This is a genomic window from Parabacteroides acidifaciens (genome assembly GCF_003363715.1).
Lineage (GTDB): Bacteria > Bacteroidota > Bacteroidia > Bacteroidales > Tannerellaceae > Parabacteroides > Parabacteroides acidifaciens.
Genome location: NZ_QREV01000027.1, coordinates 1 through 57,671, shown reverse-complemented (window position 1 = coordinate 57,671; position 57,671 = coordinate 1). Strand labels below are relative to the sequence as shown.

The 57,671-nt window shown below is 45.0% G+C and carries 51 protein-coding genes and 2 tRNA genes (1 of these 53 running past the window's edge); 29 read left to right on the top strand and 24 right to left on the bottom strand.

The window, feature by feature from the left end; all coding sequences use genetic code 11:
* The 3 genes in view from truA to DWU89_RS12135 are tightly spaced (at most 41 nt apart) and all read left to right on the top strand, a layout consistent with a single transcriptional unit that may run on beyond the window.
* Window positions 1-49, top strand: the end of a protein-coding gene (truA, locus tag DWU89_RS12145; RefSeq protein ID WP_115499908.1) for a tRNA pseudouridine(38-40) synthase TruA. 701 nt of this gene lie to the left of the window's left edge; the window shows 49 of its 750 coding nt (coding positions 702-750); its start codon lies beyond the left edge, outside the window; it ends in the stop codon at window positions 47-49.
* A gap of 33 nt (window positions 50-82) precedes the next feature.
* Window positions 83-979 (top strand): DMT family transporter, encoded by an 897-nt coding sequence (locus DWU89_RS12140; RefSeq protein WP_115499907.1) that lies wholly within the window; start codon window positions 83-85, stop codon window positions 977-979.
* Window positions 980-1,020: 41 nt separating this feature from the next.
* Entirely contained in the window at window positions 1,021-1,653 is a 633-nt protein-coding gene (locus DWU89_RS12135) for a DUF3256 family protein (RefSeq protein ID WP_115499906.1), read from the top strand.
* A gap of 9 nt (window positions 1,654-1,662) precedes the next feature.
* On the opposite strand, the gene DWU89_RS12130 is transcribed toward DWU89_RS12135, so the two are convergent.
* The 5 genes from DWU89_RS12130 to DWU89_RS12110 all read right to left on the bottom strand — a co-directional run bounded on the left by DWU89_RS12130 (window position 1,663) and on the right by DWU89_RS12110 (window position 5,723).
* Complete coding sequence (locus DWU89_RS12130) at window positions 1,663-2,112, bottom strand: PepSY-like domain-containing protein (protein WP_115499917.1); 450 nt, start codon at window positions 2,110-2,112, stop codon at window positions 1,663-1,665.
* A gap of 171 nt (window positions 2,113-2,283) precedes the next feature.
* Complete coding sequence (locus DWU89_RS12125; protein ID WP_115499905.1) at window positions 2,284-3,231, bottom strand: PepSY-like domain-containing protein; 948 nt, start codon at window positions 3,229-3,231, stop codon at window positions 2,284-2,286.
* A 27-nt stretch (window positions 3,232-3,258) separates the two neighbouring features.
* Window positions 3,259-3,711 (bottom strand): PepSY-like domain-containing protein, encoded by a 453-nt coding sequence (locus DWU89_RS12120; protein ID WP_115499904.1) that lies wholly within the window; start codon window positions 3,709-3,711, stop codon window positions 3,259-3,261.
* 60 nt (window positions 3,712-3,771) lie between these two features.
* Entirely contained in the window at window positions 3,772-5,043 is a 1,272-nt protein-coding gene (locus DWU89_RS12115; protein WP_115499903.1) for a sensor histidine kinase, read from the bottom strand.
* Window positions 5,040-5,723 (bottom strand): response regulator transcription factor, encoded by a 684-nt coding sequence (locus DWU89_RS12110; RefSeq protein WP_115499902.1) that lies wholly within the window; start codon window positions 5,721-5,723, stop codon window positions 5,040-5,042. Before DWU89_RS12110 ends, DWU89_RS12115 begins: the two co-directional genes overlap by 4 nt.
* Window positions 5,724-5,912: 189 nt before the next feature.
* Here DWU89_RS12110 and DWU89_RS12105 point away from each other — a divergent pair, with 189 nt between their 5' ends.
* The 20 genes from DWU89_RS12105 (at window position 5,913) to rodA (ending at window position 31,992) form a co-directional block, all read left to right on the top strand.
* Window positions 5,913-7,955: a tetratricopeptide repeat-containing sensor histidine kinase gene (locus DWU89_RS12105; RefSeq protein WP_115499901.1), complete on the top strand. Its 2,043-nt coding sequence runs from the start codon at window positions 5,913-5,915 to the stop codon at window positions 7,953-7,955.
* Window positions 7,952-8,713 carry a LytR/AlgR family response regulator transcription factor gene (locus DWU89_RS12100; RefSeq protein ID WP_115499900.1) on the top strand — a complete coding sequence of 254 codons (762 nt, stop codon included), beginning with the start codon at window positions 7,952-7,954 and terminating at the stop codon, window positions 8,711-8,713. Before DWU89_RS12105 ends, DWU89_RS12100 begins: the two co-directional genes overlap by 4 nt.
* A gap of 672 nt (window positions 8,714-9,385) precedes the next feature.
* Window positions 9,386-11,266 (top strand): WG repeat-containing protein, encoded by a 1,881-nt coding sequence (locus DWU89_RS12095; RefSeq protein ID WP_115499899.1) that lies wholly within the window; start codon window positions 9,386-9,388, stop codon window positions 11,264-11,266.
* Between the two features lie 147 nt (window positions 11,267-11,413).
* Complete coding sequence (locus DWU89_RS12090; RefSeq protein WP_115499898.1) at window positions 11,414-12,976, top strand: family 16 glycoside hydrolase; 1,563 nt, start codon at window positions 11,414-11,416, stop codon at window positions 12,974-12,976.
* An 18-nt stretch (window positions 12,977-12,994) separates the two neighbouring features.
* The gene (locus DWU89_RS12085) at window positions 12,995-14,314 is read left to right on the top strand and encodes a Gfo/Idh/MocA family protein (RefSeq protein WP_115499897.1); all 1,320 of its coding nucleotides are present in this window, start codon (window positions 12,995-12,997) and stop codon (window positions 14,312-14,314) included.
* Between the two features lie 6 nt (window positions 14,315-14,320).
* Complete coding sequence (locus tag DWU89_RS12080) at window positions 14,321-14,926, top strand: RNA polymerase sigma-70 factor (RefSeq protein ID WP_115499896.1); 606 nt, start codon at window positions 14,321-14,323, stop codon at window positions 14,924-14,926.
* A 75-nt stretch (window positions 14,927-15,001) separates the two neighbouring features.
* Window positions 15,002-16,012, top strand: coding sequence for a FecR family protein (locus DWU89_RS12075; RefSeq protein ID WP_115499895.1), 1,011 nt, complete (start codon window positions 15,002-15,004; stop codon window positions 16,010-16,012).
* A 30-nt stretch (window positions 16,013-16,042) separates the two neighbouring features.
* Window positions 16,043-19,513, top strand: a complete 3,471-nt coding sequence (locus tag DWU89_RS12070) for a TonB-dependent receptor (RefSeq protein WP_244205902.1) — start codon at window positions 16,043-16,045, stop codon at window positions 19,511-19,513.
* Window positions 19,514-19,525: 12 nt separating this feature from the next.
* A complete protein-coding gene (locus DWU89_RS12065; protein ID WP_115499893.1) occupies window positions 19,526-21,553 on the top strand; it encodes a RagB/SusD family nutrient uptake outer membrane protein in 2,028 nt (675 codons plus the stop codon).
* A 135-nt stretch (window positions 21,554-21,688) separates the two neighbouring features.
* Entirely contained in the window at window positions 21,689-22,183 is a 495-nt protein-coding gene (locus DWU89_RS12060) for an RNA polymerase sigma factor (RefSeq protein ID WP_115499892.1), read from the top strand.
* 17 nt (window positions 22,184-22,200) lie between these two features.
* Complete coding sequence (locus DWU89_RS12055; protein WP_115499891.1) at window positions 22,201-22,737, top strand: hypothetical protein; 537 nt, start codon at window positions 22,201-22,203, stop codon at window positions 22,735-22,737.
* Window positions 22,738-22,752: 15 nt separating this feature from the next.
* On the top strand, window positions 22,753-23,217 hold the full coding sequence (locus DWU89_RS12050) for a hypothetical protein (protein ID WP_115499890.1): 465 nt from the start codon (window positions 22,753-22,755) through the stop codon (window positions 23,215-23,217).
* 20 nt (window positions 23,218-23,237) lie between these two features.
* Window positions 23,238-24,149 carry an outer membrane beta-barrel protein gene (locus DWU89_RS12045; RefSeq protein ID WP_115499889.1) on the top strand — a complete coding sequence of 304 codons (912 nt, stop codon included), beginning with the start codon at window positions 23,238-23,240 and terminating at the stop codon, window positions 24,147-24,149.
* Window positions 24,150-24,243: 94 nt separating this feature from the next.
* Window positions 24,244-24,438, top strand: a complete 195-nt coding sequence (locus tag DWU89_RS12040; RefSeq protein ID WP_115499888.1) for a hypothetical protein — start codon at window positions 24,244-24,246, stop codon at window positions 24,436-24,438.
* 145 nt (window positions 24,439-24,583) lie between these two features.
* Window positions 24,584-26,107 carry a bifunctional phosphoribosylaminoimidazolecarboxamide formyltransferase/IMP cyclohydrolase gene (gene purH, locus DWU89_RS12035; RefSeq protein WP_115499887.1) on the top strand — a complete coding sequence of 508 codons (1,524 nt, stop codon included), beginning with the start codon at window positions 24,584-24,586 and terminating at the stop codon, window positions 26,105-26,107.
* 90 nt (window positions 26,108-26,197) lie between these two features.
* Window positions 26,198-27,217: a rod shape-determining protein gene (locus DWU89_RS12030; RefSeq protein WP_115499886.1), complete on the top strand. Its 1,020-nt coding sequence runs from the start codon at window positions 26,198-26,200 to the stop codon at window positions 27,215-27,217.
* Between the two features lie 107 nt (window positions 27,218-27,324).
* Window positions 27,325-28,179, top strand: coding sequence for a rod shape-determining protein MreC (gene mreC / locus DWU89_RS12025; protein WP_115499885.1), 855 nt, complete (start codon window positions 27,325-27,327; stop codon window positions 28,177-28,179).
* Window positions 28,172-28,690, top strand: a complete 519-nt coding sequence (gene mreD, locus DWU89_RS12020) for a rod shape-determining protein MreD (RefSeq protein ID WP_115499884.1) — start codon at window positions 28,172-28,174, stop codon at window positions 28,688-28,690. The genes mreC and mreD overlap by 8 nt, the downstream gene beginning before the upstream one ends.
* Window positions 28,680-30,554, top strand: coding sequence for a penicillin-binding protein 2 (gene mrdA / locus DWU89_RS12015; protein ID WP_115499883.1), 1,875 nt, complete (start codon window positions 28,680-28,682; stop codon window positions 30,552-30,554). The genes mreD and mrdA overlap by 11 nt, the downstream gene beginning before the upstream one ends.
* The gene (gene rodA, locus DWU89_RS12010) at window positions 30,544-31,992 is read left to right on the top strand and encodes a rod shape-determining protein RodA (protein WP_115499882.1); all 1,449 of its coding nucleotides are present in this window, start codon (window positions 30,544-30,546) and stop codon (window positions 31,990-31,992) included. Before mrdA ends, rodA begins: the two co-directional genes overlap by 11 nt.
* A 2-nt stretch (window positions 31,993-31,994) precedes the next feature.
* On the opposite strand, the gene gldH is transcribed toward rodA, so the two are convergent.
* From gldH to spt, 3 genes are all read right to left on the bottom strand, one after another.
* Window positions 31,995-32,531 carry a gliding motility lipoprotein GldH gene (gene gldH / locus DWU89_RS12005; protein WP_167451674.1) on the bottom strand — a complete coding sequence of 179 codons (537 nt, stop codon included), beginning with the start codon at window positions 32,529-32,531 and terminating at the stop codon, window positions 31,995-31,997.
* Window positions 32,446-33,954 (bottom strand): PSP1 domain-containing protein, encoded by a 1,509-nt coding sequence (ricT, locus tag DWU89_RS12000; RefSeq protein WP_115499881.1) that lies wholly within the window; start codon window positions 33,952-33,954, stop codon window positions 32,446-32,448. Before ricT ends, gldH begins: the two co-directional genes overlap by 86 nt.
* Window positions 33,955-34,106: 152 nt before the next feature.
* Window positions 34,107-35,294 carry a serine palmitoyltransferase gene (gene spt / locus DWU89_RS11995; RefSeq protein ID WP_115499880.1) on the bottom strand — a complete coding sequence of 396 codons (1,188 nt, stop codon included), beginning with the start codon at window positions 35,292-35,294 and terminating at the stop codon, window positions 34,107-34,109.
* Between the two features lie 195 nt (window positions 35,295-35,489).
* On the opposite strand from spt, the gene DWU89_RS11990 reads away from it, so the two are divergent.
* A complete protein-coding gene (locus tag DWU89_RS11990) occupies window positions 35,490-36,461 on the top strand; it encodes a diacylglycerol/lipid kinase family protein (protein WP_115499879.1) in 972 nt (323 codons plus the stop codon).
* Here DWU89_RS11990 and DWU89_RS11985 read toward each other — a convergent pair.
* Window positions 36,446-37,162, bottom strand: a complete 717-nt coding sequence (locus DWU89_RS11985; RefSeq protein WP_115499878.1) for a tRNA1(Val) (adenine(37)-N6)-methyltransferase — start codon at window positions 37,160-37,162, stop codon at window positions 36,446-36,448. The two genes, DWU89_RS11990 and DWU89_RS11985, sit on opposite strands and share 16 nt — an antisense overlap.
* Before the next feature lie 128 nt (window positions 37,163-37,290).
* On the opposite strand from DWU89_RS11985, the gene lon reads away from it, so the two are divergent.
* Window positions 37,291-39,753, top strand: coding sequence for an endopeptidase La (lon, locus tag DWU89_RS11980; protein WP_115499915.1), 2,463 nt, complete (start codon window positions 37,291-37,293; stop codon window positions 39,751-39,753).
* A 335-nt stretch (window positions 39,754-40,088) separates the two neighbouring features.
* Here the strand turns inward: lon and DWU89_RS11975 are convergent, their stop codons facing one another.
* From DWU89_RS11975 to nusB, 5 genes are all read right to left on the bottom strand, one after another.
* On the bottom strand, window positions 40,089-40,523 hold the full coding sequence (locus DWU89_RS11975; RefSeq protein WP_115499914.1) for a DUF5606 family protein: 435 nt from the start codon (window positions 40,521-40,523) through the stop codon (window positions 40,089-40,091).
* A gap of 110 nt (window positions 40,524-40,633) precedes the next feature.
* Entirely contained in the window at window positions 40,634-41,215 is a 582-nt protein-coding gene (gene coaE / locus DWU89_RS11970) for a dephospho-CoA kinase (protein WP_115499877.1), read from the bottom strand.
* The gene (locus tag DWU89_RS11965; RefSeq protein WP_115499876.1) at window positions 41,208-42,221 is read right to left on the bottom strand and encodes a CdaR family protein; all 1,014 of its coding nucleotides are present in this window, start codon (window positions 42,219-42,221) and stop codon (window positions 41,208-41,210) included. Before DWU89_RS11965 ends, coaE begins: the two co-directional genes overlap by 8 nt.
* Before the next feature lie 12 nt (window positions 42,222-42,233).
* A complete protein-coding gene (gene yajC, locus DWU89_RS11960; protein ID WP_115499875.1) occupies window positions 42,234-42,545 on the bottom strand; it encodes a preprotein translocase subunit YajC in 312 nt (103 codons plus the stop codon).
* Window positions 42,546-42,607: 62 nt separating this feature from the next.
* On the bottom strand, window positions 42,608-43,534 hold the full coding sequence (gene nusB, locus DWU89_RS11955) for a transcription antitermination factor NusB (protein ID WP_115499874.1): 927 nt from the start codon (window positions 43,532-43,534) through the stop codon (window positions 42,608-42,610).
* Window positions 43,535-43,758: 224 nt separating this feature from the next.
* On the opposite strand from nusB, the gene DWU89_RS11950 reads away from it, so the two are divergent.
* A complete protein-coding gene (locus DWU89_RS11950; RefSeq protein ID WP_115499913.1) occupies window positions 43,759-44,118 on the top strand; it encodes a DUF3276 family protein in 360 nt (119 codons plus the stop codon).
* A gap of 102 nt (window positions 44,119-44,220) precedes the next feature.
* Here the strand turns inward: DWU89_RS11950 and DWU89_RS11945 are convergent, their stop codons facing one another.
* Window positions 44,221-44,391: a DUF362 domain-containing protein gene (locus DWU89_RS11945; protein WP_115499873.1), complete on the bottom strand. Its 171-nt coding sequence runs from the start codon at window positions 44,389-44,391 to the stop codon at window positions 44,221-44,223.
* 154 nt (window positions 44,392-44,545) lie between these two features.
* On the opposite strand from DWU89_RS11945, the gene porT reads away from it, so the two are divergent.
* Entirely contained in the window at window positions 44,546-45,280 is a 735-nt protein-coding gene (gene porT, locus DWU89_RS11940; protein WP_115499872.1) for a type IX secretion/gliding motility protein PorT/SprT, read from the top strand.
* Here porT and DWU89_RS11935 read toward each other — a convergent pair.
* The 3 genes from DWU89_RS11935 to rsfS form a co-directional block, all read right to left on the bottom strand.
* A complete protein-coding gene (locus tag DWU89_RS11935) occupies window positions 45,267-46,100 on the bottom strand; it encodes a phosphatidate cytidylyltransferase (RefSeq protein ID WP_115499871.1) in 834 nt (277 codons plus the stop codon). The two genes, porT and DWU89_RS11935, sit on opposite strands and share 14 nt — an antisense overlap.
* A gap of 124 nt (window positions 46,101-46,224) precedes the next feature.
* The gene (ftsH, locus tag DWU89_RS11930; RefSeq protein WP_115499870.1) at window positions 46,225-48,219 is read right to left on the bottom strand and encodes an ATP-dependent zinc metalloprotease FtsH; all 1,995 of its coding nucleotides are present in this window, start codon (window positions 48,217-48,219) and stop codon (window positions 46,225-46,227) included.
* 34 nt (window positions 48,220-48,253) lie between these two features.
* Window positions 48,254-48,613 (bottom strand): ribosome silencing factor, encoded by a 360-nt coding sequence (gene rsfS, locus DWU89_RS11925; RefSeq protein ID WP_115499869.1) that lies wholly within the window; start codon window positions 48,611-48,613, stop codon window positions 48,254-48,256.
* Window positions 48,614-48,829: 216 nt separating this feature from the next.
* Here rsfS and DWU89_RS11920 point away from each other — a divergent pair.
* Window positions 48,830-48,900 (top strand) — tRNA-Gln (locus DWU89_RS11920).
* Between the two features lie 39 nt (window positions 48,901-48,939).
* Window positions 48,940-49,010 (top strand) — tRNA-Gln (locus DWU89_RS11915).
* A gap of 48 nt (window positions 49,011-49,058) precedes the next feature.
* Here the strand turns inward: DWU89_RS11915 and DWU89_RS11910 are convergent.
* From DWU89_RS11910 to DWU89_RS11885, 6 genes are read right to left on the bottom strand one after another with little or no spacing between them, the layout of a single operon-like run.
* Window positions 49,059-50,378, bottom strand: a complete 1,320-nt coding sequence (locus DWU89_RS11910; RefSeq protein WP_115499868.1) for an ABC transporter permease — start codon at window positions 50,376-50,378, stop codon at window positions 49,059-49,061.
* Complete coding sequence (locus DWU89_RS11905; RefSeq protein WP_115499912.1) at window positions 50,375-51,301, bottom strand: ABC transporter ATP-binding protein; 927 nt, start codon at window positions 51,299-51,301, stop codon at window positions 50,375-50,377. The genes DWU89_RS11910 and DWU89_RS11905 overlap by 4 nt, the downstream gene beginning before the upstream one ends.
* Window positions 51,302-51,306: 5 nt before the next feature.
* Window positions 51,307-53,442, bottom strand: coding sequence for a DNA primase (gene dnaG, locus DWU89_RS11900; RefSeq protein WP_115499867.1), 2,136 nt, complete (start codon window positions 53,440-53,442; stop codon window positions 51,307-51,309).
* 55 nt (window positions 53,443-53,497) lie between these two features.
* Window positions 53,498-55,654: a S46 family peptidase gene (locus DWU89_RS11895; RefSeq protein WP_115499866.1), complete on the bottom strand. Its 2,157-nt coding sequence runs from the start codon at window positions 55,652-55,654 to the stop codon at window positions 53,498-53,500.
* 33 nt (window positions 55,655-55,687) lie between these two features.
* Window positions 55,688-56,161 carry a CYTH domain-containing protein gene (locus tag DWU89_RS11890; RefSeq protein WP_115499865.1) on the bottom strand — a complete coding sequence of 158 codons (474 nt, stop codon included), beginning with the start codon at window positions 56,159-56,161 and terminating at the stop codon, window positions 55,688-55,690.
* Window positions 56,162-56,205: 44 nt separating this feature from the next.
* Window positions 56,206-57,288 (bottom strand): DUF2027 domain-containing protein, encoded by a 1,083-nt coding sequence (locus DWU89_RS11885; protein ID WP_115499864.1) that lies wholly within the window; start codon window positions 57,286-57,288, stop codon window positions 56,206-56,208.
* Window positions 57,289-57,671: the final 383 nt, after the last annotated feature.

Below are 57,671 nucleotides of genomic sequence, written 5' to 3'. Positions count from 1 at the left end.
TGCTTTGTATTTGGTAGACGTCACCTACCCCGAAACCGTTTTTATATAATTTTCAATTGTCAATTCTCAATTTTCAATTATTATGTGGCTCGCATTAGCCTTCATGTCCGCCTTCCTTTTAGGTTGTTATGAAGTAAATAAAAAGATATCATTGGATGGGAATGCTGTTATTCCGGTCCTGTTCTTCAATACGTTGATAAGCAGTCTTATTTTCGTACCTTTTATTATCCTGTCTTTTTGTTCGGATGTGCTCGACGGGACGATGCTCTACGTGCCGCGTGTCCCGTTCGAGACGCATGTGGCCGTGTTTATAAAGGCTGTGATTGTCCTGTCGTCCTGGATATTCGGTTATTTTGCCTTGAAGCATCTGCCTCTGACTATTACCGGACCGATTAAGGCGACACAACCGGTCGTGACATTGGTGGGGGCTATGCTTATCTTCGGCGAGCGGCTGAACCTGTACCAGTGGATCGGGGTGATTCTATCCATTGCCTCTTTCTACCTCCTTTCTTCGTCGGGGAAAAAAGAGGGGATTCGTTTTACGCATAATAAATGGATATTCTTTACCATATTGTCCATTCTTACCGGGGCGGCAAGCGGTTTGTATGACAAACACCTGATGGGCAGTTTAGATGTGATGACAGTACAGGTCTGGTTCAATGTCTATCAATGCCTGATGATGCTTCCGATCCTGTTGTTTCTCTGGTATCCGCGCCGGAAAAACACGACGCCGTTTGTCTGGCACTGGAACATCATCTTTATATCTGTCTTTTTGTGTATAGCGGACTGGATTTATTTTTATGCGTTGACTTTCCCCGGTTCGATGATCTCGATCGTTTCGATGGTACGCCGCAGCAATGTCCTCGTAACCTTTATAGCCGGCGCTTTATTCTTCCACGAGAAGAACCTCAAAAGCAAAGCGATCGACCTGTTTTTAGTATTATTAGGAATGATATTCCTGTATCTCGGTACGCGCTAAAACTATTCTGTGTATTTTTGTGGACAATAAAGTGAAGAATAATGAAACGATTTTTACTGACTATATTGCTTTGTGTGTTTGTGTGGGGGATGAAGGCGCAGCAGATGGATGCTATTTTTGTTGTTATGCCGGACCAATATGTTCCCCAGTTGGAGAATGCCTGGCGTAAGGATTTGATCGATTTGTATAACACAGGGAAAGAGGCGAAGTTAAAAAATACGATGAACGGCTTTTCAACGCTGAAGAAGCTGACGGATGACTATTTGTTGTTGCAGGTGACAGATCGCAGTACGGTAGAAATGAAGTTGCTTCCGTTGGTCAACGATACTTATGTTGTTTGTATGATAACAACCGTTTATGGTCCGGTTCCCGACAGCCAGATCGAGTTTTTTACGACAGACTGGAAGCCGTTGGAAGCCGCAGACCTGTACACTCCCGTACCGGCAGAATGGTTTATTAAAGACGATGCGGATAAAAACAGCATCTCTTTTACAGAAGCGACAACCCGCCTGGATATGGATTTGAGAAAGTATTCACTTAGCCCTGACAACCAAACGTTGACTGTCGAATATACGACTCCTCAATATTTGTCGCTGGCAGAACGCAAGCGGGTTGAACCTTTCTTGAAAAATACTCCTAAAGTATATACATGGGAGAAATTCCATTTCAAATAAAAGGTCCGCTCATTTAATGACGATCTGTGCCTCGGAATCGAATACGACGTGTATTTCGTTGTTATCTTGTTTCAGTTCGAAATCATAGAACAGCCCGTCAGGCTTTTCGATCACCGTAATATCATCTATCCTGTATCCGCTGTAGGCAGAACTCAACAGTGCATCCATAATGGCGACAGGCACATCCCGGCTGCCGATTTCCCATTTTGTCGATACCCATTGGTCTTTTGTGTCGAACCGAATTTCCTTATGTATATTCTTTTCCCGAATATCGACTTCCGTCCCGTCGTGCTCTTTCTCTGTTTTTAGGATTGTGGCAGTCGGATATTTGTGCTTCAGAAAATTTAGAATGGAAGTTGAGATGTTTTCAGTTGATACTTTTTGCCGGCTGTTATTGCATGAGGCGAACAAGATGAGGCTGCACAGGCACAAGAGTAATACGGATAATTTAGTTTTCATGACTTGTTGTTTTTTATAATTATTGTTCATTGCGGGTCTTTGTCAGAAGACTCTGTCTCGGTAGAAACAATTCTTTTGCCGGTAAGGTTTGTCCGTATAGAATAAAAAAAGCATCCCGGCAAAGGGGGAACGGATGCCGGGATGCTAAAATATGGATTTTATATATAGATTCTATTTGTCAAAGGAAATGTTTCCGTCTTTGTCGATGATTACTTCCAGATCTTTGTCGCCGATTTCTATTTCAACCTCGAAATACATGCCTTTTGTTGCATGGTCGACAATGGTTACTTCCGTATTACGGATAATTTCCGGTTTTGTCAGGTCGATACCGGCTTGTCCGGCCATTGCAACCAATTTGGCCAGGATTGCAGGGTTCAGCGTATTCATGATTTCCATCGCTTCCGGCAGGGTTGTTTCAAATTCGGTACTGATCCAATTGCCTTTGGCATCCAGTTTGACTTCTTTGTGAATGCCGTCGTCCAGAATGTCTATTTCTGTTTCGTTGTCATCGTCGTCCGCGTCGATTTCTAAGATCACGACACTCTTGCTATTCGGGAACAGTTCGGCGATTTTCTTTTTGATCTCGTCAGATACGATAACAGGCAGGATTTCATCATCGTCGTCAGTATCCAAAACATCTTTCAGCAGGACACCGTCAGGAGAGAAGGAGAGTTCTCTTTCTTCTTTTCCTTTTTCAATTTCGATGATATAAATAAGTCCCATATCGAGACGACTCACAACGTCTACATCATCGTCCGCTTTCCAGTCTGCATACATTTTTTTCTGGTAAGCATCGAATGCTGTTTTTACGGCTTCCGGCAGGTTGGCAAACGGAATATCCTGGTTAACCTGTTTTTCAGAGCCATTGTCATCATACCAGGCAGAAGTGGTATAGCTATTGCCTGCCTTTGTAATAGCGCCTGTCTGGAAGCGGGCAACGTTAAAATTGTTCTTCTTTTCCCATTTTACATCTTTAATGTCTCCATATTTGTTTTCAAAAGCTTTCAAGACAGCTTCGGGAACATCCGACGGAATGACTTTATCGTCATCGTCGTCACTACAAGCAGTAAACACCAAGGCACAACAAGCGAATGCCAGAATCAAATTTTTTAGTTTCATAATTACTTAATTTAATTACATATACTGTTAGAAATTATCTTTTGCCGGGTTTCCGTAACAATCGAATGCCAGTTCGGTTTCGTCGTTCAGTTTGATCCGGTATCTGTTCTCTTCTTTAGTCGCAATAACGATCCGGGTGGCCGGATAGAAATCTTCCAGATATTTTATCAGGTGATCGGGAAATATCTTTTCCGGGATGGTCCCGGGCTTCCCTTTTATTTGTATCCATTTTCCGTTGGATTGCCTGAAATGGATATCGATGCCGTTTGTCAGGATCACATGATAACATTTGGACTGAAAAAAGCCGTTCTCCAACTCGATGTGAGCTATTTCTGTTTCCGGGAAATGCTTTAGTATGAACATCCGGCAGGCAGAAGGGAACTTTTTCTGGCTTTCGAGAGTGGATGGTCCGTTCGCAAGCGCGTTTTGTGCTATTATCGCGAACAGCAAAATCAGTATCCACTCTGTATTTTTTCTCATTCTTCCGTTATTTACGTGACAAAGGAATGAAACGATTTGGGAAAGATTTGGGAATCCCGGCTATTTGAATGTTAATTTGAATTCATGAAGTTGTTTGTCATGGTTATACTCTACTTGTATTTCATACAGCGCTGCGATCGATTTGACAATGGCAAGCCCCAGTCCGGTAGACTCTTTGTGCCGGCTTTGCCGTTCGTAGCGGTCGAACAGGGTGGAGGCATTCAGCCGGGGCGCATTACTGCTATTGGCAACTGTCAGGGTATGGGCGGTTATTGTAATCTGGATAATGCCGTCCTGGCAGTTATGGATGTATGCGTTCTTTATCAGGTTTGTGAGCAGGGTGGAGGCAAGCGATTCGTTCATGGTCGTGAATAGCTGTGCCGAGTTTTTAACAGTGACTGTTATATGCTTGTGTTCGTACATTTCGTCGAGGTTTTCCTGTATCCCGGAGACCAGCTTGTTCATCTCTATACGTGATGTTTCCGGGAACTGCCGGTTCTCGATGCGAGACAGGAGTAGGAGTGATTTGTTCATTTTGACAATCCCGGAAAGGGTTTGATGCAGGCTGGCTATATCAGACAGTTGCCGCTCGGTGCAATCCGGATTTTCACTCATCAGCTCCAGTTTGTTAATGCAGATTGCAAGCGGTGTTTGAAGCTCGTGGGCGGCATTCTCGACAAATTGTTTCTGCATATTATATAGCTTGGTGTTCCGGCGGACCACGTCTTCGATCGCTTCGTTCAGGATGTGAAATTCCTCAATCTTTGTTTCGTTCCGCAACGGGATGTTGGTTTTTCCAAGCCTGTATTTCTTCAACCAGTCGAACAGTACATATAGAGGGTGCAGGCTTTTCCTGAACACAAGATGTATGACCAGTAAGATACAGAACACTAATGAAAAATAGAGGATGGCGAGCCCTATAACCGTAGCTCTTACCATATCTTCTTTTTCGAGAATGGAGGTGATGATTGTCAGTTCGTAGTATTTATCGTCGGATGTGCGAAAGCAAGTCCTCAATCCGCGTACCGGGATGGAGATCATTTCGAGGGGAACAACCCGCGTGGAATCGAAGAATACGTCCTTCGACAGGTCTGCCTTTGCCGGAGGAATTTCATGTATATAATATTGTGTCAATATATCCACATGGTCTGTCAATAATGTGCTGTCAGCCAATGCTGCTTTGATGATCAGCATTTTGTGGTTCGTCAGGCTTTCATCCGTTTCCTCGTTTATTTCCCGGATAATGGTTATGTAGAACGCACATGCCCATGCCGACAGGATCAGTAGCAGGGGAACGGACAGGTTACGCAGTGTATATTGGCGTAGTCTCATCTCTCTTCGTATATCATTTTGTAGCCGAAGCCATATACCGCTTTGATTTCAGGCAAGGCTCCGGCCGCTTTCAATTTTTTCCGGAGATTCTTGACCTGGCTGTAGATGAAATCGAAATTATCCGCCTGGTCTATATAATCTCCCCATACGGATTCGGCTAAAGCCGTTTTGCTGATAAGCCGGTCCGGGTTGGTTACGAAATAATAGAGCAAGTCGAATTCTTTCCGGTTCAATATGAGTTGGTTGCCATCTATATAGATAGCGTGACGGTCGGGATACATGGTGATATTTGCAATCGTGATGTCCATTTCCCCATCTTGTTGTTTTCGGCGTAAGACACATTTGATCCGCGCGTTCAGTTCGGCCAGATGGAAAGGTTTGGTCAGGTAATCGTCTGCACCGAGATCCAGCCCTTTCACCTTGTCTTCAAGTGAGTCTTTGGCGGAAACGATAATGACGCTGTCCTTCTTTTTCATCTTCTTCAGTTCTTCCAGCAATAAAAGGCCGTTTCCTCCGGGCAGCATGATGTCCAACACGATACAATCGTAGTCGTAATCGTTGATTTTGAGTAAAGCTCCCTGATAGTCGGCTGCACTTTCCACTACATAGCGTTCTTTCTCGAGAGAACAGACCATGATGTCGCGTAATGAGTTTTCATCTTCAACAATTAGTATTTTCATATCCTCGTAGCTTTGAAAAACAAAGATACTGAAATATTCTGGCAAAATTCTGGAATCAAAGAATTTCAGAAAAACATGAAAAAATGCCGCTTATCCTTAAAATTGACAGTTTGTCTGATAGAAGGGTGTTTTTTATTTGTCAGTTTCAACAAAAAACAGTTTCTTTAAGATATTTTTAAGAGAGGTTAAATGGAGAGGAAAGATGTGCTAAAACTATATTTGGTCGGATTAGTCATATTCTGGGGGTTGGGCAGTTGTTCTTATAAACAGTCCGGAGAGTTTGACAGAGAAATGCTTATGACAGATTCATTGTTGGCTCTTTATCAGGATTCGATGACTGAATCCCCGCAGAGAGTAATCGAGGTTTTTTCTGAAAACCGGTCGTTTTTGAAGGATAGCTTGTGCATCTGTATGCTATTATCTCACGAATCCAAATGTTATTATTATCAGAATCGGATGGAGGATGCTTTGCGGACAAATGAAGAGGTGATTCGTTTTTGTCGTGAAAAGCAACCTTCGGACAGCTATTTGTCCTTGCTGGCAGAAGCCTATAATAACCGGGGAGTCTATTGGCAGGAACAGAGTGAGCGCGATTCGGCTATTACTGTTCTAAAATCGGCAGTCGAAATTTTGCATATGACAAAAAAGAGAAGCGTGTTACCATCCGTTTATATGAATTTAGCCGATTCATATTTGCAGAACGGGGATTATTCATGGTGCGGTTTTTATTACCGGAAGGCTCTTTTTGTTGCAGATTCGTTAGGGACGGGAGCGCGGGATCATTTTGCCATTTATTCCGGTCTGGCCAAGTTATATGTGGAACTGGAAAACTTTCCCGAAGCGGATGAGTATTTTACAAAGGCGGAGCAAATGGATAGCCTGTGTACCCCTTATGAACGTTATTTCTTTTCCAACACCCGGGGAAATTACTACTATAATACAAAGGAATATGGGAAGGCCCTCGATTGGTTCCGCAAAGCGGACCGGATTACAAATGCTTTTCCCCAGCCGCTCTATAAAGCGATTGTCCGGGGGAATATGGGTGAAATATTTATCCTGGACAAACAACCGGATTCGGCCCATATCTATCTGGATGACGCTCGCCGACTGTTCGGAAAAGCTTATGAACATCCTTCTTTTCGCTATTATATGGATGGCTTGTATGCTTCCTTAGCTTTGTTGGAGAATGATCTTCCCCAGGCGGAGCAACTGCTTTCGCGTACTTATGACCTGAAGCTGGTCAACCCGCTTTACATATATTATAATAACCGCCGGATGCAGGAATTGTATGATAAGAAAAAGGATTACCGCAGAGCTTATGAATTTAAGACGAAGGCCGATATGTTTAATGATTCGCTGCGGAATGTAAAGGTGAGAAACAGTTTAGCGGAGATCGATTTCCGGTACAGGCAGGATACGACTTTGCTGAAAAAGGATATTCAGCTTATGGGTGTCCAAAATGAGGTGAGTCACTGGAAAACTGTTGCTCTTTATTGCGGCTTGTTATTACTATTGTTTTTGTCAGCCTCTTTTTGCTGGATTTTGTATAAGCGAAGAAAAGAAGAAAAATTGTATTGGAAGCAGATGGCTACTGTGAATCGTCTGCGTATGGCTGTAGTCCGGAACCGTATTTCTCCCCATTTCATATTTAATGCATTAAATATCATATTGCCGACTTTCCGGCAATATGAGGGGTTGGATAAGCCGATCCGCTTGCTGATAAAGGTGCTGTGGGGGAACTTGATCTTTTCCGAACAAATAGCTGTCCCGTTGAAAGACGAAATACAATTGGTTCAGGAATATTTGCAACTCCGTATGTTAGGTGATCCCGGACGAATCCGGATTATTTGGGATTTGCCTTCCGAAATACCGGAGACCTGGTTGATTCCTTCCATGTCTGTCCAAATCCCGGTAGAAAATGCCGTGAAATATGCTTTTGACCCGGAAGATGCGGATGCCTGCATACGGATACAAGTCACCGAGAAACAACAATGTCTTTATATCGATATAGAAGATAACGGCATTGGTTTTTCCAATGACGGGCATTTGCAGAAAGATGAGCAGAGTACAGGATACGGTTTGAAGATTTTGAACCAGACCATCGAAATCCTGAACAGGCGGAATAAGAATAAAATGAACTTTATTATACAAGACCGTAGCCGACTTGAACCGGGTGAGCACGGTACTTTAGTCTCTTTTGTAGTCCCGTTTGATTATACGTTTGAATTATGAGTGAAGAAATTACAGTAGTTATTGTCGATGACGAAATAGCTTCTATACGCAATTTGAGTAATGATTTGTCTGCTTATTCCGATATCCGTATCCTGGAAACGACGACATCAGTCGAGAAGGCGCGCAAGATTATCATTCGCCAACAGCCCGACCTGCTTTTCCTGGATGTGGAAATGCCGAAGATGTCCGGCTTCGACCTTTGGCAAAGCATCCGTGCCGATGTGCATGCCGATATGCGGGTGATCTTTTACACGGCATACGATAAATATGTCCTGGACGCTTTGCGGGCGTCTGCTTTCGATTATCTGTTGAAGCCTTATCTGCCGGAAGAACTGGATGCTGTCATCGAACGTTTCCGGTGTGTCTTTTACCGGAGTAAAGTCAATATGGAACAGTCTATGCGCCGTTTGCTGGCGGACGATTGTAAATTTGCGATCCAGACGGTAACAGGCTTGCTGTTCCTGAAACGCGAGGATGTTCTGATGTTCCGTTTTTCCGATACTTATCGCTGTTGGCAGCTTTACCTTGCCAACCGGACTGACTATAAACTTCGTATGAATATTTCCGCCCGCGATTTACTGAATATGAGCGTCTCGTTTGTCCAGATCAGCCAGAATTGTATTGTCAATATGGACTATCTGTGTTCCATCGAAAATAAAACGCTCGAATGCCGTCTCTATCCGCCTTTCAACGACATCGAGCTGGTCGCTTCGCGCCGGTATTATGGGAGGGTGAAGGAGTTGCTGGAGATTATATAGTAGATCGGGGAAATTACAATAACCCCCTTTTTAGCCATTTTTCTATTTCGTCCGAAATCTTGATCGATTTTGGATTGACTCTTTTTGCTGTTTTGGCCTTTATGGCTGACAACAGGGAAAATGAGGTGCCGAGCCCATTCCAAAAAGCGTGCAATTTGATTATCGAAAGATGAAAATGCTGTCAAAGTGATAAACCTTAACTCCCGGAGAATCGCCTGTAGCAAAATAAAACGGACGGCGTCTCAAATATCCCAAGGAAATTTAGGGGCTTTTTTGCCCTAAAAACGGTCGTTTGTCAAAAGAGGACGGTCGTAATGGCAAAAAACTCCCGGAAAAAGGGAAAAAGCCCTTTTTTGACGCCCGAAAAGAGGATTAACATTTGTTTGCTTTCAGATGTCTTTCGAGTCTGTAAAAAACGTTTTTTACAATAACCCTGAATCATAGACGATATTTCCCTGTCACTTCTATAGCTAAAATTCTTTTTATTTTGTCTGTTGTTTTTTACCGCTTAACGGTAAATTCGATAAGTTGTCCGACTATGGAGATTTTACCCGTTGCCGGGGTGTTTGTGTTTTTTTACATTTGAAAACCATATAGAGGTTTGCTTAAAAACAGAGGAAAGGGTAAGACAAGTAAAAGTGGGGTGGTAAACAAATAATAAAATATAGGAGTATGAAAAAATATTGGATAACAAAGATAAAGTGGAGCCTTGTTCTGGTTTGGGTAATTTCTGTTTTTGGCTATGCACAAACAGACGGCTCCGGTCTGGCTGCCAAAGCGAATGAAGCTAAGAGATGGGGCTTTGAAAACAAGGGGGAGAAAAGCGGTTGGTGGCAGAAGGCGGCTACGCTTTCCAATAACGGGATTTTGGGGACTGGCATTTCGTTTGGAAACCAGTTGGATGACATTCTGCATGTCGGTTATGAGACGGAATGGACGATTCCTGCCCAATATGAAAAAGTAGCCAAACGGTTTGAGGAGAATCTGGCAGGCGTACAGTTGAATGGGCGGGTCGGTTTTGTCGACCGGTATAACCGTTTTATCATCGAACCGCAGTTTGAACCGGTTGACAAACTGGCTGGATTCAGCCGGGGATTGGCGGCGGTCAAGAAAGACGGGATGTTTGGCTTCATCGATAAATCAGGGAATTTTGTGATCCCGCCTAAATTTGAGTGGGCGGAGAACTTTGAGGAGAATGATTTGGCTGCTGTTAAGATGGACGGCAAGATAGGGGCGATCGACTTGAAAGGCGAGATTGTCGTTCCTTGCAAGTATAAACTGAAGGAGATGATGACGAAACTTCCGACTTCAAACAAGCTTTATAAAGAAACGGCAAAAAAAGTGGAGGCAGATCGGGGGAATGGATTATATGATGAGCTGTTAGCTAAAATAGAAGAGGCGGGGAAAGCTACTGATATGTTGGTTATGGATAGCCTTTACCGCACTCCGGTTCCGGCCGATTCGCTTTGGTCCGTACCTATGCGCTATGAAGAGATCGCACGCGTGGGCGATGGCTTCGCTCTGGTTGCGCAAGACGATAAATGGGGGGCGGTCGACTATTATGGGCGGCTGGTGATTCCTTGCCAGTTCGATATGATCGAATATATGCCTGAGGGGGAAGTGTTTGCGGTCTATAAGGACGAAGAGGTCGGGCTGTATAGTTGGACGGGTGCTTTGGTTGTTCCGCCGAGTTATGACCGGATCGAACCTTTTGTCGCCGGAACATCGGTCGGTTGGATTAATTTTGAACATGGACAGATCGGTGCGGATGGTTTGGTGATGGACGATTTGCTGGACAGGGCGTTTGCAAAAGCTGTCGTGTACGATGAAGCCGGAATGTCTGCGGAGGCGCGTGTACAATATAAGAAAATACTGAGTATCGATCCGACTTATGCAATGGTTCATAATAATCTTGGAATAATGGACATTGAAAAAGAAAACTATAAAGAAGGTATGAACCGCCTGAAAATCGCCAATAAACTGGACCCGGAAAACAAAGAGATAGAAGCAAATCTGAAACAAGCCAAGAAAGACCGACGCGAACGGCGATGGAACCGGGTGGAACAAGGATTCATGACCGCAGCAAACATTATCGGAGTTGCAGCCGGAACGGCATTGGCGGTAGATGGCGTGAAGAACGGCGGGGGCGATGTCGCCTCGATCGGACAGGCGGTTAGTAGTCTGGCGGAAGGTGATGTTGCGGGATATGTGTCGGCAACAAGTAATATGTCGTTGGCAGCCCATGCCGGTGATGGTGGCAATTACGGTGGCGGCGGCGGTTCCGGTGGCGGCGGTGGAAATAACTGTGCCTTCTACCGTTCCGAAATAAAACGACTTTCATCTCGTCTGGCGAACGGGACTAAAGCGAATGCCGGTCGAAAAGGAAGTGCGGCAGGAAAGAATGCAGCCCATTCGATTTCTCCGGATCTGGCAGATGGAGCAACCGCCGGTGATTACCGGGTAATCCATAGCTCGGATCGCTTAAACAATACATACGCGAAATCATTGGAGCAGATGCAGAGGAAGGCGCGACAAGCCGGATGCACATTCTAAGAAGTAAGAAAGGCTGGAAATTTTTTCCGGCCTTTTATTTTTATTCCTTTTTTCCGGTAAGAAAAAAATACGTAATTGTATCTAAATGTTTATATGAAGAAATGTGTATTTTAAATATATTTGATAACTTAAAAGGAGGTGAAGATTATGAAAGTGTATAGATTGTGGCTATTAATATTTTATTTGATATGGATCCCTGCTATTTGCTTCGGACAGAATATACGTAAGATTGATAATCCGTTGTTTGTGTTTAATAATTCGTTTAATAAAAGAGGACTGGATACTATCCCTGTAATGGAGCAAGCTGCATTGCTGAAACAATGGGGATATGACGGTATGGAACAAAGAGAAACTACAGGGTTGTTGGATGCGATTGGTATAATGAAAAAGTACGAGCTTCGTATCTATACGGACTATATGAATGTCGATATAGATAAAGATGAACCTTACTTGTCCTCTTGGAAAGAGATTATTCCTCAGTTGAAAGGTACGGATTTAATTTTATGGATTCATTTTCATTCGAAAAAATATAAACCATCGGATCAGATGGCAGACGGTAAGATTGTGGATATTGTTCGGGAGCTTGCCGACTATGCGAAGCCTTATGGGGTTCGGTTAGCAATTTATCATCATATTGATTTTTTAGTGGAAACAGCAGAAGATTCTTATCGTATTGCAACAAAAGTGAATCGAGAAAATGTCGGTTCAGTGCTTAACTTATGTCATTTTTTGAAAACTGCTTCAGAAGATGATCTTATCCGGACACTTGATCTGACGCTACCTAAATTATTTGTCGTTTCAATTAATGGAGCTGATAGCGGTGACACGAAAAAAATGGGATGGTCTCAATTGATTCAACCTTTGGGACAAGGAAGTTTTGATTGTTATCGTTTTGTGGAAACTCTTATTGACAAAGGATATACAGGACCTATTGGCATACAATGTTATAATTTGAAAGGAGATCCAGGTTCTTACTTGTTGGCGACTATTAAGACTTGGAATGATTTTAAGCAAAGATATGAGACCCCTCTTAATAAACTGAGTACTGTAGAAAAAACTGAAGGTTGGAAACTCTTGTTTGACGGAGAAAGTACAAAAAAGTGGAGGGGAATAAATAGTTCAGATTTTCCTAAATCCGGATGGCGTATAGCCGATCATCAGTTGATTGCTGATTTGAAAGGAGGCGGTGAATCAACGGATGCCGGTGATATTGTAACTAAGGAGAAGTATGGTAAATTTATTTTGAAGTGGGAATGGAACATGAAGACGCGAGGTGGTAATAGTGGCGTGAAGTATTATGTACAGGAAGGGTTAGGTAACAACAAACGATATGGGTTTGGTTTGGAATACCAACTGTTGGATGATAAATACCATGAATGGATGCTGACAGGGAAAATGCTTCCTAATGACTATCATACTGCCGGCGCTTTGTATGAAATATATCCGCCTTCTGCTGATAAGAAAGTAAATCCGGTAGGTCTGTGGAATGAAAGTATGATTGTAAGCGATGGTACATGTGTCGAGCATTGGTTGAATGGGAAACTGATTTTGAAATATGATCGTTCGAGTGATGATTTTAAAGCGAAGATAAAATCCAGTAAATTTAAAGATGTTCCGGGATTTGGAGTAATTGATGAAGGACATATTTTATTACAGGATCATGGATGTGATATTTGCTTTCGAAACATAAAGATTAAAGTTGTTCAATAAAATATAACAATTAATACTATGACTACACGCAGAGATTTTTTACGAAAATCAATAATTGGAACTACTGGTATAATTATATTACCTACAATAGTCCCTTCTTATGTATTAGGAGATAAGGCTCCATCAAATCGTATCAATGTAGCAATGATCGGTTGTGGACGTCAGGCGGTTAACCCCAATATTCCTCAATTACTTAAATCCGAATTGGGACAGATTGTGGCAGTTTGCGATGTAGACAAATGGCGCTTGGAAAATGCCGTGAAACAAGTGGATAAGGGGTATTCGGATCGAAAGAGTTGTTCTTATAAAGGTTGTAGAGGCTATTCGGATTTTCGCGAAGTTTTGTCCTCAAAAGAAGTGGATGCAGTTATGATTTCAACCCCTGATCACTGGCATATACCAATGGCGATTGAAGCTGCAAAAAACGGAAAACATATATCATTGGAAAAACCGATCTCTACTTGTATCGGGCATGGGCGTCGTTTGGTGGAAGTATTGAAAAAGTATCCGGTTATTACTCGTAATGATAGCGAGTTTCGAACATTACCACAATTCTCCAGAGCCGTTGAACTTGTCCGAAATGGGAGGATTGGGAAAGTACAGCGGATTTATTTGGCTGTACCGCCCGAGCTTAATGGGGAGGCATTACCACCGCAGTCTACAATGCCTGTTCCTGAAGAACTTGATTATGATATGTGGTTAGGACCGGCATGGGAGGTTCCATACACAGAGAAGCGCGTACATGCACGGAAAGCATATGGTCGTCCCGGATGGATGAGGGTCGATAGTTATTGTAATGGCATGATTTCTAACTGGGGAGCTCATTTGATGGGGATTGCCCAATGGGGGAACAATACGGAATATACAGGTCCGGTTGTAATAGAGGGAAATGGAGATTTTGACAAGGGACTGTGGAACACAATGAATCGTTTTGATATTCGCTATGAATATGAAAATGGAGTGGAGATGTTTTTTAAGATAGAGCGCCCCTATGTCCGTTTTGAAGGTACTGACGGTTGGGTCGAAATTGAATATCCGGATAAGCTGACTGCCAGTTCCGATACTATATTGAACGCAGAAATAGGGCGGGATGAAATGCAAATCCGGAATTTACTTTCCGACAAAGAAGATTTTTTGACTGCTATTAAAACCGGAAAGAAAACATTGGAACCTCTTGAAACTGCCCATCGTACGATCTCAATGTGCCAATTGGGATTGATTGCTGTTAAAATGGGTACTCAGTTAAAATGGAATCCTGGGAAAGAAGATTTTATAGATGATAATGCTGCTTCGGCAATGCTTAATATTCCAATCAGGGAAAAGTATTTGAAAATGTAGATTTGTATGGATAAATATGTTGTGAATGCATCTTTGATAGCTGATATCAATAAGGGAAATGAAAGGAGTTTTTCCTTGTTATATAACTGCTATTATACCTATTTATGCACTTTTGCAACTACTTACGTTTTTTGTCCGGAGAAGGCGGAAGAAATAGTGAATGATGTCTTTATGAGAATATGGGACAATCGGGCGAGTATAACTTTTCCCATCCATTTTTATTTGTTACAAAGTGTCAGGAATGCTTGTTTAAACTATTTACGTATGCTCCGTAATGAGCAGAATGCGATGGACGAGTATCGTTTGCTATTATTGGATTTGCATGAGAACTTTTGTTTGAATGATAACAATCCGTTGTCGTTACTGGAATTCAGGGAACTTGAAAGGCAGGTACAAATGGTTGTCGAAACATTACCTGCCAAATGTAAAAAGATATTTGAGTATTATCTTTATCAGGGTAAATCATCCCGGCAGATAGCGGAAGAATTGGATATTAATATTAATACAGTTCGTGTTCAGATTAAAAATGCGCTTGATCGGATGAAAGCCGTGCTCGGACCAAAAATCGTGTATTTACTTTCCTTTTTATTATCAGGAACTTTTTTTAAATAAGCATATAAAAAGTTCCATTTCTCCTAAATGGATGAAGTGTGTTATGTGTATTTTATATAAAACGAAGCATAATAAATGGAGAATCAATATTTAAGATTAGATGAATTGATAAATGGTTATTTTGAAAATGATTTATCAATAGATGAAGAAAAGGAACTGGCTGATCTTTTAGTTTCCGATAGAGAAATGCAATCTTATTTTGAAGATCGTGCTCATAGTAATGCCCAGATGTTAATTCCTCGTTTTGAATCTAATAAAGACAAGAATTATAAGATTATCTGTACATATATTCACTCTCATAAAAAAGAGATGATAAAGAGGCGATTCTTTCTGGCTTTAAAAATAGCAGCGATGGTCCTGTTTCTCTTATCTGTTTCTTTCTCTTCGTATTTGATAAAGCGAGATGTCGATCGAACTAAAGTAGCAAATGCGCAGTACTATCGGATGGAAGTACCTTTGGGTTCACAAACTAAAATTATATTACCCGATAGTACGGTTGTCTGCCTGAATTCAGGTTCTGTTCTGGAATATAAGCCCTCTTTTACTATGGAAAAGGAAAGGGGTATTTATCTGTCAGGTGAGGCATATCTTGAAGTTTTTAAGGATCCTTTCCGTCCGTTTGTCGTGCATACCGATTGTCTGAACGTTAAAGTGTTAGGCACAAAGTTTAATATTAGTGCCTATCAGGATGACGAGACGGTGGAAGTAAGTTTGTTGGAGGGTAAGATTAATGTGTTTTTCTCATTAGAGACGACCGGGAATTATTGTCTTTCTCCCAATGAGAATCTGATATATGACAAGCGATCGAAACAGACTCGTGTTGAAAAGGCGAACGCACAAATTTCCGCAGCCTGGACATTGGGAAAGCTTAGTTTTGTCATTGCTCCTTTACCTGCAATATTGAAGGATCTTGAGCGCATTTATAATGTTCGTTTTGAGGTCCATTCTACATTTGTAGAGAAGGAAATCTTTACAGGCAGTATAACTACAAAACTGAGTATTGACGATATCCTTAAATATATTGATGTCGATAATAAATATGTTTGGTTTCATGATGGAAATAAAATTGTTTTGAGAGATAAGTGAAGATTGTATTAATTAAAATCACACAGATGTATGAGAATGTCATTTACTACGTATAAAGTAGCGATTATTTGTCTGCTACTTTGTGTGGCTTGTCCATTGTTTGCAAGTCATGATTTATTGCAAGATCCTCGAATTACATTGCATTTGAAAAATGTTTCATTAAAGCAAGTTTTTAATGAGATAGAGAATCAGAGCGGTTATTCTTTTTTACTGCGTAACAACGATGTTGATGTCGAGCAGAATGTCAGTATTAATGTGGAGAACAGGAGTATAAAGGATATACTGGACATTTTGTTTGAAAATAAAGACGTGACTTATGATGTCAAAGAAAGAAGAATATCAGTCTATAGATCAACAGATTCATCTTTGCAATCTAAGAAAATACGTCGGATATCCGGTATCGTTAAAGATTCGCATAATGAACCTGTAGCCGGCGCATCGGTATCGGTTCTTCAGACAACGAACGGAACTGTTACGGATATGGATGGTAATTTTACCCTGGATATTCCTGAAGGATCAACTCTGCAGGTCTCTTTTATCGGATATAGACCGCAGAATGTTGTTGTTGGAAACCGCACAATTTTGGATATAACTTTGCAGGAGGACACACAGGCTTTGGATGAAATTGTTGTTGTTGGTTTCGGTACTCAGAAAAAAGTGAATTTGACAGGTTCTGTGGGTGTTGCTACTTCCAAGGATTTTGAATCCCGTCCTGTCCAGAATGCTGTCTTGGCTTTACAGGGGGTTGTTCCCGGATTGAATATCACCAATAGCGGGAATGGCGGTGAGTTGAATGCTGCCAAATCGATCGATATTCGTGGAACTGGTACTATTGGAAATACAAGCAGTTCCCCTTTGATTCTGATTGATGGAATGGCTGGTGACTTGAAAGCATTAAATCCACAAGACATAGAGAGTGTATCTGTCCTGAAGGATGCTGCCGCTTCTTCTATCTATGGCTCGAGAGCTCCTTTCGGCGTTATTCTTATTACGACTAAAACCGGAAAAACGGGGCGTGCACAAGTTAACTATAATGTCAATGTCCGCTTTAATACTCCGGTCATGTTGCCCGAATTACAGAATTCTTATCAATTTGTTAATTATTTCAATGAGGCACAGTTTAATACGAATCAATCTATCCTTTTTGATGCAGCTTATGTACAGTTGGTAAAAGATTATATGGATGGGAAGTTGGACCCAAACAATGTCGTTGGTGATTATGGAACTGGCGGTGGTGGAAAATGGAATTACGATTATACTTATGCAAATGTTAATTGGTTGGAGGAATATTACAGAAGTATGGCTCCGTCACAGGAACATAATGTGAGTGTTAGCGGAGGAACCGAAAAGATCAATTATTATTTATCAGGTAATTATATGAGCCAAGATGGTTTTATGCGTTATGGAACGGATACGGAAGACCGTTTTACATTGACGGCAAAAATATCGGGGCAGTTGACAAAGCATTTTAAGTTAGATTATAATTCTCGTTTTATCCGGGATGATTACGCACGGCCGTCTGTAATGAATACAGATTTTTATGATAATCTTTTACGACGTGCCCGTCCAACGCGTGCGATAAAGGATCCGAACGGTTACTATATGACGGATATTAATTATATCCAAGCATTGGAGGATGGCGGTCGGTATAAAGAACAAAAGGATGATTTATATAATCAAATGAAAGTGACTTTTACTCCGTTAAAAGACTGGAATATTATTGCAGAAATGAATGTCCGGACCAGCGGACAGTGGCAGCATACGGATTATAAAAGAGTATATGCGCATTATCAAAATGATCCGAGTGAAATATATGTCGCAAATGGGACAAGCCCGAATTTGGATTCTGTCAGAGAATATTCTTATAAATCAACATATTTGAACCCGAATGTTTATTCGAATTATTCGTTTAGCCTCGATAAGAACAACTTTGCCGTGATGATAGGCTTTCAGGCAGAAAGAGAGAAACTTCGTTCGTTGACAGGTTATCGGTCCGGTATGATTTCTACGGATATGCCAATTCTGGATTTAACGACGGATATTGATAATACCACCGTTGGGGGTAATTATAATAATTGGGCGACAGCCGGTTTTTTTGGTCGCTTGAATTATGATTATAATGGACGTTATATGGCAGAAGTCAATCTGCGCTATGATGGTTCCTCCCGTTTTCGTGCAGACCAACGTTGGATTTGGACTCCTTCATTTTCGCTTGGATGGAATATTGCACGGGAAAATTTCTGGGAAAATTGGGTAGATGTCATTCAAACATTGAAGTTTAGAGGCTCATATGGTGAGCTTGCCAATCAGAACACATCGAGTTATTATCCGACTTATCAAACGATAACGACCGGGACATCCAATGGAACTTGGCTGATCAACGGTGCAAAACCTAATACAGCGACAGTACCATCCTTGATCTCATCGACCTTGACTTGGGAGAAGGTCCGGACAACTAATATAGGACTTGATTGGGGAGCTCTCAATAATCGTTTCACCGGGTCATTAGATTATTTCGTGCGTAAGACATTGAACATGGTCGGTCCTGGTGTTGAATTGCCGGTAACGCTTGGAACATCTGTTCCCAACACTAATAACTGTGATTTGAAAACATATGGTTGGGAATTGGAACTGGCATGGCGTGACCATGTTGGTGATTTTAGTTATGGGGTGAAAATGAATATATCCGATTCACAGACAAAGATTTTACGATATGCAAATCCGACGGGAAGTATGTCCGGTTCTTATATCGAAGGTGAATTGATTAATAACATTTATGGTTATACAACTCTTGGAATAGCAAAAACAGATGAAGAAATGGAAGCTCATTTAGCATCTTTGCCGAATGGAGGGCAGTCAGCTATCGGTAGCAGTTGGGCTGCCGGTGATGTAATGTATGCTGATATCAATGGTGACGGAAAAATCAGTAACGGAGATAATACGATCTATGATATGGGTGACAAAAAGAAAATAGGAAATAGCACACCTCGTTTCCGTACCGGTATCACATTCGATGCATCCTATAAAGGTTTTGATTTCCAGATGTTCTGGCAAGGCGTTTTGAAGCGAGATTATGACCCGGGAGAAGATAATATGGTTTTCTGGGGTGCTAATACCGGAAACTGGCAATCTACTTTTTTTACAGACCATTTGGATTATTTCCGTTCGGAAGATGATACTTCTATTTTTGGAGTAAACATTGATGGTTATTATCCTCGTCCTTTGTTTAACACCAAGAATAAAAAGACACAAACTCGTTTTGTACAGAATGCAGCTTATATGCGCCTTAAGAATTTACAATTAGGATATACTTTTCCAAAAGTAGTTTTAAATACGCTGAGATTGCAGAATTTGCGGATTTATGTATCCGGTGAGAATTTGTTGACAATAACGAAACTAAGTAATACGATGGATCCGGAAACAGCAGGTATTGGCAGGAAAGGAGGAACGGTGTATCCGCTTTCCAGAACTTATTCTTTGGGTTTGAGTGTGAACTTTTAAAATTGGAATGATATGAAGAAATATAGTTATAAGCAATTTGCGGAACATTTCCTGTTAGGATTGAGTTTGGCTATCATGTGCAGCTGTAATGATTTTCTGGATATAGAACCGGTTTCGACTGTCTCTCCGGAAAAATATTTGAATAGTGAAGATCAGTTGGCGGCATATATTATTAATTATTATGGTGGAAACCGGCAAACGGATGTTAAAACAGGTGGGCAGCTCCCTTCCTTTACTGGATATGGTGGCCCTTATCTGAATGAGGCTCTTACTGATAATGGCATTGAACGTTCTGGTGAGAATAAATATGTGCCTGGATTAAAGATGGTTAGCCAGAATGATGGATATTGGAATTTTACTAATATTTATGCACTTAATTATTATTTGCAGAATGCCGTTCATAAGTATGAGGCAAATGCTATCAGTGGTAATGAAACGGACATTAGGCATTATATCGGAGAAGGATATGTTTTGCGAGCGCACGAATACTTTTTTCGTTTGCGTTACTTGGGAGATTTTCCGATTATTACGACAGTATTACCCGATAATAAAGATTCTTTAATACAGGCATCAAAACGTTATCCCCGCAATGAAGTCGCAAGATTTATTATAAGTGATTTGGACAAGGCTATTGGCTTAATGAATAATAATCCGGCAGGAGGAAAAGTTCGTTTGACAAAGAATGTCGCATTGTTATTAAAAGCACGTGTAGCCTTATTTGAAGCGACATGGGAAAAATACCATGCCGGAACAGCGATGGTTCCAAATGGAACAGGCTGGCCTGGCGCGAATAAAGATTATAATCAGAATTACCAGTTTCCTTCCGGAAGCTTGGATGGAGAAATCGATTGGTTTCTCGATCAGGCAATGGATGCTTCGCAGCAGGTTGCAGATGCTATTTCTTTGACAACCAATAATAATATTATCAGGAGTTCATTTTCTGAAGCAAATAATCCTTATTATGACATGTTTGCCTGTAAGGATCCGAGCAACTATCCTGAGGTATTGATGTATCGTGCATTCAGCCAAGATGTGAATGTGGCTCATAGCTTTAACTTGCAGGCATATTATGGTGGAAATCGTGGGTTTACTCATCAGTTTGAACAGTCATTTCTAATGCAAAATGGACTGCCGGTTTATGCGGAGGGTAGTGGTTATGCCGGAGATGATTATATTACGGATACCAAGATCGATCGTGACTGGCGTTGGAGATTGTTTATGAAAGCTCCGGGTGAAGTTCGTGCAGTGGAAAATGTGACCGAATTAGAATATTTTCCGGAAGCTCCGGGTATTTATTCTACTGCCCAAAACTTGGGAACCTCTACCGGATATATTTATGGTAAGGGAAACTCATTAAATTTTAATTACACCTTGGATGGGCGTGATGAAACAGCGTTTGTTTGTTTTAGAGCCGCAGAAGCTTATCTTATTTACATGGAAGCATCCTATTTGAAAAAAGGAATAATCGATGCTAAAGCTGATCGGTATTGGAGGGCTTTGCGCGAAAGGGCCGGTGTTTCCCCGGATTATAATAAAACGATTGCAGCGACAGATATGTCAAAAGAGGCATTGAATGACTGGGGGGCTTATTCTCACAACCAGATGATTGATCCGACTTTGTATAATATTCGTCGGGAACGTCGGTGTGAATTTATCGGGGAAGGTAGGCGCTGGGAAGACCTGATTCGTTGGAGGTCGTTAGATCAGGTTGTTAATTTTCATATTGAAGGATGTAAAGTCTGGGGACCGATGCAAAGTGTCTTTGCTGAAGGTTTGTTGCTTGCGGATCAAACAGATGAGAAAAAGAATACGGTTTCATCTCCTTCATTAAGTCCTTATTTTCGTGTTTTGGAAATTGTACAGGGGGGGAATAATTATTACAATGGTTTGAACTTCTGCCAAGCTCATTATTTAGAGCCGATCAGTGTGCAACATTTCTTGATAACTTCTCCAGATGGGCAAACAATAGAGGATTCACCTATTTATCAAAATCCAGGATGGCCTGTTGTGGCGGGAGAAGGGGCAGATAATTCTCGATAATTATAAAATATGCGTTAGCTAGTTTTAAGACAGAATGCTGAAAGTAAGAAAGGCTGGAAATTTTTTCCGGCCTTTTTTAATTTTTTTCCATTCCTCATGTTATGTTTTCGTTTCTTTGTCGTCATAATAACAGAAATGGAACTCGAAACATTTAAAATAACCGTATTGCCGCTTCGGGAGAAGTTGTTCAATATTTCCAGGCGGATGATGGAAGACAGGTCTGATGCAGAGGATATTGTGCAGGAGACTTTTCTCAAGTTGTGGCAGATACGCGAGAAGCTGGACAGTTATAACAGTGTCGAGGCATTGGCGATACAGGTTGCCAAAAATCTGGCATTAGATAAATTGAAACAGCACCGGCCCGAAGGGACGGATATAACGCAGCTCTCGCTCGATTCGGGTAGCCGGAATCCGGCGGAAGAACTGGAACAGCAAGACACCGTTGCCCGCATCCGCTGGCTGATAGGCAAGCTGCCCTCGCTTCAGCAGACCATTATCCGGATGAAAGACGTAGAAGGTTACGAGTTGGCGGAGATAGCAGAAATAACAGGTACGCAGGTCGAAGCCGTCCGGGTTAATCTTTCGAGAGCGAGAAAAAAGATACGGGAACAATTGGTTAAGGAATTATGAATTTTGAATTATGAATTATGGAAGAGAGGATTAAATATATGGAAGAGTTGCTGGAACGGTATTTTGAAGGTGAAACTTCAGCCGGTGAAGAGCAGCGGATTCGTGCCTTTTTTGCATCCGGAGATGTGCCGGAGCATTTGGCAGCCTATAAGCCTCTGTTTGCTTATTTTGATGAAGAGATCGAACAGTTGAAGGAGGAGGAAGCCGCCCCTGTTCCCGTGCTCCACGTGGGGTCGCATAAAAGCGAAGCCGGTGTTAAGCGGGCTATCCTTTACACGCTTTCGGGAGTGGCTGCCTGTGTGTTGGCTTTGCTGAGTTTCAGCCGGCTGCTGTATCCGGCCGATCCCTGTTTCTGTTCCGATAACTATGTCGTGATAAACGGCCGTTGCTATACAGATATTCATACAGTCCGTTCGCTGGCATTTGAAGCGTTGCAGGAGGTGGCCACTCCCGCCGACGAATATTTTCCGGCGGAGGATCAGGATGAAGCTGACCGTCAGATAATAGATAATCAATTAAAAGAGTTAGGAAGCCTTTTTAGTGAAGACGAATAAAAAAAACATGTCAAGATGAAACAGTTGAAATATACATTATTAATCATGCTGGCAGCCCTGTTGCTGCTGCCCGCCGGTGCCGGAGCTGTCGAAGCGCAGAAGGACCTGAAGATACAGGATGTCTTTACACGCTATGGCAAAAGCAAGAATGTCACGATGGTGGAACTTTCCAACGAAATGCTGGAAACGTATGGGATGACACGTTATAAGAGCATTACGATCAAGAACGATCCGGAAGCTTTGCGTTTTACCCGCCAGTGTCTCGAAGCCGACCAGCAGGGTGCCCGTAAGATTAAGGAGGTGACGGATGACGGGGGAGTGGTTTCCGCTTATTACCAGCTTCCGGGGAAAAGTCCGGATGTGAACCGTTTTGTCCTGTTCAAGGTCAACTCCAAAGGTGTCATCACGCTGGTCTATATCGAAGGTGAACTGGACAGTGACGACCTGATTACCTTGCTATTCACAGAAAAGAAATTATAAACTGATAAACAATAAAGAATATGAAAAGATTTCTATTGATTATAGCCGCATGCATTCCTGCCCTTGGATTGCTGGCTGCAAATGTTGAATTGATGCCTGCCGACACTGTTATCAAACTGGATAACAAGCGTATCGAAGTGAAGGAGAACGGCGACCGGATGAAGGTGAAAGTGTATGAACTGACCGAAGAGGGCGACTCGATAGATGGTGAAATGATCTTTGAAGGACATTATCTCGACGGGCAGAGCTATGAACGGCGCAAACATATCAAGTCGATCAACATCCCGATCCCGTCCTGGGATAAGGATTTCGACCCGCATTGGGCAGGGTTCGGCATGGGCTTTGCAAACTTTTCCGGTAGCGACGGGGTTAATGATGTAGATGGTGTTTCACTTCGCAGCGGTAATTCGTTGGAATATAATCTGAACTTTATGGAATTCAGTTTCCCGTTTTCCCGCTACAGATGGGCGGTTGTGACAGGTGCCGGTATGCGTTGGAGCCGTTACCGGCTGGATATGAATGCGCATTTCCAGGAAGTGGACGGGATGACGCAGTTGGTGCCTGCTCCCGAAGGTATCGTTTATGATGCCAGCAAATTGAATATTACCAGTTTGACGATTCCTGTATTGTTAGAATGGCAATCTGCCAAACATCGCCGCAAGTCTCCCCGTTTCTTTGTTTCGGGCGGTGTCGTAGGTGTTGTTAAAACAATTTCCTCTTCGAAGATCGTTTACCATGATGCGGATGGCGATAAGCGCAAGAAAAAGATGGATCGGGGCATGAACATCCGTCCGGTGACAATGGATTTCCTGTTCCAGGCAGGTGTCGGCTGCATCGGTTTCTACGCCAAGTATTCGCCGATGGGCCTGTTTGAAAAAGACAAAGGTCCGAAAGTGCATCCCGTTTCGTTAGGAGTACAGATACACCTTTAAAAAGTTTCGTCTTAACGAAGCTGTCGGAAGTTTTCAACAAATTGTTCCTCCGGGATGTTTTATTGCTGTATTAATAAATAAAACACAAATAGTTATGGCTGGAATAATGAAAACTTTATGGGACGAAAGTTCGGAGCTGGAAGACGAAACGCTTACTCCGCATTCAATCTTGTCGGACGATTACACATCTCCGTCCGATGATGAAAAAGGGCTGGACGATGTGATCGACGACCAGAAAGAAGATGACGAAATCATCGATGAAACATTGAAGGTATCGGATAAAAAATGATCTTTTGGCAGTCAGCCCGTTTTTCTCTATGTTTTATAGCATTCTTTAATAGTATAAGGTAGGAAATTATTTTCTTACCTTATATACATATTGAAAATAAATCCCTACTTTTGTGCTCTAAAACATTAAAACAAACCCAACGAAGATGGCTGCAACAAAACGTATTAAGCGTGCATTGGTATCGGTATACCATAAAGATGGATTAGACGAAATTTTAAAGAAACTCCACCGTGAAGGTGTTAGTTTTGTGTCAACAGGTGGTACTCAGAAGTTTATAGAAGATTTGGGACTCCCGTGTGACGCTGTAGAGGACCTGACAGGTTATCCCTCTATCCTGGGTGGACGTGTGAAGACTCTTCACCCGAAAGTGTTTGGCGGTATATTGAACCGTCGTGAGAATGAAGGCGATCAGGCTCAGATTGCCCAATACGAAATTCCTGAAATAGACCTGGTAATTGTCGATCTGTACCCGTTCGAGGAAACAGTTGCTTCCGGTGCGGAAGAACAGGCAATTATCGAAAAGATAGATATAGGCGGTATTTCACTTATCCGTGCCGCTGCGAAAAATTTCAAAGATGTCGTGATCGTTGCATCCAAGGCTCAGTATCAGCCGTTGATGCAGTTGCTGAATGAGAAAGGCGCTGAGACTTCTATCGAAGACCGTAAATGGTTTGCGAAAGAAGCATTCGCTGTTTCATCCGGCTACGACTCTGCGATCTTTAACTACTTCGATGGCTGCGAAGGCTCGCACTTCCGTGCTACGGTAGACGCTCCGATGCACCTGCGTTACGGTGAAAACCCGCATCAGGCTGCTAAGTTCTATGGCAAGTTCAACGATATGTTCGAACAGGTTCATGGTAAGGAAATCTCTTACAACAACCTGCTCGATGTCGATGCTGCCGTTAACCTGATTGATGAGTTTGACGAACTGACGTTCGCCATTCTGAAACATAACAATGCCTGTGGTATTGCATCCCGCGGTAACGTGGTGGACGCATGGAAGGCGGCTCTTGCCGGCGACCCCGTGTCTGCTTTCGGCGGAATCCTGATCACGAACACGACTGTCAACAAGGAAGTGGCAGAAGAAATCAACCAGATTTTCTTCGAAGTGATCATCGCCCCGGCTTACGATGCCGATGCCCTGGAAGTACTGAAACAAAAGAAAAATCGTATCATATTGGTCCGCAAAGAATGCAAGACCTGCCCGATGCAGTTCCGTTCGTTGTTGAACGGTGTGTTAGTGCAGCAGAAAGACCTTAGCATTCAGAGTGAAGCCGATCTGGAGCCGATGACGGAAAAGAAACCGACCGCTCCGGAAGTGGAAGACCTGTTGTTTGCCAACAAGATTGTGAAGAACAGCAAGTCCAACGCTATTACGCTGGTAAAGAACAAACAACTTTGCGCAAGCGGTATCGGACAGACTTCACGTGTGGATTCTTTGAAACAAGCCATTGAGAAGGCTACTTCATTCAATTTCGATCTGAAGGGCGCCGTTATGGCTTCGGATGCATTTTTCCCGTTTGCCGACTGTGTGGAGATCGCCGATAAGGCCGGTATCACTGCCGTTATCCAGCCGGGAGGTTCTATTAACGACAAGCTGTCCGTTGATTATTGCAACGAGCATGGCTTGGCTATGGTGAAGACGGGTGTCCGTCACTTTAAACATTAAATAATTATTCAGTATGGCAATGTGCCAATGTGCCGATTGAGGTACTATTGTTGGCACATTGGCATATTGGTAAATTGATTCATTATTAAAATGGGATTATTTTCTTTCACACAAGAATTGGCAATGGACCTGGGGACTGCCAATACCATTATTACCTGTAATGATAAGATGGTAGTGGATGAGCCTTCGGTGATCGCTCTGGATGCTCGTTCGGAAAAGGTGTTGGCGGTAGGAAGCCAGGCACGCGCAATGTACGAAAAGACCAATCCGAATATCCGTACGGTCCGTCCGCTTCGCGAAGGTGTCATTGCTGATTTCTATGCTGCCGAGCAGATGATGCGCGGACTGATAAAGATGGCAAGCGGACGTAAACGCTGGTTTGCTCCTTCACTTCGTATGGTGATCGGCATTCCGTCGGGAAGTACGGAAGTCGAAATCCGTGCTGTACGTGACTCTGCCGAACATGCGGGCGGCCGTGAAGTCTATATGGTATTTGAACCGATGGCTGCTGCTATCGGGGTTGGAATGGATGTGTTGGCTCCCGAAGGGAATATGATTGTCGATATAGGCGGCGGTACGACCGAGATTGCTGTGATCTCATTAGGCGGTATCGTTTCCAACAAGTCTATCAAGATGGCAGGCGATGACTTGACTAATGATATTGTCGAATACATGCGCCGTCAGCACAATATACGTGTCAGCGAACGTATGGCTGAGCGTATCAAGATCAATGTCGGTTCTGCTTTGAGCATTCTGGAAGATGCACCGGAAGACTTTGAAGTCTGCGGTCCGAACCAGATGACGGCTCTTCCGATGAAAGTGCCCGTTTCCTATCAGGAGATTGCGCATTGCCTGGACAAATCGATTTCCAAGATCGAAGCAGCTGTGTTGAGCGCGCTTGAACAGACACCTCCCGAATTGTATGCCGATATCGTGAAGAACGGTATTTATCTGGCAGGTGGCGGTGCTTTGCTGCGTGGTATCGACAAACGTTTGCGCGATAAGATGGGCATCGAGTTCCATGTGGCAGACGATCCTCTGCATGCTGTTGCAAGAGGAACGGGGATTGCCTTGAAGAATATCGACAAGTTTAATTTCCTTATCCGGTAAATAATATGCCAATATGTCAATGTGCCAATATGCCAATTGAGGTTAGCCCGTGGGCATATTAGTCCATTGGCATATTGGCACATTAGTCTATTGGCACATTATTTATTATGCGTAAACTCCTGGATTTTTTAGTCAGAAAGAGGCATTGGTTCTTATTCATATTGCTCGAGGTTGTGTCGTTGATGCTGGTTTATCAGAATAATGCGTATCAACGGAACATCATGTTCAGCTCTGCGAATGTAATAACCGGGCATATTGCTTCTGTTTCCGGCTATGTCAGTTCTTACTTGAATTTAAGGGAGATAAACCGGGAGTTGTTGGAGCGTAACGGGGAGCTTGAAATGGAGTTGCTCGAATTGCAGGACCAACTGGATATGATGCGTGCCGATACGGTGACATTTTCCGGGTTTGCCCCTGATTCGACCGAGCATTTTCCGTATAGTTTCGTGATGGCGAATGTTGTGAACAACAGTGTTACGCATTTGTCTAATTATATTACGGTTAACAGGGGACGCAAAGATGGCGTCGAACCCGATATGGGTGTCGTTTCGGAACGGGGTGTGGTCGGGATTGTTTCGACTGTTTCCGATCATTTTGCCGTAGTTATCCCTTTGTTGAATCCTAAATTCAGGTTGAGCTGCAAGGTGTTGGGAAGCAGCTATTTCGGAACTTTGAGCTGGAACGGGCGTAATGCACGGTTTGCCAACCTCGACGAATTGCCCCGTCATGTGGAATTTGAGAAAGGAGATACGATTGTAACAAGCGGTTATTCTGCTGTTTTTCCTGCCGGGATAATTGTCGGCAAAGTGGTGGATTTCGAGAAGCAGCATGATGATAACTTCTATTCGCTTGAAGTGGAGTTGGCAACTGATTTCCAGGCTTTGAACAATGTGCGCATTATAAAGAACTACCGTCAGGCGGAGCAAAAAAATATAGAGCAGGAGGCAAAAAGGAATGATTAACAATATACTGCGGGGTTTCTTTTATTTCGTGGTGTTGGTGTTGATACAGGTGTTAGTCCTGAACAACATCCATTTCCTGCGTGTGGCGACACCATTCCTGTACCTTTATTTTATACTGAAAATGCCGGTGGGGACATCGCGGACGAATGTGGTGTTTTTTTCATTCCTGATCGGGCTGGTTATCGATATTTTCTCCAATACACCGGGGATGCATGCGGCAGCTTGTACGTTCGCCGGCTTTATCCGTGAGCCATTGATCCGCTTGTTTATGGGGAAAGATCTGCCGGAAGGAATTTATCCTTCTTATAAGACATTCGGATATGGCGGTTTTTTCCGCTACACACTCTTGTTTGTAGTGATTCATCATGTGACGTTGTTCCTGATCGAGTCGCTGACGTTTTTCGACCCGTTGTTCCTGGCGCTTCGTATCGGGGCGAGTGTGGTGACGACGATTTTATTGATTTGTACGATAGAAGCATTTAATATAGAGTCCCAGAAAAGTGGAGAATAACGTGAAGTATGCACTTGAGAACAGGCGCTATGTGATTGGCGGCGCCGTTGTTCTGCTGGTTCTCATCTTTATCATCCGTCTGTTCTTCCTGCAAGTAGTGAACAACGATTATAAAGCATGGGCTGATAGTAATGCGTTTCTGAAAAAGACTTTAAACCCTTCCCGGGGTATCATCTATGACCGTAACGGGAAACTGCTGGTCTACAACCAGCCTTCCTATGAAGTCATGCTGATTATGCGCGAGATACAGCCGTTCGACACGCTTGACTTCTGCAATATCCTCAGTATCACAAAAGAACAGTTTGAAAAGCGTATAGCCGATATCAAGAACCGGAGGATTAATCCGGGTTATTCTTCTTATGTGCCGCAGGTGTTTATGAATCACCTCTCCGCACAGGAATGTGGCGTTTTACAGGAGAAGCTGTATAAATTTCCAGGCTTTTATATCCAGAACCGGACAGTCCGGGAATATGAGTATCCGTATGGAGCCCATTTGTTAGGGAATATCGGGGAGGTGAATCGTGGGGATATAGAAAAAGATCCTTATTATGTGCAGGGGGATAACTCCGGACGTTCAGGGGTGGAACAGTCCTATGAAAAGGTCTTGCGGGGCGTTAAGGGTGTTGAGATTCTGCTACGGGATGCACATGGACGTATAAAAGGACGTTATGAAGAGGGACGGCACGATGTGGCTCCCGTTTCCGGAAAGAACCTGACACTTTCCATCGATATGGAACTGCAGGCATTGGGTGAGAAACTGATGCGTAATAAAAGAGGCAGTATTGTCATGATCGAGCCTGAGACAGGCGAAGTCCTGTGTATGGTTTCTTCTCCGACCTACGATCCCAGCTTATTGGTTGGGCGTCAGCGGGGAAAGAACCATGTGATGCTGGCAAAGAATTCGGATACGCCTTTGCTGAACCGTGCCATTATGGGGAAATACCCTCCGGGATCGACTTTCAAACCGACTCAGGCACTCACTTTCCTGCAGGAAGGAGTGATTACGACAGAGACGCTGTACACTTGTGCACATGGATATACAGGTTCCAGAAACGGAAAACCGGCTTGTCACGGTCATGCCTCTCCTTTGAATGTGACGTATGCGCTGGCAACTTCCTGTAACTCCTTTTTCTGTTGGGGCTTGCGTGATATGATCGACAGTCGGAAACGTTATCCGAATGTAGAAGAGGCTTTTGAAGTCTGGAAGGACTATCTGGTTTCGATGGGATACGGATACCAGTTAGGTGTGGATTTACCAAGTGAGAAAAGAGGCTTTATTCCGAATAGCAAATACTATGATAAGTATTACAGCCGCTGGAGTTCCAGTACGATCATTTCGATCGCAATCGGGCAAGGAGAAGTCTTGGCAACTCCTTTGCAGATCTGTAACCTGGCGGCGACCATTGCCAACCGGGGCTATTTTGTCACTCCGCATGTCGTGAAGGAAATACAGGATATGCCCTTGGATACGCTTTATACTAATAAACGGCATACGATGGTAGAACGTAGAAACTACGAGATTGTGGCCGAAGGAATGCGGAATGCTGTTTTAGGCGGGACTTGTACGCGTGCAGCCATTCCGGGTATTGAAGTATGCGGTAAGACCGGTACGGCCGAGAACCCGCATGGGAAAGACCATTCGGCCTTTATCGGGTTTGCTCCTTACCAGAATCCGAAAGTCGCTATCTGCGTCTATGTGGAAAACGGCGGGTTCGGCGCTACTTACGGTGTGCCGATCGGCAAGCTGATGATGGAGAAGTATCTGAAGGGTGAGATATCAGAAGAAAATAAACTGCTGGAAGAGACGATGTCGAATGCAGTAGTATCACCAAACGTTTTATCTTTACCGAATCGTGAATTATAGGAGGAAGACTGAAATATGGAAGACAGTAGACTGGTGGACGATCCTGCTGTATGTGATTCTGATCGTGGCCGGTTGGTTCAGCATCTGTGGCGCCAGTTATGAGTTTGACAACGTGGGGTTGTTCGATCCGTCGGGCCGCCCCGGCTCCCAGTTGATCTGGATGGGGCTGTCGTTCGGGCTGATCTTTGTGATATTGATGTTGGAGAGCGAGTTTTATGATGTATTTGCATATCTGATATATGCGGCTATCATTGTCTTGCTGATCGCGACAATCTTTCTGGCCCCTAATATAAAAGGCTCCCATTCATGGCTCGTTTTAGGGCCTATCCGGTTGCAACCGGCGGAGTTTGCCAAGTTTGCGACGGCGCTTGCAGTAGCCAAAGTGATGAATACGTATGGCTTCAAGTTAACTACGCCCAAAAACTTTATCCTGGTGTTGACACTGATCTTCCTGCCGATGGTTTGTATTTTGTTACAGCAGGAAACTGGTTCGGCACTGGTTTATCTGGCTTTCTTTCTTATGTTGTACAGGGAGGGAATGTCCGGGTATATTCTTTTGGCGGGAGTTTGTGCGGTTATTTTCTTTGTGACCAGTATGAAATTCTCGGATGTAACGGTTGGTGCAACGGCGTTGGGCGAATTACTTGTTTCTTCTATGATCCTGCTGATTACGGTTATCCTGGTGCAGGTGGAGAGAAAAGATACCCGTGCCGTGCAGATTATGTTGGCTGCGACGGCAGTAGCCTTTCTGGGAGGATATGTTGCGTCTTTCTTTGTGCCGGTCGATTATTCCTGGATATCGATGGGGCTGGTCTTACTGATTGCCTGCTACCTGATTTTCCTGTCTGTCCGCAACTGGGTCTGGCATTATGTCCTGATTGCCGTTTTTGCGTTAGGATCGTTGGCTTTTATGTATTCCGTGGACTATGTGTTTACGGATATATTGGAGCCTCATCAGCAGGTGCGTATCAAGGTCTCGTTGGGTTTGGAGGATGATCCGAGTGGTGCCGGTTATAATGTAAACCAGTCGAAGATCGCAATCGGTTCGGGTGGACTTTCCGGAAAAGGTTTCTTGAACGGTACGCAGACTAAGTTGAAATATGTGCCGGAACAGGATACTGACTTTATCTTTTGTACGGTGGGAGAGGAACAGGGATTTGTCGGCGCTTCCATCGTCTTGTTGCTGTTTGCCGTTCTGATCCTGCGCCTGATAGCATTGGCCGAGCGGCAGAGTTCCACGTTTAACCGGGTGTACGGATATAGTGTCGCCTCTATTTTCTTTTTCCATTTGGTGATTAATATAGGCATGGTGACAGGACTTACGCCTGTAATTGGCATTCCGCTTCCGTTTTTCAGTTACGGCGGCTCCTCCCTCTGGGGATTTACTATTCTTCTCTTTATCTTCCTTCGCTTGGATGCTTCCCGCCGGGAACGGTAGTACTACTTGGACGGACTGACTGAGAGCCCGATTTCCTGTATGCCTTTCAGGGCATCGTCGCGCATTCCCTGGCGGAAGCTGAAGGTATATTGTCCCGCGTGCGGGAATTTGTATTGCGTATGGATGGGGAAACTGCTTTGATATAAAGAGATACCATGTCCGTACCATTTGCCGAACTCATCGGCAAGCACACATTCGATCGTATCGCGGCGGAGCGGACCGATCGGTTGTTCTTCGTTACAGAAAATCCATAAGTTTTGATAGGGATACAGATTGTTGTTCCTTACTTTCAGCGTCAGATCGTAAGGTACGGATATATCTTCCACCTCGAAGGTGAAATAATATTCCTTGTCCTTTTCCCACGTGGTCTTGTCGATTGCCTGGTATTGGTCGTACAAGGCTTCGTTCTCGCAGGAAAAGAACAGGGAACAAATCAATGCGGCAATGATTCCTTTAAGCTTCTGGCTTCGTATCCGGCTTGCTTTCCGGTTTAGTTTCCGGTTTTGCAGCAGGCTTAGCTTGTTGCTGAGGTTTGTCATTATTCGGTTGCTTATCGTTGTTTACTCGATTAGGACGCTGTCTGTTACGGTTGTTCTCGCGATTGCTATCCCGGTTTTCCCGATTATTGTCGCGATTGCTGCGTTCCTTGTTGTTATCCCGGGGTTCCCGATTTTCGCGTGGTTCCCGGTTTTCGCGGTTCCCGTTACGATTCCCGCTTCTACTGTTGCGGTTTCCGTTTTTGTTTTCGCCGCCGTTGTTGCTGTTAGCCTTTTCTCCGTTGGACGGTTTGTTGTTTCCTTCGTTACCGGCTGTTGCATCTTTCGGTTGGTTATCCCTATTGCCGTTAGCTTCCTTGTTTCCGTTTCCGTTCCGTTTCTTTTTCTTCTTTTTCAGGGAAGAGTCGAAGCGGGTGACACTATCCTGTCCCAGAATATCCTGCGCATCGCGTTTAGGCGGTTGCGGTTTGGTGTCGGCTTCGAGCGTAACGGGTTTCGTCCCTTTTTTGTTCATATTGATCACATCGAAAGCACGGTCGGCAGAGATGGTAACCAGGTTGGCAGCAAATGACTTGTCCGTAGAATAGGTGATTTCCCGTTTGAAGATATCCGTTTTGAAATGATAATAGTTATTGTCTTTCGTTTCCAGCACCACTTCACGGGAAGGCAGGCGTTTCTGAGCTTCCACATAGGCATCCACTTCGTAGTTGATACAGCATTTCAGCTTGGCGCATTGTCCGGCCAGCTTCTGCGGGTTCATGGAGATGTCCTGATAGCGTGCAGCACCGGTAGCTACGGATACAAAGCTTGTCATCCAGCTGGAACAGCACAACTCGCGTCCGCAAGGTCCGATACCTCCGATACGTCCGGCTTCCTGGCGGGCACCGATCTGCTTCATTTCGATACGCACCCGGAATGCTTCGGCCAGTACTTTGATCAGCTGGCGGAAGTCCACACGCTCGTCGGCAATGTAGTAGAAGATCGCCTTATTGCCATCTCCCTGGTATTCCACGTCACCGATTTTCATGTTCAGCCCGAGGTCGGCGGCAATCTGCCGGGAACGGATCATAGTTGCATGTTCCTTAGCCTTTGCCTCCTCGTATTTCTCAATGTCGGTCGGTTTGGCTTTGCGATAGACTTTCTTGGGCTCGTTTCCTTCGCCGGTACGGACATTGTTCTTTTTCATCTGGAGAAGAACCAGTTTTCCGGTCAGTGTGACGGTCCCGATGTCATGTCCGGGACTGGCTTCGACTGCGACTATATCTCCTTTTTCCAGAGGAATTTTAGAACTGTTGAGATAATACCCTTTGCGGGTATTTTTGAACTGGACTTCTACATAATCGGTTGCGTTTGCCGCATCGGGCACATCGCAAAGCCAGTCGTAGGTGTTCAGTTTATTATTTTGTATTTTGCTGCATCCTTTTTTACTCATGCAGCAACTTCCTGTATTTAATTTGAAATCCATTTGTCTGGTATATATAATGTTTATTGCGCGTACAATTACGCAAAAATAGTCAAAATATTTGGTTTGTAGCAAATGATGCATGAATTATAAAGAGAAAGGGCAAAACAGAGTACTCCGTTTTGCCCTTTCCGATATCATTATCAGCTCTGATTTTAGTCGACCAGACCGTGACTTTTAAATACTTTATGAATAGCTTCCAATGCGTAATCAAGCTGTTCTTTTGTATGAGTCGCCATCAGCGAGAAGCGGATCAACGTATCTTCCGAAGCAACTGCCGGTGCAACAACTGGGTTTACGAAGACTCCGGCTTCAAACAATTCCTTAACGATGAGGAATGTCAAGTCGTTGTCACGGATGAACAACGGGATGATTGGAGTCGATGTATGTCCGATTTCACAACCCATGTTACGGAAACCCTCCAATGCGTAGTGGGTCAGATCCCACAAGTGCTGGATGCGTTCCGGTTCGCTCAACATGATATCCAGTGCGGCATCTGCGGCAGCAGTAGCGGCAGGCGTATTACTTGCACTGAAGATATAAGAACGGGAGTGGTGGCGGAGGTAGTTGATGATCGATTCGTCGGCAGCAATGAATCCGCCGATAGAAGCGAACGATTTACTGAATGTACCCATGATCAGGTCGACATCGTTTGTCACGCCGAAATGGTTACAGGTTCCGCGGCCGTGATCTCCGAAAACACCTAATCCGTGTGCTTCGTCAACCATGACGCTTGCATTGTATTTCTTTGCTAATTCAACGATTCCCGGCAGGTTGGCAACATCTCCTTCCATACTGAACACGCCATCGGTGACAATCAGTTTTACCTTGTCCGGCTCGCATTTCTGGAGTTGCTTTTCCAGCGAATCCATATCGTTGTGCTTAAACTTCAGCTTAGTGGAGAATGAAAGACGGTGTCCTTCAATGATAGATGCGTGGTCCAGTTCATCCCAAAGAATGTAGTCTTCACGTCCTGTCAGGCAGGAAACAACACCTAAATTCACTTGAAATCCTGTAGAATACACAATTGCGTCTTCTTTTCCGACAAATTCCGCCAGACGTTTTTCCAACTGAATGTGCAAATCCAACGTTCCGTTCAGGAAGCGTGAACCGGCACAACCCGTACCATATTTCTTAATGGCATCAATTGCCGCCTCTTTTACTTTCGGATGATTCGTCAAGCCTAAGTAGGCATTGGAACCAAACATCAGAACCTTTTTACCGCTGATCATTACTTCTGTATCCTGATCACTTTCAATCATTCTGAAGTATGGGTAAATTCCTGCGGCCATAGCTCGCTGAGGTGCATCGTACTTTGATAGTTTCTCTTGTAAAAGTTTCATATTATAATTAACAGAGAATGATTTTCTCGCTACGTTGTTACTCTAAAAGATCTCAGGTTTACCGCCTACATAAATATCTATGTTTCGGCAAATCCAGCTGCAAAAGTAGTAAAAAAATAACTTATAGTAGCCGAAATGCTTTAAAAGTTTTACAAAAGCATTATTTTTGTCCTTTCAAAATAAGTAACAACAAGGATGGAGGGACAATCAATCAGTATACAGGCCATAATAAACCCGATTTCGGGTGTCGGTTCGAAGAGAAAGATTCCGAAAATGATCGAACGTGCGTTCGCGAGGGAGAATTGTTCTGTGGAAATCTCTTTTACCGAATACCCCGGTCATGCCAGTGAGCTGACGCGGCAGGCTATCGATAAAGGCGTTAATTGCGTGATTGCTGTCGGGGGCGACGGGACTGTAAATGAGATTGCCCGTGCCATGATCCATTCGGACGCCGTGTTGGGAATTATCCCGAAAGGTTCGGGCAACGGCCTGGCACGCGAATTGCATATTCCGATGGATGTGCGCCGTGCGATCGACCTGATCAGAAAAGGACATATTTCGACAATCGACTGTTGCAAGGCCAACGGGCGTATCTTTTTCTGTACCTGCGGAGTCGGATTCGATGCGGCGGTCAGCCAGAAGTTTGCCGGTGAGAAACGCCGCGGTTCGCTTACTTATATAAAGAATACGGTAGAAGAATACCTGAGTTACCAGCCCGAACCTTACGAACTGCAGATCGACAGCCAGACAGTCAAGGAAAAGGCTTTCCTGGTTGCTTGCGGCAATGCTTCCCAATACGGGAATAATGCCTTTATCGCTCCCCACGCCAACATACAGGACGGAAAGATGGATATCACCATCCTTTCTCCTTTTGGTCCGCTGGACATTGCTCCGCTGGCCATCCAACTGTTTACCAAACAGATCGACCGTAACAGCAAAATCAAGACATTCACGGGAAAAGAGGTGACGATTATCCGCCAGAAACCGGGAGTCATGCACCTCGACGGCGAGCCGATCATGGCGGACAGCCGTATTGAAATATCAATTCTTCCCAAATCATTGAACGTATTGACGCCCGAAACTGTTTCATTTACGGCAGAGGTACAGAATTTGTTTGGCGAAGTAACCCGTTTCTTCGATAAGAAACTCCCTTACATCTTCAGATAAAAATCTTTGGTCAGCCGGATGTATTCGTCCGTGTATTGATGCCTTGCAATTTCGATGGTCAACCGGCCGGTCAGCATGAGCGATGCAGATGGTTCGGCCGTCAGCTCGATCAGGATGCGTTTCGGTTGTGCGCCGGGTACAGGGATAACTGAAATTTCCTTTGAAGGAAAAAGATTTTCCTTTCGGATGCACTCCGTGAGGTACTCTTTCCGGTCGTAAGGCAGGATGAGGGCCAGGCGTCCTCCGGGGGCAAGCAGTGCGCGGCTGTCGTACAGCAACTTATCCAAAGGAAGGGTGTCCGTATGGCGGGCCATGCTGCGTTGTCCGTCCGGACATTTCAGCGAATCGGCGAAATAAGGGGGATTGGAAACGATCAGATCATATTTGCGGGTGGCTACGGATGCAAAATCTGCCAGTGCGGAATGGATGACATGTATCCGTCCGGCAAAGGGAGAGGCTTCCGCATTTTCCTCTGCCTGCAAACAGGCTTCGGCATCTATGTCGATTGCGTCGATATCAGCCTTGCTGCGTTGTGCCAGCATCAGGGCGATCAGTCCGGTCCCCGTACCGATATCCAAGATACGGTTGCACCCCTCGGTGCCTGCCCATGCGCCGAGCAAAACACCGTCGGTTCCTACCTTCATCGCGCACTTATCGTGGCGGATGGTAAACTGTTTGAATTGAAAATAGGGGTTCGGCATGTTTTTATATTTCAACTTTCAACTGCAAAAGTAGTCGGTTTGAGTTAAAAATAGTAACTTTGGCACGTTTATTGTACAAAATAGAACTGCGGGCGATAAGAATATTCCGCAACTATGATAAAGAATATATGAAGAGAGATAAAATGACGATGTTTGCCGAGGAGTCTTACAACGATCTGGATGATAACATAGGTATTGTAATGCCTATCCTGACGGAATGTGATGTTGATGAAGACTTTACTGAGGGAGTAGAAAAAGTAGGGGAAGAATTGCCAATCCTTCCGCTTCGGAATATGGTATTGTTTCCTGGCGTAGCCATGCCGGTTATGATCGGACGCCCTAAATCTATGCGCCTTATTAAGGAGGCTGTCCATAAGAAAAAACTGATAGGTGTTGTTTGCCAGAAGGATATGAATACGGAAGATCCGGGAATAGATGACCTGTATCCGACCGGAGTAGTTGCCGATATCGTCCGCGTGCTGGAAATGCCGGACGGGACGACGACTGTAATCCTGCAAGGTAAAAAACGGTTCGAACTGCAAGAACTCTCTGCTACCGATCCTTATCTGATCGGGAAAATCAAGTTGCAGGAAGACGTTATGCCGGATAAATCCGACCGGGAATTTGAAGCGCTTATTTCAACAATCAAAGACTTGACAATCAAGATGCTCGGAGCTGTTTCCGAACCTCCCCGCGATTTGATCTTTTCAATAAAGAATAATAAGAATGTCCTTTACCTGATTAATTTCTCCTGTAGCAATATCCCCAGCGGATCGGCTGAAAAACAGGAATTGCTGTTGATCGGCAATCTGAAGGATCGGGCGTACCGCCTTCTGTTCATCCTGAACCGCGAATATCAGTTGGTGGAATTGAAAAACTCCATCCAGATGAAAACGCACGAGGACATCAACCAGCAACAAAAGGAATACTTTCTCCAGCAGCAGATCAAGACGATCCAGGAAGAACTGGGCGGCAATATCAACGAACTGGAGATAAAGGAACTGCGCGAGAAGGCGGCAAAAAAGAAATGGTCGCCTGTCGTAGCCGAAGCTTTCGAGAAAGAGGTGCGCAAACTGGAACGCCTGCATCCGCAATCGCCGGATTTCTCTATACAGACACAATATGTACAGACAATCATCAACCTGCCCTGGAACGAGTTCAGCAAGGATAACTTCAATCTGGCTCATGCCCAGAAGGTGTTGGACCGCGATCATTACGGACTGGAGAAGGTGAAGGAACGTATCATCGAACACTTAGCTGTGTTGAAGCTGAAGGGAGATATGAAATCGCCCATCATCTGCCTGTATGGCCCTCCGGGAGTCGGTAAGACTTCGCTCGGAAAATCCATTGCGGAAGCATTGCACCGTAAGTATGTCCGGGTTTCATTGGGTGGCCTGCACGATGAGGCGGAGATACGCGGCCACCGTCGTACCTATATCGGTGCGATGTCGGGACGTATCATCCAGAACCTGCAAAAAGCCGGAACATCCAATCCTGTCTTTATCCTTGACGAGATCGATAAGGTGACGAACGACTTCAAGGGTGACCCTGCCTCTGCTTTGCTCGAGGTGTTGGACCCGGAACAGAACAACGCATTCCACGATAACTATTTAGATATAGACTACGACCTGAGCAAGGTTATGTTTATCGCGACCGCCAATAATCTGAATACGATTTCCCAGCCGTTGCTGGATCGTATGGAACTGATCGAGGTGAGCGGTTACATCATGGAGGAAAAAGTCGAGATTGCAGCCCGCCATCTGGTTCCGAAGCAGTTGGAGATTCACGGCTTGCCGAAGGGTAAAGTGAAGTTCCCGAAAAAGACTTTGCAGGCTATAATCGAGTCTTATACCCGCGAAAGCGGTGTGCGCGAGTTGGATAAGAAAATTGCCAAGATCATGCGCAAGCTGGCCCGCAAGCTGGCGGGAGACGAGTCGCTCCCGGCACAGATCCGTCCGGAAGATTTGCATGAATATTTAGGGGCTGTCGAATACACCCGCGATAAATACCAGGGTAATGATTATGCCGGTGTAGTGACCGGTCTTGCCTGGACGGCTGTCGGTGGCGAGATCCTGTTCGTTGAATCCAGCTTGAGCAAGGGAAAGGGTTCGAAGCTCACTTTGACAGGTAATTTAGGAGATGTGATGAAAGAATCTGCCATGTTGGCACTCGAGTATATTCATTCGCATGCCGGACTGTTCGATATCAACGAAGAAATGTTTGAAAACTGGAATGTCCATGTTCACGTGCCCGAAGGAGCTATTCCGAAAGACGGTCCGAGCGCCGGTATTACGATGGTCACTTCGTTGGTGTCTGCCTTTACGCAACGTAAAGTACGCAGTAACCTGGCTATGACCGGCGAGATCACGTTGCGTGGCAAGGTGCTTCCGGTAGGCGGTATCAAGGAAAAGATTCTGGCTGCCAAACGTGCAGGTATCAAAGAACTGATCCTCTGTAAGGAAAACCAAAAGGATATCGACGAGATCAAGCCTGATTACCTGAAAGGCCTGACTTTCCATTATGTGGAAGACATCCGTCAAGTGGTTGACCTGGCTTTGTTGAAAGAGAAGGTGGCGAATCCGCTGTTCTGATAAATACCGGTCCTATATTGCATGTTACGGCTGTATTCTTTCCATGTCACAACTGTCTTCCTTCTATGTTACGGTTGGATTTCTTTTGTTTCACGGCTGTGACATGAATAGCGGGTAGGTATGGAGAGGCGCACATTCCGCATCATTCATTCTATCTGCCGGGTTATTCCTTCCTTTACGGCACAATAGCCCCATGCTGCAGGCTCTCTTTTTAGAGCTTAGAGGCAAAGCCTATTCCTCATTTAATCCCTTTAATAGGGTTGCTTGTAGAATACACAAAGAGGCATACCGGAATCCGATACGCCTCTTTGTTATATGGTTCAGTTTAACCTGACTTATTCTTTTGTCTCTTCTGCCGGAGTTTCTTCTGCAGCCGGTTCTTCCGGGGTGAAGTCGGTGATGCCGGCACCGATCAGGATGTTATACCAGGAGATCAGTTTCTTGATGTCGCTCGGATAAACGCGTTCGCGGTCGAAGGTCGGAAGAACTTCTGCGAAATAGGCACGCAGTTCGTCCGGTTTAGCGGAGGTGGGGATAGAGGCTTTCTCTCCGTTTTCCTTATTCTTGACACTGGTCAGCACTTCATGCAAAGGCACTTCGGCGTCATCGGTGTAAATCGCGATGTCTCCTAATGAGATTACTTTATCTTTTGCGTATGCAGGAACTCTTTTCTTGTCTGCTAACGACTCAACAATCAGCATGTTTTTCCCATGGGAAACCAATTTAAACAATCCCGGTTTACCCGAGATAGACAAAATCGTCTTCAACATAATACTTCGTTTTTCTAAATAGTGTTTAACTTTCGTGCTGCAAATGTAGTATAACTGACGGGAATATCCGGCAGTTTTGAGCATATTTTCTTGTTTCTAATGATTATTCACTATCGGGAACGCAGTTTTTCCAGAAAGGCAGTCACCTGCGGAAGTAATGCCTGCTTGCCGTCGTTGAAGATTACGTAGTCCGATTTCTCTTTTTTCACCTCGTCCGGTAATTGGCTGCCGATACGGCGTATGACCTCTTCACGCGACGCGGCATCGCGTTCCAGCACCCGCCGGATGCGCACTTCCATCGGGGCATACACCATCAGGCTTACGTCTACGACCCGGTTGAAGCCCGATTCGAAAAGGATGGCCGACTCGATCGCGCATAGCGGTGTGTCCTGCTTATCCGCCCAGGCTTGGAAATGGCGGTTTACCTCCGGATGGATAATGGCGTTTACCTCTTTCAGTCGTTCGGGATTGCCGAATATATGGGATGCAAGTTGCTTTTTATCCAGTCCTTCGGCGGTATAAAGTGTTTCGCCGAACAGGGCGGTCAGCTTTTCGCGTATGACAGGGGATGTCTCTGTCAGTTGCTTGCTCTCCGTATCGGCAATGTAAACCGGTACTCCTGACAATTCCAGCAGTGAAGCGATAACCGATTTACCGCTTCCTATCCCTCCTGTGATTCCGATCTTAATCATTTGATTTGGTCTGTTCCAGTATAAATTCGATCCGGTCGGGGGCAATCGTGGCAATGTCCACTCCTGCCGGTTTCTTATTCAGCTTGAGAGGCAGGGTGCCGGAGACGTTTTGTTCCAGGTCCGCAAAGGAGATACGTATCTCGAAATCATCGGCCGAGACATTCTTGAAACGGGAAAGAGGCACACTGCAGCTTACCTTTACGACAGACGGGAATGTGCGTAACGTATAATGGGGAGGCAAGTCGGTACAGATAACCGGGATTTCCAGTGTCTTTTCCGTATATTCCTCTATTGGAACAGTCACGGATACACTTGCCGGATCGAATGTCGTACCGTCTATTTTTTGTAGCTGGACGTTGCGTGTGATGGTCTTATTTCCTTTCTTGATATCGGTAAAGACCGTTTTGACTTCTTTCAAAGTATCCAGCACGACGTCACTGGCATAGACACTGATGTTATGGGGCGTAATGGTAATATCGCCGGATATCTTGAAGCCCGCATTTGTCCGGATCGTTCCGTTGAATACGACCGGTATGTCCTTTTTGATACGTTTGCTGTAAGCCACCTCGATCTGTTGAGGTTCGAAACTGACCAGTGAAGTGGTGGCGATCAGTTGTTTCTTTATGTCACTCTCGATGCTTTTCCGGTTGATGACCAGTTTTCCGGTCTTTTCCGGTTGATCTTTCATGTTCGCTTCGATCGGGGCAAACGACCGTCCGAAGGAGTAGTTTAGCAACACACTCCCCTTATCTTTCACTTTTACGGTAATGGCTTCAGGCGGCGTTTCCGTAAAAGAGATGTCAGGCGGTACATTCTTGTATTTGACCGGAATGTTGATGTCTATTTCATACTCTTGCTGCAAGCTTTGGAGTAGCCAGAAACCTAATGCAAGCAGTACAAAAAAGAAAAAGATCAAGGCTTCTTTCCACTTCTGTCGGTGAAGAAAAGCCTTAATCTCTATCCGGATAGACTTGAATGTTTGATTTATTTGTCCAAGTCGTGACATAGGTCCCGTTGTTTATTTTTGCTGTGCGTCTTCTGCAGATGCAAAAACAGAAGTTTTGTCTACACGGATGCGTACACCATCAGAAATTTCAATTAACATATATGTGTCACCGATTTCTTTAATCTTTCCGTAGATACCTCCGGCCGTGATCACTTTGTCTCCCGCTTTCAATGCTTCGCGGGCTTTCTGAATTTCTTTTTGTTTCTTTTGCTGCGGACGGATCATGAAGAAATAGAAGATCGCAACAATGACAACCATCATCAAAATACCAGACCACTGCTGACCTCCAGCAGCTGCCTGGAGTAAAATAGTAAGTAAGCTCATATAACTATAAACATTAATAAGTTAATATCAATTCGATACTGTCACAAATGTAAGGATAATAATTAATCTTTGAGCAATAACTTTTCTTTTTTTAACTCGCTGACTACAGAATCCAGGATGCCGTTGATAAACGTGCCGCTTTTGGGTGTGCTGTAGTATTTTGCGGTGTCGATATACTCGTTCAGTGTCACATTGATGGGGATCGACGGGAATGTCATGATTTCGGCCAGTGCGACCTGCATGATAATGAGGTCCATATTGGCGATACGTTCGGTTTCCCAGTTCTTCATGTGTCTGTTGATGCGTTCGCGGTATTGGCTGCCGTTCATCAGTGATTGGCGGAACAGTTTGATGGCGAACGACTGGTCTTCGAGATCCTTGAACATCGGCAACAGTTTTTGTTTGCTTCCGACCTTTTCATCGAATTGCTTGATCGTTTTCAACGTGAATGTTTCGATGATGGAGATATCGTCATTCCAGTAGATGCTTTTGTCTTGCAGGTAATCGTCGATGGTTTCGTTGCCGCAGATCAGTTTCTTGAACACGGTACGCCAGAACTCCTTGTCTGTTTCGTATGAATCGTTCTCGTTGTTCAGATATTCGCTGTACTGTTCGGACGAAAGGATCAGATCGAGCACCATCCGGATGAAGTCTTCGTCGTTATCCCATGAGATTCCCTGTTCGGCCACATACTTCTGCAAGGCTTCGTTTTCTGCGATCTGAGCCGCGAAACGATTGTCTACCAGACGGGTGTTCGGATTCAGTTCCGCATCTGTCGGCATGTATTTGTTCTTACGGACGTCCAGGATGCGTTTTTGCAGATTAGTTACAGCGACAATTAGAAGAAGGAAATAATGATATAAGTCATAAGACTTTCTAAGACTGAAAAGCAATTCGTTTTCCGCTACTTTGAGGTCGTTGTTTCCATTTTGATAGTAAGAATATACTATCTGTAAAACTTTAATGCGGATTAAAATTCTGTTGATCATCGTTTGAAGGAACTACTTGTTATAAATTAGGCTGCAAAGTTAGTCATTCTTTTGATAAAAGCTCTTTGCTTCGCTTAATTTTATACGCATTCGCGATTATTTTGTAAGAACTTGATTTTTTATGTGCATTTTGATGCGTTAAAATAGTTGTTGTTTAAAAAAAAATGCACATATTTGAAGCAAGTTATGATAAATGGGTGGGTGTTTAACGAATGTTTGCTATAATGGAAGACTCGGTGAAGAAAATGCAGGTTGAAGGTGGTGACAAAGAGATTTTATACTCTAAAACCATTAAAGCAGGAAAAAGAATCTATTATCTGGATGTAAAGAAGAATCTGAAAGACGATTTATTCCTGGCTGTGACGGAAAGTAAGAAGGTGCAGCCGAAGGTCGGTACTCAGGTCTCTTTTGAAAAACATAAGATTTTCCTGTACAAAGAGGACTTTGATAAGTTCATGGATGGAATGAATGATGTAATCAATTACATTAAACAATGCAGGGCGGGAGGAAGCCCGGTAGAAGTGTCGGATAACGACCAGCTGGCTGATGAGTCAGATGAAATAAAGCTGGATATCGATTTCTGACGGAATTGGGGAAAATGGAGTAAAATAATAACGGGCTGTTCCGGAAGGAAACAGCCCGTTATCTTTATAGGCCCTGTAAAAGGAAGCCTATTTTGTTGCGGTTTATGCTTCCGGATGGATTGCTTCAGTAGGACAAGCATCTGCGCAAGTTCCACAATCAGTACACATTTCAGGGTCGATATGATATTTATCACCTTCTGAAATTGCTCCTACCGGACATTCGTCAATACAAGTACCGCAAGCGATACAATCGTCACTAATTACGTAAGCCATTTTTTTAAACGTTTAAATTGATAACTATTAGTTCGTGCAAAAATAGAGCTTTCTTTGTATTAAAAAAAGATCTGCCCCTTTATTTTGTCGAAATAAATGCATTTTTGCAATAAGTCGGGTTCTTTCCCGTTATAATTCAAAATTACGAAAAGAATTGAGACGTCTACTATTTATTATATGTGTATTCTTTCTAACTGTTACCACTGTGATGGGGCAGAAAGAAAAGGTAAAGAACCAGCCCTATGCGGATTTGAAGTGGTTCCATTTGGGCTTTCATGTGGGTATTCATGCACAGGATTTGATATTGACCAATACCGGTGTCGCCACGGATGGTGAAACCTGGTATGCCGAGATTCCGAGCTATTCGCCCGGATTCAGTGTCGGTGTGATCGGAGATATGTACCTGAATCCTTATTTCAGCCTGCGCTTTACGCCGACAATCCATTTCGGTGATAAGAAATTTGTGTTTCGTCGGCCGGAGATGGAAGGAGTAGAGGGGACAGAAGACAATCCGGTGATAAGCCAATATTCCACATCTGTCCGTTCCAATTACCTGACTTTCCCGTTGGATGTGAAGTATAGCGCTTTTCGTGTGAATAACTACCGGCCTTATCTGATTGGCGGTATCTACGGTGCTTTCGACTTGGGACGTAAAAAAGGAAACCCGATCCTGTTGAAGGGAACGGACTTCGGTGTCGAGTTCGGTATCGGATGTGATATTTATCTTCCGTTCTTTAAATTATGTCCGGAACTTAAATTCAGCTTCGGACTTGTCGACCTGCTGGAAAAAGACAGGGGCGACCTGACGGACCCGGAATTGATCAAATATCCGAATTCCCTTTCCAAAGCAACTTCCCGGATGGTGACGTTGACCTTTAATTTCGAATAAAGAGTTCGATATAGATGTAGCAGGCCGGAACAGCCAGCATGACACTGTCGAAACGGTCCAGCATCCCGCCGTGACCCGGCAATACGTTTCCGGAATCTTTCACACTGAGCGTACGTTTCAGCAACGATTCGATCAAGTCTCCCCAAGTCCCGAATAGAACGACTGTCGCAGCCAGCCCGAGCCAGTTATACCGACTGATTTCCGGTGCATACCATGCAAAAACCTGTGAAGAAGCCAATACGAGGATTAACCCGCCGAAGAAACCTTCCCATGACTTTTTAGGGGAGATGCGTTCAAACAATTTTCTTTTTCCGATCAGGGAACCGACCAGATAAGCTCCGGTGTCGTCCAGCCAGACAAAAATAAAAATGGCCATGATGAAAAGCGGCGTATAGCTCATGACGCCGGGTGTTCCGGGTTCCGCCCCGATAAAGTTCAACATGGAAAAAGATCCGGCACAATATACTTGGGCAAACAGTGTAAATGCCCAGTTATTGATCGGGTTCGGCGCTTTATAATAAAGTTCAGCAATCATCGTCAGCATAATGAAAAGCAGGTAAGGAAGAAATATTTTTCCGTCCGCCAGCCCGTTCGCATAGACGAAAGTCGCTATGAACAGATAGACGCCGCCCACTACGTTCATCGTCCGTTGTAGGTCCGCATTTTCATAATGTTTGACCAGCCCACCGAATTCCCAAAGGGTTAATCCTGTTATGACACAAAAGAGAATGAGGAAGAAAATAGGATGGACGCAAATGGCACTGACCAGTACCACTACGAATATTATGCCGGTTAACGCTCGTATAATCAGATTTCTCAAGGCAGTAGTGTTTTGTTTATTGATTTATTATCGGTACAAATATAAGGAATAAATTAATTCCATGCCCATGAAACCGGAAATGGATGCCCATGAAACCGAAGACGGATGGGCATGGAATTATTTGTTAGTTTGCTTCTGCTATATTTGTTTCTTTTGCTTCCTCTTTTTTGCCATTGGCTTTTTCCTGTAGTTCGAGGATTTCTTCCGAACGGGAAACCCAGGCGCGTTTACCGAAGATATGTTCGACGTCTTCCGTATAAATAACTTCGCGTTCCAACAATACCTGAGCCAGCTGATTGTGTCCTTCGGCATATGCCTTCAGGATACTTTTGGCCCGTTCGTACTGTTCGTTGACGATCTTCTGTACTTCGAGGTCGATCAGACGTGCCGTTTCTTCGCTATATGGCTTGGTGAAGCCCCAGTCCTGGCCGCTTGAATCGTAGTAATTCAGGTTCGGCAGCCGTTCGCTCATACCGAAATAAACAACCATCGCATAGGCCTGTTTGGTTACGCGTTCCAGGTCATTGGATGCACCGGTCGATATTTTTCCTAAGAAAAGTTCTTCGGCGGCACGTCCTCCCAAGGTAGCACACATTTCGTCCAGCAACTGCTCGCGGGTTGTGATCTGGCGCTCTTCCGGTAAGTACCAGGCGGCGCCTAATGCTTTGCCTCGAGGAACAATCGTCACTTTCACCAGCGGATTGGCATGTTCTAACAACCAGCTCAATGTCGCATGCCCTGCTTCGTGGTTGGCGATACATTGGCGTTCGTCGGCTGTCGTTATTTTGGTTCGCTTTTCCAGACCACCGACGATGCGGTCCACCGCATTCATAAAGTCGTCCTTCTGGACAAACTTTTTACCGCTACGGGCGGCGATCAAAGCTGCCTCATTACATACGTTGGCTATATCCGCACCTGAAAAACCGGGTGTCTGGCGTGCCAAAAACTCGGCATCTACGCTTTCGTCTATTTTGATCGGACGCAGATGTACGCCGAATATTTCCTTACGTTCGTTCAAGTCCGGCAATTCCACATGTATCTGGCGGTCGAAACGTCCGGCGCGTAATAACGCCTTGTCCAGAATATCGGCACGGTTGGTTGCTGCCAGGATGATCACACCGCTGTTGGAACCGAAACCGTCCATTTCCGTCAGCAACTGGTTCAATGTGTTCTCGCGCTCGTCGTTACTGTTCATGTTCGCATTCTTACCGCGGGCACGGCCTACGGCATCGATCTCGTCGATAAAAACGATACAAGGAGCTTTCTCTTTGGCTTGGCGGAACAGGTCGCGTACGCGGGATGCGCCCACGCCGACGAACATTTCCACGAAGTCGGAACCTGACAACGAGAAGAACGGAACGTTAGCTTCTCCCGCTACAGCTTTAGCCAATAGTGTTTTACCCGTTCCCGGAGGACCCACGAGCAATGCGCCTTTAGGAATCTTACCTCCTAATTCCGTATATTTTTCAGGGTTTTTGAGGAAGGAAACAATCTCTTCCACCTCCTGTTTGGCTTCGGCCAGGCCGGCAACATCTTTGAATGTCACTTTCCCGTCGTTATCCTTGTCGAATAGTTGCGCTTTTGCTTTTCCAACACTGAATACACCGCCGGGACCGCCGCTCGTTCCTCCCGACATACGCCTCATCAGGAAGATCCAGACAACGATGATCAGCAGGATCGGACCGAACGAAACAAGGAAATTCCAGATCGCATCGTCTCCTTCTTCAAAGCTGACTTGTGTATTGATATGGTTATCTGCGACAGCCTTGTCGTAGAAATCCGAAAATTTGTCAGCCGATGGTATTTTGACATACACTTTCGGGTTGGTGCCCAATGCAGCGCTGTCTCTTTTAAAAACCAGACCTTTTTGTCCGTTTTTAACCGTCGCTTCAACTAAATTCTTTTTATTGTAGACGACCATCCGGTCAAATACGTTCTCTTGAGCCAGCTTTTGAAATTCTGTCCAGCCTAATTCCTTAGAAGCCGAAGAATCGTTTGTAAGATATAAAGCAATAAGCATCATAAAGATAAGTCCGTACATCCAATAGAGATTGAATTTGAACATCTTTTGCTTATTGTTCTTCGGTGCTTTGTTAAACATGTCGTTTTTATTTTCCATATATGATTATCTCTATGCTATGTGAGACCGGTGATTAATCGAGATCGGCAATTTGAGTCAATTTGGCATCCGACCAAAGGTTCTCCAAATTATAAAACTCGCGTAGTTCCGGTAAAAATATATGTACAAGAACCGTGCCATAATCCATCCCGATCCATTCGGCCCGCTGTGAACCATCTATCGAAAGCGGTTTTTCACCTGCCTCGCGACGGGCAAAATCCCAAACTGAATCAGATAATGCGGAAACCTGGGTAGGAGTGTTCCCTTCGCAGATCACCATATGTTGGCAAATTGCGCCGGATAATCGGGTTAAGTCTACGGTTACAATATTTTTGCCTTTCTTTTCCTGTAGGCCTTCTACAATCGTTTTAACTAATGCTTCTGTTTGATCCATCTATTTTTTATTAGTAATATTCAAGGACGCAAATATACTTCTTAAATTTATTATGTCGGTGATTTCCCCCTATTAATATATGTATATACTTGCAAAATCAAAACAAGCAGGTAAAGAAAAAAGTTTATGAATGAAAAAATATTGTCGCAACGTTTGTTTATTTTGAAAAAGTATGTACTTTTGCACTCGCTAACAAGGGAGTTAGTTATTTCAAATTGTTCAATGGTGTAATGGCAGCACAACAGATTCTGGTCCTGTTAGTCCAAGTTCGAGTCTTGGTTGAACAACTTTACGAAAATAAACGATTCCTTTAGTCAGAAACACTTTGTTCAATGGTGTAATGGCAGCACAACAGATTCTGGTCCTGTTAGTCCAGGTTCGAGTCCTGGTTGAACAACATAAAAAAGTCCGTCATTCGTTTGAGTGACGGACTTTTTTTATCGGGTTATTTATATCTTACCCATTTGATCATTTCTTTGATACTCGGCTTTTTACCATACATCAGGATTCCTACACGGTAGATTTTGGCAGAGAACCAAACGATGAATATCGCAGTTGCGAACAACAAGGCAAATGAAACGACCAGTTCCCATACCGGAATGTCGAACGGCAGGCGGACCATCATTACGATAGGAGAGGTGAACGGAATCATCGAACACCAGAAAGCCAACGGACCGTCCGGATTATTCATACTGTAGATGCCGGCATACAAGCTGAACGCCATCAAAAGCATAATCGGTGTCATGAACTGCTGCGTGTCTTCCTGCTGTTCCAAGGCGCTGCCGATAGCGGCAAACAGAGCTGCATACAGCAAATATCCTCCGATAAAATAGAGTACGAAACAAATGCCGATCATACCGAAGTTGATGGAATTGATAATTTCCTGTATCTGTATGCTTATGTCGGAAGAGCCGGCAGCCATGTCTCCTACACCTTGTGCGGCCATTTGCGCCGTCATGACATCCTCAGGCGAAGCGCTGCCACCGAAGAAGAAGAGGCTTCCGGATATCAGAACGCTTGTCAGGATGCCCCACAGGAATACTTGTGTCAGCCCGACGAAACCGATACCGATGATTTTACCCATCATCAGGTCGTATGGTTTGACGGAAGAGATCATGACTTCTATGATACGGTTCGTCTTTTCTTCCATCACGCCTTGCATCACCATCGAACCGTACATAATAATGAACATATAGATGATAAATGTCAGGATCATGCCTAAGATTGAAGCGACTTCGGCAGAGGTGCTTTTCTCGCCCCCGTCTTCATCCCATTTGATCGTCTTGATATTGAAGTTGATCTTGCTGTCTTCGATGATCTGTTTCAGGTTGTCGATGTTGTATGAAGCCAGTTTTTCATCTTTCAGATACTCAGACAATGTCTTGTCGATCGTATTCTTCAACCCCATCGGGATTTGCTTCTTGGAGTAGAGCGTGGCGGCAGCCGGGTTTTGCAACAAATCGTCTGTGATATTCAGAAAGGCGAATATTTCCTTGTCCGGATTTTTACGATACTCTTCCAGGCTGGAACCTTTTTCGGTTATAAAGGTATATTCTTCCGTGTTTTTGAACAGAGGCGCATATTTGCCGGTTGCGTCGATGATGGCTACCTGTTTGGCCTCATCCCCTTTGATGGTGGAGAGCCACAATGGGACGAACACCAGGGTGGCAAACAGGAACGGCGTCAGGAAAGTCAGCAGCAGGAATGATTTTTTGCTGACACGACGAAGGTATTCTCTTTTGATAATAAGTCCTATCTTATTCATGCTTGCGTAGTATTTGTACCGGAAACGGTGTTAATAAATATGTCGTTCATCGAAGGAATCTCTTCCGTGAAGGAAATAATCTCGGTCTGTCCGGCCAATGCGGAAAGAAGGGCGGAGTTGGATATCTCCGGTTCTTTATGGATGCGCACTTCACTTGTTCCGGCGAGGTCCTTTTCCGTCAGCAGGCTGAACATTTCCGGTATTTCCTGCAATCTTCCCGATTCGGTATGGAAACGGACGGTGAAATTGTTGGTACGGAAACGGCTTTTCACTTCTGTCACATTGCCTGAAAGAACCACCTGCGAGCGGTTGATCAGGGCGATATTGTCGCATATCTCTTCAACGGACGACATGTTGTGTGTGGAAAAGATGATCGTGTGTCCGGCATCTTTCAGCTCCAGTATCTCTTTTTTCAGCAATTCGGCATTCACCGGGTCGAAACCGCTGAACGGTTCATCGAATATGAGCAGTTTAGGCTCATGGATGATGGTGATGATAAACTGCACCTTTTGTTGCATCCCTTTGGATAGCTCTTCCAGTTTCTTGTTCCACCAAGGCATGATGTCGAATTTCTCAAACCAGTGTGTCAGCCGCGTACGTGCTTCCTGGTAGGAGAGTCCTTTGAGCTGTGCCAGATAGATGGCCTGTTCACCGACTTTCATTTTCTTGTAAAGGCCGCGTTCTTCCGGCAGATAGCCGATCTGGTAGATGTCTTCCGGCTGCGACTCGCGTCCGTTGAAGCGGACAAGGCCGCTGTCGGGGGCGGTGATGCGGTTGATGATGCGGATCAGTGTGGTCTTCCCGGCGCCGTTCGGCCCTAACAACCCGAAGACTTTCCCTTCGGGAACCTGGATGCTGACCTTGTTAAGGGCGAGATGGTTGGCGTATTGCTTTACCACGTCTTCCGTTTCTAAAAAGTTCATAGGCATTACATTTTTAATATGATTCTTTCTCCCAATTCTTTACTTAATACATTTTTTATCTCGTTCAAGCGGGTGAGCTTTTTCATCAGCTCGAATACCTGGTCCATGTCCCCTTTCGTTTGCGTCTCTTTGATCTGTGCCTGTACTTCCTTGATCTGGCTGAGGATGTAAGCATCCTTGAAGCCGTAGAGTTCGCGTAGCACTAACGAATCGAGTTTCTCCTCTTCCGTTTCCAGTTCCCTGTATTTGGTGTGATACTTGCTGAGCTGATACTTTTCACTGATCAGGTTGGCGGCAAGGCGGCTCACATTCGGATCCGGATGGGCCAGGAAATAACGGTGCGCCACGAACCCTTCCGATTGGCAACGGTCGGCCGCTTCATCCATCATACCTTTGAAAAGAGGCGTATAGAAGGTGAGGTCGTCGCGCTCCAACTCCGAACGGATATATTCGGCAACACGAATAATCACCTCTTCATTTGTCTCTTCGTCCGTGTACTGGAACAGGATGCGTTCGCCATAGCGTACGATATACCGCAGTAAGGCAACTTCATACACTTCATAGGGCGAGCGCTTCGGCTGCACCGGTATGTTTACCGATGGAGCGGCGGGCGGTGGCGGTGGAGGCGGCATGTTGTTATCCGTCCCACCCAACTCATATTCTTCCGGCGGTGGCGGCGGGATCGTATCGTCAGGCGGGAGGAAACTTTCCGGTTCCTGTCCTGACGGTATTTCTTCCGGATACGGCTGATATCCGGGAATATCCGGATATTCGGGTATGTTGCTGACCGGAGGCGCCGGATTGAATGAAGACGGCTGGTTTGCCTGCCTTTCCTCCTTGTTAAGGCGGATTTTGTTTACTTCGTTCAACAGGAGCATCTCGTCTATCTCCATCATGGCACTGCATTCCCGGATATAGAGGGAGCGGGCGATGTTGTCGGGGAGGATGGCAACCGTTTTGATAATGTCGGCGATCAGCGACGACCGCTTGATCGGGTCTGTCCCGGCATCGTCTAAAAGCAGCCGGGTTTTGAAGCGGATGAAATCCGTTTCGTTCTGTTTGATAAACTCGGCAAACTGGGTTGCATTATGTTTGCGGGCAAACGAATCCGGGTCTTCGCCATCCGGCAGGAGCACAACTTTTACGTTCATCCCGTCTTCCAACAGCAGGTCGATACCGCGCAAGGCGGCCTTGATACCGGCTGCATCGCCGTCATAGAGGACTGTAATATTGCTGGTAAAACGGTGGATCAGGCGGATTTGCCCCTGTGTCAGGGCTGTCCCCGACGAGGCAACGACATTTTCCACACCTGCCTGGTGCATGGAGATCACATCCGTATAACCTTCCACCAGGAAACAGCGGTCGGCCTTGACGATGGCCTGTTTGGCAAAATAGATGCCGTAGAGTTCGTTACTCTTATGGTAAATCTCGCTTTCGGGCGAGTTGACATATTTGGCGGTCTTTTCGTCTTTCTTCAGGACACGTCCGCCGAAAGCAACCACTTTGCCGCTTAGCGTATGGACAGGAAATATGACACGTCCGCGAAACCGGTCGTTCACACCGCCGTTGTCATAGGCAATCACCAAACCCGTTTTTTCGAGAAATTCCTTTTTGTAACCGCTTTTAGTCGCCGCTTTATAGAGGGCGTCCCGTTGGTCGAGGCTGTAGCCTAACTGGAATTTGCGGATGGTGTCTTCCCGGAAACCGCGTTCGGCAAAGTAACGCAGGCCGGCAGCCTTCCCTTCCTGGTGTTCGTACAGCTGGGTGGTGAAATATTTCTGCGCCCAACTGTTGACGATCAGCATACTCTCGCGATCGCTGCGCACCTGTTTTTCGCGTTCCGACAGCTCCCGTTCCTGTATCTCGATGTTATATTTCTTGGCAAGATAGCGTAGCGCATCAAAATAAGTCAGCTGTTCATGCTTCATGATGAAGTGAACAGCCGTACCGCCTTCGCCGCAGGCAAAGCATTTACAGATGTTCTTTGCCGGCGACACATAGAAAGAGGGCGACTTGTCACTATGGAACGGACATAATCCTACATAGTTTATCCCTCGTTTCCGGAGTGTAACAAATTCAGAGACAACATCCACAATGTTTGCTGCATCCAATATCCGGTCTATGGTAGGTTGATCTATCATTTAGTTCCTTCCTTCATTTAGACGGCAAATATAATCAATAAATATTCTTTATGTTCTATTCGATCTCCATCTCATCCAGCAGATATCCTGCCCCGGCATATTTATCCATGATGAAAAGGACGTAGCGGATGTCGACGATGATGCTGCGCTGATAGTCGGGGAGATATTGGATATCGCCGCCGACACCTTCCCAGTTGCGGTCGAAGTTAATGCCGATCAGTTCGCCGTTGGCGTTCATCACGGGGCTGCCCGAGTTGCCGCCGGTCGAATGGGTGGTTGCACTGAAGGCAACAGGCATTTTATCGTTGGGAGCTTTGTAGCGTCCGAAGTCTTTTGCCGCATATAATTCTTTCAAACGTGCCGGAACGACAAACTCCCAATTGGTGGAGTCCTCTTTTTCCATTACGCCGTCGAGTGTTGTCTGGTATCCGTAGTAGTCACAGTCGCGCGGGCTGTAGCCTTTTACCTGTCCGTAGGTGAGGCGCAGGGTGAAGTTGGCATCCGGGAAATTGGCGCGGTCGCCGTACATCGCCAGCAGACCTTTCACATAGGAGCGGTGAGCCATCGCATAACCGTCTTCGAACTCTTTCAGAGAGTCTTTCAGACTAACTTCTTCTGCGCGGACGGATTTGGCGAAAAGGATCATCGGATCGTTTTCCAAAGCCTTGACAGACGGACGGGCAAGGAATTTGTTGAAGTTATCTTCACTGCCGAAAATGGATTTCTCGAACAGGTAGTCGACAAAGCTGTCGGTGTCACCCTTGAACTTCTTGTCTATTTGTTCGAAATAGGCCGGCTGCGCTTTCGGTGCAACCTGGCGGCGGTATTCTTTCAGCATGACTTTGGCTATTTTCCGGTCTACATCGGCGGAATAGTTGTCGTTGGCAAATCCGTGATAGGCACGTTCCAACAGGCGAAGCTGTTCGTCTTTTGCCTTTTTGTCTTTCCCCTTCAAGGCTTCTATGACAGCATCCGTTTTAGTCGGTACATTGGTGAACTCGATGCCGCGTATGATCGCTTCATCCAGCATCCAGCTCCGGAAACGCAGGTCTTTACGGTCCGAGACGATCTGTTCGAGTGCCATCAGGGCGTCGGGATAGTTCGGCTCGCACATCTTGTTGGACCAGGCGATCAGCTTGTCCTGTTCCTCTTTTTTAACCTGTTCGAAGTTCCGTTTTTTGATGGCCCAATTACTGCCGATAGCGTTCTTGTAAGCATTGGTGGAGCCGGCGTATTTGCTGGCATACTGGATGCGCACAGCCGGGTCTTTCAGCATTTCTTCGAGCATCACCTTCTGGCGCAGGTCGCGGATGTTGATGCGCACCGTGTTGTCGATGTCGCGGCGTTCCGCCACTTCCCAAGACGTATAATATTTATTGGTCCGGCCGGGGAAACCCATCATCATGGCATAGTCGTCTTCCTGTACGCCTTTCAGTGAAATCTTGAACCAGCGTTTCGGACGGAGCGGCACGTTCTTGTCCGAGTAAGGCGCCGGATTTCCGTTTTCATCGGCATAGACGCGGAATACGGAGAAGTCGCCCGTGTGGCGCGGCCACATCCAGTTGTCGGTATCCGCCCCGAACTTCCCGATGGATGAAGGAGGAGCGCCGACCAGGCGGATGTCGGAATAGATCTTCTTCGTGAACATGAAATATTGGTTACCTCCGTAGAACGCTTTGATCTCGACCTCCGTACCGGGGTTGTCCTGCAGGAATTTTTCTCCGGCTTTAGCCTTTGCCAGGCCGTTCAGGAACTTAGGGGAGAGGAAGTCCATGCTGTTGGGATCGGTGTTCTTCTCCAGTTCCTTCTTCACATAGTCGGTGACATCTTCAATCTTGTCGATGAAAGTAACTGTGATGCCGGGATTCGGCAGTTCCTCTTCGCGCGACATGGCCCAGAAACCATCCGTCAGATAATCGTGTTCCAGTGTGCTGTGACGCTGGATGCAGCCATATCCGCAATGATGGTTGGTCAGGAGCAAGCCGTCCGGTGAAACGATTTCACCTGTACAGCCGCCTCCGAATATGACAACGGCGTCCTTCAGAGAAGCCGAGTCGGGGCTGTATATATCATAATCTTGTAATTTAAGTCCCAGTGCTTGCATTTCCGGGAGCTTCTGTCCTTTCAGTAATGGCAATAGCCACATCCCTTCGTCAGCCATAGCCGGCAGTGACAGAATTACTGCCGCTAAGGAGATGATGAGTCTTTTCATGATTTGTGTTCTATAATTCATAATTCAACATTCTTATTCTTTCCATTCTGTAAACGGATGCTTGGTCAGCATCGAATTGTAATATCGCCGGTCACCGCTGACTTCCTGTCCTAACCACTCCGGCTGTTCGAACGCTTCTTCTTCGGAATCCAGTTCGATCTCGGCCAGGACCAGCCCTTCGTTTTCACCGTGAAAGACATCGACTTCCCACGTATGCCGTCCGGCGGGGATCAGGTTGCGCACCTTGTCGATCACACCGGGTTCGCAGAGTTTCAGCAACTCTTCGGCATCCGCCAACGGAATCTTCTGTTCAAATTCGTAACGGCTCAATCCCTTTTCATCCGAAGCCCCTTTGATAGTGAGGAATCCTTCTTCTCCCCGGATGCGTACGCGAACAGTCCGCCCCGGCTGTGAACAGATGTATCCCTGGACGATACGTTGCGAACCTGTTACCTGCCCGCTGAAATCCCCCTTTACCAAAAACTTCCGTTCAATCTCCGTCGCCATACATTTGGAATATTAACTTTCAACTTTCAATTCTCAACTTTCAACTACTTAATGGTTACCATCGTAGCCCCGAATCCATATTCACGGAAAGAAGCATCCTGATAATAGTGTTGTTTGTATCTTGTTTTCAGTTCTTTTTCAATCGCTTTACGCAATACGCCGTCGCCTTTACCGTGTATGAAGACAATCTTTTGTCCTTTGTTGCCGGCGTATTGGGCGAGTATTTCATGGAATTTCTCCAACTGATAGTTCAGCATGTCCGCATTGCTAAGTCCGTTGGTGTTATCCAACAATTCGGTGATATGAAGATCCACTTCCAGGACGTTACTGTCGGATGCTTTCTTTTTGACGATCGTCTGTGGGGCATGGCGGTCTTCACGCACCTTCTGCAACATGGCTTCCTTCAACTCGGTCGCAGAGACCAGCAGCTCTTTTTCGGGAACATCCTGGCGTACGATCGGGTAAACCATCGCATCTTCGTCAAAGAAATCGTTTTCCATGAAACAGTGTTGCTTGTAGAATTTGACCGTGTCCAGATGAAGTTCTACGGAAATCGTGTTTTTCAACGAATAGGGCTTGCCCTTTTTGAAGGCGATCAGCTGTACACAGATACGTTCCAGGCTGTTGAGATCGTCCTTGCCGAATTCTTCCAGGAAAATCTGTGTGTTTGGTTCCACGATGCCATTGTAACGGCTGATCCAGCTATTGTTTTGCCGGTTCATATAGTTGAAGAACAGATAATAATTGCTGTCGTTGATGAAATAGGTCTCATAGCCGCTGTCCTGCATCACCTTAGTGGGCTCTATCGGAAGATAAGCCAAATAGACGTTGAGGCGTTCGCCTTCCGGGGTTTCCGTCACCTTCTCTTCTTCGGGTTGTGGCTGCGGCTTTTTGGGTTGCGGGGCCGGCGCTTGCGTCGGCTGGGTCGGAGGGAGCGGGGAACGGCGTGAGCTGTGCACCTGTACTTCCCGGTCGCTAACAACGACACATTCACGGATCAGTGCCGGCACTTCAAAGCCGTCTTCATCCTCCACCAAAACCTGATCTTTCCCTTTGAAACGACTCACGACACCTCCGCCGGTGCTGTTCAGGAAACGCACTTTGTCTCCGATCTTTATATCACTCATAATACAATATACTTTTAATTTTCTGTACAAAAGTAGTAAAATAGGTCCGATACTTCTTAGGTTTAAGCAATAAATCATCATTTACCGATTCCGGATAGTTCATATTTGACAAGTTTCGAATCTCCTGCAAACTTGGATAATTACAATAACCCCCTCTTTGGGCAGTTTTTCTATTTCGTCCGAAATCTTGATCGATTTTGGATTGACTTTTTTCATGGTTTTAATCTGATCGAATGACAATAGAAAAAATGAGGTGCGCAGTCCGTTTCGGAAAGCGTACAATTTGATTACCCAAAAGCGGAAACGCCAACAAAGTGATAAACCTTAACTCCCGGAGAATCGAATATTTGAAAATAAAACGGACGGCGTTCCAAATATCCCAA

Excerpts from the sequence above, each read along its gene's own strand:
- DWU89_RS12140 (WP_115499907.1), top strand. The coding sequence starts at position 83 with ATGTGGCTCGCATTAGCCTTCATGTCCGCCTTCCTTTTAGGTTGTTAT.
- DWU89_RS12135 (WP_115499906.1), top strand. The coding sequence starts at position 1,021 with ATGAAACGATTTTTACTGACTATATTGCTTTGTGTGTTTGTGTGGGGG.
- DWU89_RS12130 (WP_115499917.1), bottom strand. The coding sequence starts at position 2,112 with ATGAAAACTAAATTATCCGTATTACTCTTGTGCCTGTGCAGCCTCATC.
- DWU89_RS12125 (WP_115499905.1), bottom strand. The coding sequence starts at position 3,231 with ATGAAACTAAAAAATTTGATTCTGGCATTCGCTTGTTGTGCCTTGGTG.
- DWU89_RS12120 (WP_115499904.1), bottom strand. The coding sequence starts at position 3,711 with ATGAGAAAAAATACAGAGTGGATACTGATTTTGCTGTTCGCGATAATA.
- DWU89_RS12115 (WP_115499903.1), bottom strand. The coding sequence starts at position 5,043 with ATGAGACTACGCCAATATACACTGCGTAACCTGTCCGTTCCCCTGCTA.
- DWU89_RS12110 (WP_115499902.1), bottom strand. The coding sequence starts at position 5,723 with ATGAAAATACTAATTGTTGAAGATGAAAACTCATTACGCGACATCATG.
- DWU89_RS12105 (WP_115499901.1), top strand. The coding sequence starts at position 5,913 with ATGGAGAGGAAAGATGTGCTAAAACTATATTTGGTCGGATTAGTCATA.
- DWU89_RS12100 (WP_115499900.1), top strand. The coding sequence starts at position 7,952 with ATGAGTGAAGAAATTACAGTAGTTATTGTCGATGACGAAATAGCTTCT.
- DWU89_RS12095 (WP_115499899.1), top strand. The coding sequence starts at position 9,386 with ATGAAAAAATATTGGATAACAAAGATAAAGTGGAGCCTTGTTCTGGTT.
- DWU89_RS12090 (WP_115499898.1), top strand. The coding sequence starts at position 11,414 with ATGAAAGTGTATAGATTGTGGCTATTAATATTTTATTTGATATGGATC.
- DWU89_RS12085 (WP_115499897.1), top strand. The coding sequence starts at position 12,995 with ATGACTACACGCAGAGATTTTTTACGAAAATCAATAATTGGAACTACT.
- DWU89_RS12080 (WP_115499896.1), top strand. The coding sequence starts at position 14,321 with ATGGATAAATATGTTGTGAATGCATCTTTGATAGCTGATATCAATAAG.
- DWU89_RS12075 (WP_115499895.1), top strand. The coding sequence starts at position 15,002 with ATGGAGAATCAATATTTAAGATTAGATGAATTGATAAATGGTTATTTT.
- DWU89_RS12070 (WP_244205902.1), top strand. The coding sequence starts at position 16,043 with ATGAGAATGTCATTTACTACGTATAAAGTAGCGATTATTTGTCTGCTA.
- DWU89_RS12065 (WP_115499893.1), top strand. The coding sequence starts at position 19,526 with ATGAAGAAATATAGTTATAAGCAATTTGCGGAACATTTCCTGTTAGGA.
- DWU89_RS12060 (WP_115499892.1), top strand. The coding sequence starts at position 21,689 with ATGGAACTCGAAACATTTAAAATAACCGTATTGCCGCTTCGGGAGAAG.
- DWU89_RS12055 (WP_115499891.1), top strand. The coding sequence starts at position 22,201 with ATGGAAGAGAGGATTAAATATATGGAAGAGTTGCTGGAACGGTATTTT.
- DWU89_RS12050 (WP_115499890.1), top strand. The coding sequence starts at position 22,753 with ATGAAACAGTTGAAATATACATTATTAATCATGCTGGCAGCCCTGTTG.
- DWU89_RS12045 (WP_115499889.1), top strand. The coding sequence starts at position 23,238 with ATGAAAAGATTTCTATTGATTATAGCCGCATGCATTCCTGCCCTTGGA.
- DWU89_RS12040 (WP_115499888.1), top strand. The coding sequence starts at position 24,244 with ATGGCTGGAATAATGAAAACTTTATGGGACGAAAGTTCGGAGCTGGAA.
- purH (WP_115499887.1), top strand. The coding sequence starts at position 24,584 with ATGGCTGCAACAAAACGTATTAAGCGTGCATTGGTATCGGTATACCAT.
- DWU89_RS12030 (WP_115499886.1), top strand. The coding sequence starts at position 26,198 with ATGGGATTATTTTCTTTCACACAAGAATTGGCAATGGACCTGGGGACT.
- mreC (WP_115499885.1), top strand. The coding sequence starts at position 27,325 with ATGCGTAAACTCCTGGATTTTTTAGTCAGAAAGAGGCATTGGTTCTTA.
- mreD (WP_115499884.1), top strand. The coding sequence starts at position 28,172 with ATGATTAACAATATACTGCGGGGTTTCTTTTATTTCGTGGTGTTGGTG.
- gldH (WP_167451674.1), bottom strand. The coding sequence starts at position 32,531 with ATGACAAACCTCAGCAACAAGCTAAGCCTGCTGCAAAACCGGAAACTA.
- ricT (WP_115499881.1), bottom strand. The coding sequence starts at position 33,954 with ATGGATTTCAAATTAAATACAGGAAGTTGCTGCATGAGTAAAAAAGGA.
- spt (WP_115499880.1), bottom strand. The coding sequence starts at position 35,294 with ATGAAACTTTTACAAGAGAAACTATCAAAGTACGATGCACCTCAGCGA.
- DWU89_RS11990 (WP_115499879.1), top strand. The coding sequence starts at position 35,490 with ATGGAGGGACAATCAATCAGTATACAGGCCATAATAAACCCGATTTCG.
- DWU89_RS11985 (WP_115499878.1), bottom strand. The coding sequence starts at position 37,162 with ATGCCGAACCCCTATTTTCAATTCAAACAGTTTACCATCCGCCACGAT.
- lon (WP_115499915.1), top strand. The coding sequence starts at position 37,291 with ATGAAGAGAGATAAAATGACGATGTTTGCCGAGGAGTCTTACAACGAT.
- DWU89_RS11975 (WP_115499914.1), bottom strand. The coding sequence starts at position 40,523 with ATGTTGAAGACGATTTTGTCTATCTCGGGTAAACCGGGATTGTTTAAA.
- coaE (WP_115499877.1), bottom strand. The coding sequence starts at position 41,215 with ATGATTAAGATCGGAATCACAGGAGGGATAGGAAGCGGTAAATCGGTT.
- DWU89_RS11965 (WP_115499876.1), bottom strand. The coding sequence starts at position 42,221 with ATGTCACGACTTGGACAAATAAATCAAACATTCAAGTCTATCCGGATA.
- yajC (WP_115499875.1), bottom strand. The coding sequence starts at position 42,545 with ATGAGCTTACTTACTATTTTACTCCAGGCAGCTGCTGGAGGTCAGCAG.
- nusB (WP_115499874.1), bottom strand. The coding sequence starts at position 43,534 with ATGATCAACAGAATTTTAATCCGCATTAAAGTTTTACAGATAGTATAT.
- DWU89_RS11950 (WP_115499913.1), top strand. The coding sequence starts at position 43,759 with ATGGAAGACTCGGTGAAGAAAATGCAGGTTGAAGGTGGTGACAAAGAG.
- DWU89_RS11945 (WP_115499873.1), bottom strand. The coding sequence starts at position 44,391 with ATGGCTTACGTAATTAGTGACGATTGTATCGCTTGCGGTACTTGTATT.
- ftsH (WP_115499870.1), bottom strand. The coding sequence starts at position 48,219 with ATGGAAAATAAAAACGACATGTTTAACAAAGCACCGAAGAACAATAAG.
- rsfS (WP_115499869.1), bottom strand. The coding sequence starts at position 48,613 with ATGGATCAAACAGAAGCATTAGTTAAAACGATTGTAGAAGGCCTACAG.
- DWU89_RS11910 (WP_115499868.1), bottom strand. The coding sequence starts at position 50,378 with ATGAATAAGATAGGACTTATTATCAAAAGAGAATACCTTCGTCGTGTC.
- DWU89_RS11905 (WP_115499912.1), bottom strand. The coding sequence starts at position 51,301 with ATGAACTTTTTAGAAACGGAAGACGTGGTAAAGCAATACGCCAACCAT.
- dnaG (WP_115499867.1), bottom strand. The coding sequence starts at position 53,442 with ATGATAGATCAACCTACCATAGACCGGATATTGGATGCAGCAAACATT.
- DWU89_RS11895 (WP_115499866.1), bottom strand. The coding sequence starts at position 55,654 with ATGAAAAGACTCATCATCTCCTTAGCGGCAGTAATTCTGTCACTGCCG.
- DWU89_RS11890 (WP_115499865.1), bottom strand. The coding sequence starts at position 56,161 with ATGGCGACGGAGATTGAACGGAAGTTTTTGGTAAAGGGGGATTTCAGC.
- DWU89_RS11885 (WP_115499864.1), bottom strand. The coding sequence starts at position 57,288 with ATGAGTGATATAAAGATCGGAGACAAAGTGCGTTTCCTGAACAGCACC.